Raw genomic sequence first — 53,524 nt, forward strand, 5'->3', positions numbered from 1 at the left:
GCCGCCGACGGCTCGCCGAGCGGAGGGGCGAACGGCGCGGGTGCCGGTCCGGTCTGCGGTCCGGGCGCGGTGTCGTCGGTCACGGTGTCCTCCTGGTGGTGCGGGCGCCCCCGAGCCTCGGAGGCGTGTCGATCAGTACCCGGTCGAGGGCATGGTCGCCGCGATCGAGAAGAGCGCGACGAACGAGATGATGGTGATGATGATCGCGACGAAGCCGATGATGACGGCGGCGAGGGCTAGGCCGCGGCCCTTCTCCCCCGTGCGCTTGATCTGCGACAGGGCGATGAAGCCCAGCACGATGCCCACGATGGAGACGAAGAACGAGGCGATGAAGCCGATGATCGCCAGGATGTTGTAGCGGTCGGACGCGGGCGTGTACGGAGTGGTCATGGAATCCCCCAGGGTCAGGAACGAGCGGATGCGGCCAAGAGTGGCAGTGGCACGATCCGCCTGTCAAAAAGCTGGACGGCGCTTGCGCGGCCCGGCCGCCGCCCGGTAGAGGCCTCAGCGGACTTGGATCTCGGTGACCGGGAGGGTCGAGTCGGCCCCGAAGCCGAGCCCCGACGGCGGATGCCCCGCCTCGATCAGCTGCGCCGCCAGTGCGGCGATCATCGCGCCGTTGTCGGTGCAGAGCGAGAGCGCCGGGATCCGCAGGGTCACTCCCGCGGCCGCGCACCGCTCCTCCGCCAGAGCGCGCACCCGGGCGTTGGCGACCACGCCGCCCCCGAGCAGGAGGCGCGGCACGCCCCGGTCGCGGCAGGCGGCGAGCGCCTTCGTGAGCAGGACGTCGGCGACCGCCTCGCGGAAGCTCGCCGCGACGTCGGCCACGGGCACCTCCTCCCCCGCGTCCTGGCGCTTCTCGACCCAGCGGGCGACCGCGGTCTTCAGCCCTGAGAACGAGAAGTCGTAGCGGTGGCGCTCGAGGTCCTTCGGCAGGCTGAGCCCGCGGGGGAAGCGGATCGCCTTCGGGTCCCCGTCCGCCGCCACCCGGTCGATCTGCGGTCCGCCGGGATAGGGCAGGCCCAGGACGCGCGCCACCTTGTCGAAGGCCTCGCCGGCGGCGTCGTCGATGGTCTCGCCGAGCAGCTCGACGTCCGACACCAGATCGCGCACGTGCAGGAGCGAGGTGTGCCCGCCCGAGACCAGCAGCGCGATCGTCGGCACCTCGACGGGGCTGCCCTCGCTGCCGTCGGCCCGGAGGACGTCGGCTCCCACATGTCCGACGAGGTGGTTCACGGCGTAGAGCGGCAGGCCGAGCGAGACGGCGAGCGCCTTCGCCGCTCCGACGCCGACCATGAGTGCGCCCGAGAGCCCCGGTCCGCTGGTGACCGCGATCGCGTCCAGGTCGCCGAGCGCGACACCGGCCTCGGAGAGCGCCGCGTGCAGGGCGGGCTCGAGCGCCTCCAGGTGCGCCCGGGCGGCCACCTCGGGCACGACGCCGCCGTAGCGGGCGTGCTCCTCCATCGAGGAGGCGATGGTGTTCGAGAGCAGCGTCGTGCCGCGGACGATGCCGATCCCCGTCTCGTCGCAGCTGGTCTCGATGCCGAGGACGAGGGGTCCGGTGCTCACGGGGTCTCCTGGGTCGGGGTCGGCGGCCGGCGCATCACGATCGCGTCCACTCCGTCGGGCTGGTAGTAGGCGGGGCGGACGCCGATCTCCTCGAAGCCCTCCGAGCGGTAGAGGGTCTGCGCGGCGGGGTTGTCGGCGCGGACCTCGAGGAAGACCTCGCGGGCGCCTCGCTCGCGGGCCGCCTCGAGGAGCGCGCGCAGCAGTCGGCGGCCGAGGCCGGTGCGGCGGACCCGGGCGACGACCGCGATCGTCTGCACGTCGCCCTCGTGAGCGCCGACGGGGCAGAGGAGCCCGGCGTAGCCGACCACCTCGCCGTCCTGCTCGGCGACCAGGTACCGGGTGTGACGGCTCCGGATCTCCTCCGCCATCATCCCGCGCGACCAGGCGTCGCCGACGAACTCGGACTGCTCGATCGCCATGACGGCGTCGAGGTCGTCCGGCTGCGCGTCGCGGAGCGCGGCCTCGCTCATGCTGTCACCCGCTTGGGGCCGGCCGACAGCGTGACGTCGGGCGAGCGGAGGTAGAGGGGCTCGTCCGCGGCACCGGGCCGACCGGCCGCGCGCAGGCGGGCTGCCACGACTCCGAGCTCGCCGGCGGAGACCGACTCGGCCTCCAGGCGTGGGAGCTCCGGATGCGGGAGGGCCGGCGGCTTGTCCAGGCCCGGGCCGGCGAGGCGGACGGGGAGTCCCTGGTCGTCGAGCCCGTCGTAGGCGCTCCAGTACAGCTCGCGGCGGCGGGCGTCGGTGACGACGAGGAAGCCCGCGGCGCGCCCGTGCCGCAGCGCGGCGAGCGCGATCGCGTCGTGCGAGACCACGGGGAGGGTGGGGACGCCGCGGCCGAGCGCGAAGGCCCGGGCGGCGGCGATCCCGACCCGGAGGCCGGTGAAGGGGCCGGGGCCCATGCCCACGGCGACCGCCTCGATGCCCCCGGGAGCCACGTCGGCCGCCTCGAGCGCCTCCTGGATCAGCCGGCCGACCACCTCCGCGTGGCGCATGGTGTCGGTCTCGGTGCGCTCCGAGCGCACGGCGCCCGAGGAGTCGACGACGGCGACGGAGGTTCCGGAGGAGGTGTCGATCGCGAGGAGCACGCGTCCAGGGTACCCGCGGGCTCAGCTCCAGCCGGTGCCGCGGAAGCGGACGGTCCGCGGCTCGATCGGCTCCTCGCCCTCCTCGGCGTCGGAGCCGGCGGTCGGCCGCTCGATGACCACGTCGAGCCAGGACTCCGCGACGCCGTCCAGCATCCCGGCCCCCCACTCCACGACGATCACAGAGCGCGCCGGATCGAGGTCGAGGTCGTCGAGCTCGACCGGCGAGCCCACGCGGTAGGCGTCGACGTGTACGAGCGGCGGCCCGTCGTGCAGCGGCGGATGCGTCCGCGCGATCACGAAGGTGGGGCTCGTCACGGGACCCCGCACGTCGAGGCCCTCGCCGAGCCCGCGCGTGAAGGTCGTCTTGCCCGCGCCGAGCGGCCCGGTCAGCACCAGCAGGTCGCCGGCACGCAGCACTCGGCCGAGCTCGCGGCCGAGCTCCGCCATGGCCTCCGGATCGGCGACCTCGACGACGCGGTCCGCGAACCAGGAGCGCTCAGGCACGGCCGTCCGCCGCGCTCAGCAGCCGCCGCTGGACCCGCGGCCCGAGCCGGGTGACCAGCTCGTAGTTGATGGTGCCGCACCACCGCGCCCACTCGTCGACCGAGGGGACGCCGGTCGTCGGGTCGCCCCAGAGCGTCACCGGGTCGCCCGTCGCGACGCTCGCATCCCCCACGTCGACGACGAACTGATCCATCGCGACCCGCCCGGCGATCCGGTGGCGGCGGCCGCCGATCGAGACCTCCGCGACGCCGGAGGCGCTCCGCGGGATGCCGTCCGCGTAGCCGAACGGCACGAGCGCGAGGGTCGTCCCGCCCTCGGCCCGCCAGGTGTAGTCGTAGCTCACGCCGGTCCCGTGGGGCACCCGGCGGACGCCGGCGACGCGGCCCTGCAGCGTCATCGCCGGGACGAGCCCGAGCTGGAGCGAGGTCTCGTCCTCGAACGGCGAGAGTCCGTAGAGGGCGATGCCGCTGCGCACCATGTCGAGGCGTGTCTCCGGGAGGCGCAGCGCCGCCGCCGTCGCCGCGAGGTGCAGGACCGGCACCTGCACCCCGTGCGCGGCCAGCACGGCCTCGGCGCGGCGGAGGAGCGCGAGCTGGACGAGGTCGTCCTCGCGCGAGGTGTTGGACAGGTGCGAGAAGAGCCCGGTGAGGTGGACGGTGCCGCGAGCGCTGTGACGGGCGAGCGACTCCGCCAGGTGCGGCCACTCCTCCTCCGCGGCGCCGTTGCGGCTGAGGCCCGTGTCGACCTTGAGCTGCACGGCGGCGCGCACACCGCGGTCCTCCGCCGACTGCGCGAGCGTGTCGATCTGGTCGACGGAGGAGACGGCGACGTCGATCGAGTGCTCGAGCGCCGCGTCGAAGTCCTCGCCGGGGTCGTGCAGCCAGCAGAGGATCGGAGCGACGACGCCTGCCTCGCGCAGGGCCACGGCCTCCCGCAGCTCCGCGGTGCCGAGGGCGTCCGCGCCGCCGTCGAGCGCCGCCTGCGCCGCAGCCAGGGCGCCGTGCCCGTACCCGTTGGCCTTGACGACGGCCATCAGCCGTCGGGCACCGGTGAGCTCGCGTAGACGCGCGGCGTTCGCCGCCATCGCGTCGACGTCGATCACCGCCTCGCGGTACGACGCAGGGACGCTCACGACTCGGCCACCACGAACGCGCAGGCCACGCCCGCGTCATGCGTCATCGAGAGGTGCACGCGCGTGATCCCCCGCGCCTCCGCGGCCGCCCGGGCCGGGCCGTGCAGCGCGAAGGACGGATTCCCGTACTCGTCCCGCTCGACGACCATGTCGTGCCACCCGGCGCCCACGGAGTCGCCGAGCGCCTTGATCAGCGCCTCCTTGGCGGCGAAGCGGCCCGCCAGTGAGGCGACGGGGAGCGAGCGTTCGCTCTCGGCGAACAGCCGGTCGCGGAGCCGGGGCGTGCGCGTCAGCGAGCGCTCGAAGCGCGCGAGGTCCACGACGTCCACCCCGATCCCCACGATCACGGCTCGATCACTCGACCGTGACCGACTTGGCGAGGTTGCGCGGCTGGTCGACGTCGAGGCCCTTGGCGGCGGCGAGCTCCATCGCGAACATCTGCAGCGGGGTGACGGCGAGCAGCGGCTCGAACAGCGGGTCGGCGAGCGGGATCGGAACGACCTCGTCGGCGATCTGGATCGCGGCCGTGTCGCCCTGCTCCGCGATCGCGATGACGCGGGCGCCGCGGGCCTTGATCTCCTGGATGTTCGAGATCACCTTGCGCTGCAGCTCGTACGACTCGCTCGGGCTCGGCACGATCACGAACACGACCTGGCCCGGCTCGATCAGCGCGATCGGGCCGTGCTTGAGCTCGCCCGCCGCGAAGCCCTCGGCGTGGATGTAGGCGAGCTCCTTGAGCTTCAGCGCGCCCTCGAGCGCCACCGGGTAGCCGACGTGGCGGCCGAGGAACAGCACCGCGCGGGTGTCGGCCATCCAACCGGCCAGCTGGGCGATGTCGTCGGAGGCGTCGAGCACGCGGGAGAGCTTCTCCGGGATCGCGGCGAGCTGGGCCGCCTGCGAGGCGACGAGCTCGGTGGAGGCGGCTCCGCGCACCGCGGCCAGGTGCAGCCCGAAGAGGTAGAGCGCCGCGATCTGGGCGACGAAGGCCTTGGTCGAGGCGACCGCCACCTCCGGTCCCGCGTGCGTGTAGAGCACGGCGTCCGACTCGCGCGGGATCGTCGCGCCCTGGGTGTTGCAGACCGAGAGCGTCTTGGCGCCGTGCTCGCGGGCGTACTTGACCGCCATCAGCGTGTCCATCGTCTCGCCGGACTGGCTGATCGAGACGACGAGGGTGCGCGGGGTGAGCACCGGGTCGCGGTAGCGGAACTCGTGGCTGAGCTCGACCTCGACGGGGACGCGCGCCCATTTCTCGATCGCGTACTTGGCGACCATGCCCGAGTAGGCGGCCGTGCCGCAGGCGATGATCGTGATGCGGTCGATCTCCGTCAGCACCGGACCGAGCGCGTCGAGCTCGGGCAGCGTGATCGCGCCCTCGTGGATGCGGCCGCGGAGCGTGTTGGCGACGGCCTCGGGGCCCTCGGTGATCTCCTTGGCCATGAAGCTCGACCAGCCGCCCTTCTCGGACGCCGACGCGTCCCAGGCGATCTCGAACGGCTCGGTCTCGACGGGGTTGCCGAAGAAGTCGGTCACCGTGACGAGCTCCGGGGTGATCGTGACGATCTGGTCCTGGCCGATGGCGACCGCGCGGCGGGTGAACTCGACGAACGCCGCGACGTCGGAGCCGAGGAAGTTCTCCCCGTCGCCCAGGCCGATCACGAGCGGCGAGTTGCGGCGCGCGCCGACGACCACGCCGGGCTGGTCCTGGTGCAGGGCGAGCAGGGTGAACGCGCCCTCGAGGTGCGCGACGACGGCCTGGAAGGCGAGCACGAGGTCGCCGGTGCGGCGGTACTCGCGGGCGATCAGGTGCGCGGCGACCTCGGTGTCGGTCTCGCTCTCGAAGACGGCGCCCTCGGCGAGCAGCTGCTCCTTGAGCGGCTGGAAGTTCTCGATGATGCCGTTGTGGATGACGGCGAGCCTGCCCTCGTCCGCGAGGTGGGGGTGGGCGTTGCGGTCGGTCGGGCCGCCGTGCGTCGCCCAGCGGGTGTGGCCGATGCCCGTGGTGCCCTCGGCCAGCGGGTGCGCCTCGAGGTCGTCGACCAGGACGCTGAGCTTGCCCGAGCGCTTGCGGCTGTCGAGCTGCCCGTCGGCGTCGATCACGGCCACGCCGGCCGAGTCGTAGCCGCGGTACTCCAGACGCTTCAGGCCCCCGAGCAGCACGGCCAGGCTGTCGCGCTCACCGACGTATCCAACGATTCCACACATGCGCTCGATTCTAAGCGGCGCGGAGGCGCCTCCCGCGGCGTCGGGCACCCGGCGGGGCGGACGCTAGGATCGGTCCCCATGCCGTCGTCTCCTCGCGATCCCGCGCGCGACGCGCACCCCTCCCCCTTCGTCGAGATCGTCCGCTCCGACTGGGCCGAGCTCGCCCGCACCACGGAGCTGCCGCTGTCGGAGACCGAGGTCGTGCAGCTGCGGGGGCTGGGCGACCGGCTGAGCCTCACCGAGGTCGCGGAGGTCTACCTGCCGCTCTCGCGCCTGCTGAGCCTGTACGCCGGTGGCGCGCGGCACCTGCACCGCGCGACGAGCACGTTCCTCGGGGAGCGCGCGCAGCCGACTCCGTTCGTGATCGGCGTCGCGGGGTCGGTCGCGGTGGGCAAGTCGACGATCGCGCGCCTGCTGCGGGAGCTGCTCGCCCGCTGGGAGGACACGCCCCGCGTCGAGCTGGTGACCACCGACGGCTTCCTGCTGCCCAACCGCGAGCTGGAGCGCCGCGGTCTGATGAGCCGCAAAGGCTTCCCCGAGTCGTACGACCGGCGGGCGCTGCTGCGCTTCGTCTCGGAGGTGAAGGGCGGGGCCGCGGAGGTGCGCGCGCCGTTCTACTCGCACCTGTCCTACGACATCGTCCCCGACGCCGAGATCGTCGTGCGGCGGCCGGACGTGCTGATCGTCGAGGGCCTGAACGTGCTGCAGCCGCCGGTGCCCGGTCACGGCCTGGCGGTGAGCGACCTGTTCGACTTCACCGTCTACGTCGACGCCCGGACCAGCGACATCGCGCGCTGGTACGAGGAGCGCTTCCTCACCCTGCAGCAGGGCGCGTTCGCGAATCCGAACTCCTACTTCCACCGATACGCGGCGCTCAGCCCGGATGAGGCCCGCGAGCGCGCGCGGAGCATCTGGGCCGCGATCAACGAGCCGAACCTGCTGCAGAACGTGCGCCCCACCCGCTCCCGCGCAAGCCTGGTCCTCCGCAAGCAGGCCGACCACACCGTCTCCTCGGTCCTCCTCCGCAAGATCTGACTGCGCCCCCGGTCGTTGTTCGCCGCCGCGCGCACCGCGCAGCCACCGACCTCGAACCCCTTCACCGCACGATCGGCGCAGGCTCGCCGCCACCCACGAGCCGTCGGCGGGAATCGCGTGCCAAGCGATTCTCGCGCGGCGGCCGCAACCCGCTCCACCCGCGCAACCACCTCGCGAAGCCGACCGCGAGGGGCCGCGCAGGGAGCGGCCCCGCAACGAACACAGCCGCGTGCCAAGCCGATTCACCCGCGGCGAACGCGACCCGCTCCACCCGCGCAACGACCTCGCGAAGCCGACCGCGAGGGGCCGCGCAAGGAGCGGCCCCGCAACAAGCACCGCCGCGTGCCAAGCGATTCCCGCGCGGCGAACGCGCCCCGCTCCACCCATCGCAACAACCTCTCCAGGCCGACCGCGAGGAGCCGCGCAGGGAGCGGCCCCTCAACGAACACAGCCGTCGTGGGAATCGCGTGCCAAGCGATTCACCCGCGGCGAACGCGCCCCGCTCCACCCATCGCAACCACCTCGCGAAGCCGACCGCGAGGGGCCGCGCAGGGAGCGGCCCCTCAACGAACACAGCCGTCGCGGGAATCGCGTGCCAAGCGATTCACCCGCGGCGAACGCGCCCCGCTCCAGCCATCGCAACCACCTCGCGAAGCCGACCGCGAGGGGCCGCGCAGGGAGCGGCCCCGCAACGAACACCGCCGCGTGCCCAGCGATTCCCGCGCGGCGAACGCACCCCGCTCCACCCATCGCGACCACCTCCCCAAGCCGACCGCGAGGAGCCGCGCAGGGAGCGGCCCAACCCACGAGCCGTCGTGGGAATCGCGTGCCAAGCGATTCACCCGCGGCGAACGCACCCCGCTCCACCCATCGCGACCACCTCCCCAAGCCGACCGCGAGGAGCCGCGCAGGGAGCGGCTCCTTAAGAACGCAGCCGCTCGAGCACGACCGCGGCGAGCGATTCGGCGAGGCGGTCGGCCGTCTCCTGCGTCTTCGCCTCGACCATGACGCGCACCATCGGCTCCGTGCCGGAGGGGCGCAGGAGCACGCGGCCGTCGCTGCCGAGCTCGGCGGTGGCGTCGGCGACGGCGGAGGCGATGACCTCGTCGTCGCGGACGCCCTCGCGGTCGACGCCGCGTACGTTGAGGAGGGTCTGCGGGAAGACGGACATGACGGCGGCCAGGTCGGCGATCGTGCGTCCGGTGCGGGCCATCTCGGCCGCGAGCTGGAGGCCGGTGAGCACGCCGTCGCCGGTGGTGGCGTAGCGGCTCATGATGACGTGGCCGGACTGCTCCCCGCCGAGCGAGTAGCCGCCGTCGTTCATCGCCTCGAGGACGTAGCGGTCGCCGACCGCGGTCTCGATGACGCGGATGCCGGCGTCGCGCATGGCGAGCTTGAGGCCGAGGTTGCTCATGACGGTGGCCACGAGGACGTCGTCGCGGAGGGCGCCGCGGCGGGCCATGGCTGTCGCGAGGATCGCCATGATCTGGTCGCCGTCGACGATGCGGCCCTCGGCGTCCACTGCGAGGCAGCGGTCGGCGTCGCCGTCGTGGGCGATGCCGATGTCGGCGCCGGCCGCGCGGACGGCGTCGGCGACGTTGTCGAGGTGGGTGGAGCCCACTCCGTCGTTGATGTTGAGGCCGTCGGGGTCGTTGCCGATGACGGTGACGGTCGCTCCGGCGTCGGTGAACACTTGGGGCGAGATGCCGGCGGCGGCGCCGTGCGCGCAGTCGATGACCACGTGCAGGCCGTCGAGACGGGTGCCCTCGAGGGATCCGAGCAGGTGGAGGACGTAGCGGTCCTCCGCGTCGGAGAAGCGGGTGATGCGGCCGACGTCGGCTCCGGTCGGCGTGAGCGGGGGGACTCCGAGGGCCGCTTCGATGCGGTTCTCGAGCTCGTCCGGGAGTTTGCGTCCGCCGGCGGCGAAGAACTTGATGCCGTTGTCGGCTGCGGGGTTGTGCGAGGCCGAGATCATCACGCCGAAGTCGGCGTTCTCGTCGGCGATGAGATAGGCGGTGGCGGGCGTCGGGATGACGCCGGCGTCGAGCACGTCGACTCCCGCGCTCGCGAGACCCGCCGCGACCGCGGCTCCGATGAACTGACCGGAGATGCGGGGGTCGCGGGCGAGCACGGCGACGGGCCGACGGCCCTCGGCCCGGGCGGCCGCTCCGAGTACACGGGCGGCCGCCTGGGCGAGGCCGAGAGCCAGGTCGGCCGTGACCTCGCGATTAGCGAGGCCACGGACGCCGTCTGTTCCGAACAGGCGCGGCATGGTGCGCAGTCCCTTCTCGAGCTGCTGGTCGTGCGGCCGTCAGGCCGCGTCGACTAGCGCTTCGAGAACTGGGACGCCTTGCGGGCCTTCTTGAGACCGGCCTTCTTGCGCTCGATGACGCGGGCGTCGCGAGTCAGGAAGCCCGCCTTCTTCAGGATCGCGCGGTTGTTCTCGCGGTCGATCTCGTTGAGCGCACGGGCGATGGCGAGGCGCAGCGCGCCGGCCTGGCCGGAGGGGCCGCCGCCGGTGATCTTGGCGACCACGTCGTAGGAGCCGATCAGGTCGAGCACCTTGAAGGGGTCGGTGATCAGCTGCTGGTGCAGCTTGTTGGGGAAGTACTCCGCGAACTCGCGGGCGTTGACGGTCATGCCGCCGTTGCCGGGGACGAGGCGCACGCGGGCGATGGCCTGCTTGCGTCGGCCCACGGCTGCGCCGGAGACGTTGAGGACGGCGCGGGGCGTCGTGGACGCCTCGGTGGCCGGGCTTTCGGTGGAGTAGCTCTCGGGAGCCACGTCGATCTGGTCTGCGATCTTCGCCACGGTGTAGGTGATCCTTTGTCTTCGAAGTCTGGGGTGTCGGGGAGGGCCGGAGCCTACTGGGCGACCTGGGTGAAGGCGTACGCCTGCGGCTGCTGGGCCGCGTGGGGGTGCTCGGATCCCGTGTAGACCTTCAGCTTGCGCAGCTGGGCGCGGCCGAGGGAGTTCTTGGGGAGCATGCCGCGGATGGCCTTCTCGACGGCGCGGACCGGGTTCTTCTCGAGGAGCTCGGCGTACGTGGTGGCCGAGAGGCCGCCCGGGTAGCCGGAGTGGCGGTAGGCCTTCTTCTGGAGGAGCTTCTGGCCGGTGAGGGCGACCTTCTCCGCGTTGACGATGATGACGAAGTCGCCCATGTCCATGTGCGGCGCGAAGGTGGCCTTGTGCTTGCCGCGCAGGAGCGCCGCGGCGTGGGTGGCGAGACGGCCGAGCACGACGTCGGACGCGTCGATGACGATCCAGTCGTGCTGGACGTCAGCCGGCTTCGGAGAAAAAGTGCGAGTCACGTGAGTGCTGCTTTCTGGTCGGAGTGAGGTGTTCGTGGATCCCGCTCCGTGGCCGTTCGACCCGCGAGGGGGCCGAACCGATCCGGTGGAGGGCTCAACTTCGGGCGCTCGGCACACGGCCGAAAACACCAAGGGTCGACATTACAGCAAAGCCCCCGTGCGGCCAAGCACGGATCGTGGCGGCAGGGGCTCCGGCGGCGGGAGGTGCGGCCCGGGCCGCCACGGGTCGCGGGGCGCGGTCGCGCGCCCTCGCCTCACTCCGAGTCCTCTGGGTCCGGCCCCTCGGTCCGCACGGTGCGCTTCGCCCGGGTGAGCAGGGCCCGCTCGGCGAGCGCGTCGTCCTCGGGGTAGTCGACCTCGCGGAGGATGAGGCCGCGGGCCGGCATCACCGCGAACGCGTTGGTCCGTCGGGCGGCGTCCCGGAGCAGCGGGACCGCCCCCGCCTCGAGCTTCCCGGCGCCGACCGCCACGCACGCCCCCACGAGGGCCCGCACCATGCTGTGGCAGAAGGCGTCCGCGCGCAGGTGGGCGTGCAGGACTCCGTCGGCGTCGCGCTCCCAGGTGAAGTCGAGCAGGCTCCGGATGGTGGTGGCCCCTGCGCGGGCACGGCAGAACGACGCGTAGTCGTGAAGGCCCAGGAGCGAGCGGGCCGCGGCCGTCATCGCGTCGAGGTCGAGGGAGTCGGTGATCCAGGTGGTGTACGTGCGGTCGAGCGGGTGGCGCATCGAGGAGGCGTCGGCCAGCCGGTACTCGTACCGCCGCCAGCGCGCCGAGAACCGCGCGTCGAACCCCTCCGGCGCCTCCGTCACCCGGTGCACCGAGACGTCGGTGTACTGCCCGAGGATCCCGCGGAGCCGCCGCTCCAGGATCGACGCGGGCGGGAACGGCTCCTCCCCCGGTCGGCGCCTGCCGCTGCTGATGCGGCCCCACTGCTCGGGGGTGAGGTCGACGTGGGCGACCTGGGCGCTGGCGTGCACGCCGACGTCGGTGCGCCCGGCGACCGTCACGGTCGGGTGCTGCTCGGAGCGCAGCACCAGGGCGAGCGACTCCTCGAGCACCCCCTGCACTGTGCGGAGGCCGGGCTGCTTGGCCCAGCCGGAGAAGTGCGAGCCGTCGTAGGCCAGGTCGAGGCGGACGCGGTGGAGCATCAGACGAGTCTAGAGCGCGCCGTGGTCGCGGCTCAGGCGACCGCGAGCGGGACGTCGACGGTCGCCAGGGCCGAGACCGCCCAGCCGACCAGCGTCGACTGCTCGCCGACCGAGGAGACGATCCGCGCCTCCCAGCCGCCTGCGAGCACGGCCAGCTCGGAGGGGGCGGAGGCGATGCCCTGCACCCAGTAGGCGGCCGTGCCCAGCGAGACCGGCACGGCGCCGAGCGCCTCGCCCGCACCGGTGAAGGTCTCGACGAGGGGCCCGCGGTGCAGCGTCAGCACGACGACCGGGTCGCCGCCGTCGACGGCGTAGGAGCACGTGTCTCCCGCGGCGGTGATCGACACGGTGCCCGCCGTCAGGCCGGCCTCCTGCTCGACGAGGGAGGCGGGGAGAGCGGTCGCGCAGTCCACACCCTCGCTCGACGGCACGGAGGACACGGTCGGTGCGGCCGACGGCACCGGGGTCGTGCTCGCGAGGCCCGCCGACTCCGGCACGTCGATCACCTCGCCGGAGGCGCAGCCGCTCACTCCGGCCGCGAGTGCCAGGGCGAGGAGCGCCGCAGCGGCCGAGGAGCGCAGTCGCACAGGAGTCCTCCGAGGATCGTCGGGGCGGACCCCGGGAGCGCCGGTCGTGACGCGGCCGCACCCGACGAGCGCAGCCGTGCCATCGTAAGCGACGATTCGCGCCACTCGGCCCCGTGGAACGACGAGAGCCCCCCGCCCCGGAGGGGACGGAGGGCTCTCGGCAGAGGGGGCGTGACTACTTGGTCGCGCCGGTCTCCTCGACAGGAGCGTCCTGCGCGGCGTCCTCGACGGGAGCGTCCTGCACGGGCGCCTCCTCGACGGGGGTCTCCTCGGCAGTGGTCTCCTCGGCGGGGGCCTCGTCCACCGGAGCGGACACGGGCGCCGTGGCGGTGCGCGACTTCTTCGCCTTGGGCGTGACGGGCTCGAGGACGAGCTCGATCACGGCCATGGGCGCGTTGTCTCCCTTGCGGGGGCCGATCTTGGTGATGCGGGTGTAGCCGCCCTCGCGCTCGGCGACGAGCGGAGCGATCTCGGTGAAGAGCTCGTGGACGACCGACTTGTCGCCGATCGTCGCGAGGACGCGACGGCGGGCGTGCAGGTCGCCGCGCTTGGCGAAGGTCACCAGGCGCTCGGCGAGCGGACGAAGGCGCTTGGCCTTGGTCTCGGTCGTCTTGATGCTCTTGTGCGTGAACAGGGCCGCGGCCAGGTTCGCCAGCAGGAGGCGCTCGTGTGCGGGTCCGCCTCCGAGGCGGGGGCCCTTGGTGGGCTTGGGCATGGGTTTACTCCAGTACTAAAGGGGTGTCAGCAGGTCGGACGCGAGGAGCCGGGGCTCCGGAGCGGAGGACCTAGATGCTCTCGTCGTCGTAGCTGTAGAAGTGGGCGCCGTCGAACCCGGGGACCGAGTCCTTGAGCGACAGGCCGAGCTCCGTCAGCTTCTCCTTGACCTCATCCACCGACTTCTGACCGAAGTTGCGGATGTTCATGAGCTGCGTCTCCGAGAGGGCGACGAGCTCATTGACGTTGTTGATGCCCTCGCGCTTGAGGCAGTTGTAGCTGCGCACCGAGAGGTCGAGGTCCTCGATGGGCATGGACAGCTCGGTCGAGAGGACCGCGTCGACCGGCGCGGGGCCGATCTCGATGCCCTCGGCCGCGTTGTTCAGCTCGCGGGCGAGACCGAACAGCTCGGTCAGCGTGCGTCCGGCGGAGGCGATGGCGTCGCGCGGCGAGATCGCGGCCTTCGTCTCCACGTCCACGACCAGGCGGTCGAAGTCGGTGCGCTCGCCGGCACGGGTGGCCTCGACGCGGTAGGTGACCTTCAGCACGGGCGAGTAGATCGAGTCGACCGGGATCTGGCCGGCCTCGGAGAACTCGCTGCGGTTCTGGGTCGCCGAGACGTAGCCGCGGCCGCGCTCGATCGTGAGCTCGAGCTCGAACTTCGCCTTGTCGTTCAGCGTGGCGATGACGAGCTCCGGGTTGTGGATCTCGACACCGGCCGGAGCCGAGATGTCCGCGGCGGTGACCTGGCCGGCTCCCTGCTTGCGCAGGTAGGCGGTGATCGGCTCGTCGTGCTCGGAGGAGACGACGAGTCCCTTGATGTTCAGGATGATCTCGGTGACGTCCTCGCGGACGCCCGGGACGGTCGTGAACTCGTGCAGGACTCCGTCGATCCGGATGCTGGTGACAGCGGCGCCGGGGATGGAGGACAGCAGGGTGCGACGCAGCGAGTTGCCGAGCGTGTAGCCGAAGCCGGGCTCGAGGGGCTCGATGACGAAGCGGGAACGGAACTCCGAGATGTTCTCCTCGGTGAGCGTCGGACGCTGTGCGATAAGCACTGATGATTCCTTTCGATCACGTGTCCGCTATATGACACGTGCGTTTGCGAGGTGTGGAGTTGTGAAAGAAATGCGCGATCCGCCGGCCGGCCGCACTCCCCGCCCGGAGGCGGTTCGTGCGGCCGGCCGACGGCTGCGAGTGCTGCTTAGACGCGACGACGCTTGGGCGGGCGGCAGCCGTTGTGCGCCTGCGGGGTGACGTCGTTGATCGAGCCGACCTCGAGGCCTGCGGCCTGGAGCGAGCGGATCGCGGTCTCACGACCCGAGCCGGGGCCCTTCACGAAGACGTCCACCTTCTTCATGCCGTGCTCCTGAGCCTGGCGCGCGGCCGACTCGGCGGCGAGCTGGGCGGCGAACGGCGTCGACTTGCGCGAGCCCTTGAAGCCGACTCCACCGGACGAGGCCCAGCTGATGACGGCCCCGGAGGGGTCGGTGATCGAGACGATGGTGTTGTTGAACGTCGACTTGATGTGGGCCTGGCCCACAGCGATGTTCTTCTTCTCCTTGCGGCGCGGCTTGCGCGCGGCCGACTTGGGGGTAGCCAATTCTGTATCTCCTCTAGGTCCGTGTCGCCCGCGTTACTTGCGGCCGGCCTTCTTCTTGCCGGCGACGGTGCGCTTGGGTCCCTTGCGGGTGCGCGCGTTCGTCTTGGTGCGCTGTCCACGGACCGGGAGGCCGCGACGGTGGCGGAGGCCCTCGTACGAGCCGATCTCGACCTTGCGGCGGATGTCGGCGGCGACCTCGCGGCGGAGGTCGCCCTCCACCTTGTAGTTGCCCTCGATGTAGTCGCGGAGCGAGACGAGCTGGTCGTCGCTGAGGTCCTTGACGCGGATGTTGCCGTCGATCCCGGTGTCGCTCAGGGTCTTGAGCGCGCGAGTGCGGCCGACACCGTAGATGTAGGTCAGTGCGACCTCCACGCGCTTCTCGCGCGGGATGTCTACTCCTGCCAGACGTGCCATTGTGGCTTCTCCTGTGAGTGAGTGGAGGTGTGAAGCAGCACCGGTGCCTCGGCCTCCGACCGAAGGTGTCCTCGCCGTCCACCCCGGGGTCGCCGGGGTGCTGCGCGATTTCTGGTGCTGCGGGTGTGTTCAGTTGTGCAGTGGGGGCGGCACGCCGCCCCTGCGCTCCCTCGCGGAAGCAGCGGGACTAGCCCTGGCGCTGCTTGTGGCGGGGGTTGCTGCTGCAGATGACCATCACGTTGCCGTGGCGGCGGATGATCTTGCAGTGGTCGCAGATGCGCTTGACGCTGGGGTTGACCTTCATTGTTCTTGTCCTTGTTTTCGCTGGCGTCGTGCTCCCGGCGGATGCCGGGGCCGTTCCTTACAGGACACGCACGTCGCGAACGTCAGCGGAGCGAACGTCTACTTGTAGCGGTAGACGATCCGGCCGCGGGTCAGGTCGTAGGGGCTCAGCTCCACGATCACCCGGTCCTCGGGGAGGATCCGGATGTAGTGCTGACGCATCTTGCCCGAGATATGGGCGAGAACTTTGTGTCCGTTGGTCAGCTCCACGCGGAACATCGCGTTGGGGAGCGCCTCGACAACCGCACCTTCGATTTCGATGACACCGTCTTTTTTGGCCATAGCCTCACTGTCGTTCGGAAGTAGTGTGTGTACTGGTCGTGCGAATGTTTCCGCGACGAGCCACCACCGGGCGAGAGCCCGGATCGGGGTTCGCGGGCATGCCGGAGCACGCGCAAAACACCAAGGGTCGATACTACGCGAATCGCGGCCGTTCCGCCACCTCGGGCGTGTCGCCCCCTCCTCCGCCTCCGCGCCCGACGCGCGCCCCCTGCCGGGCCCCGCGTCCGCCGCCGCCTAGGCTGGCTCCGTCGAGCCGGAGGGAGAGCACATGGCGCGCACGACGAGGTCAGCGACCGCGAGGCGGAGCTGGTACTCGCACCCGGTGGTGACGATCCTGGCGGCGATCGCGGTCATCGCCCTGGTGCAGACCTTCTTCGTGAAGGTGTACACGGTGCCGACCGGCTCGATGGAGAACACCCTCCAGGGCGGCGGGTTCTTCGGCGACCGCATCCTGGTCGACCGCACCCTCGCCCTCCAGGGCGGGCCGGAGGAGGGGCAGATCGTCGTCTTCTCGCGCGACGCCGACTGGGGCGCGAGCGACGAGGCCGGCAGCCCCCTCTCCGAGATCGTGAAGACCTTCGGCGACGTCACCAGCATCGGCCCCTCCCACGAGGAGTTCCTCGTCAAGAGGCTGATCGCCGAGGGGGGCCACACCGTCTCCTGCTGCGACGCCGACGGGCACGTGCTGGTCGACGGGAAGCCGCTGGACGAGTCCTACGTGTTCGAGGACTTCCCCTTCACCCCCGGGACCCTCGACTGCACGACGAGCCCCGCGTCCCTCCGCTGCTTCGACGAGTACACCGTCCCCGAGGGATCCCTCTTCGTCCTGGGCGACCACCGGTCGAACTCCAACGACTCGCTCGGCGAGTGCCGCGGCGCCGGCGGGCCGATCGACACGTGCGTGAAGACCGTGCCGATCGACAGGGTCACCGGACGCGTCTTCGCCGTGGCCTGGCCGCTCACCCGCTGGCGGCTGTTCTAGCGCTCCACCCGAGCCGCCGCAGACGACGAGGTCCCCCGCCGGAAGCAGGGGACCTCGTCGTCGTTCGCCGCCGTGCGGCCACGGGACTAGCCGCGGACGACCGCCACGACCCGGTCGAAGAGCGGATGCTCGGCCGTGAGGCCGGTGACCTCCGCCACGAACTCCTCCGGGCTGAGCGCGGTCAGCTTCTCGTGGAGCTCCACGCTCTGGGGGTCCTCGGGCACGTCGAAGCGCAGCGCGGCGCCGATCGCGGCGAGCAGTCCCTCCGGCGTGCGCCCGCGCTCGGCGAGCTCGGCCGCCGGTCCGATGAAGCGCTCGTGCCGCGACAGCTTCCGCAGCGGCTGGCGTCCCACCCGGTCGACCGTGTCGGTCAGGTACGGGTTCGCGAAGCGCTTCAGCGTCTTCTCGAGGTAGGCCTGCTGCTCCTCGTCGCTGAAGCCGTGCTTGGCCACGATGAGCGCCTTGGTGTCCTCGAGCGCGGCCTTGACCGCGTCGTGCACCTCGGGCATCGCCAGCGCGTCGGAGAGCTTGTGCGCTCCGGCCGCGAAGCCGGTGTAGGCGGCCGTCGCGTGGCCGGTGTTCACCGTGAAGAGCTTCCGCTCGATGAACGGCTCGAGGTCGTCGACCCAGGTCGCGCCCGGGATCTCCGGCTCGGTGCCCTCGAACGGAGTGCGGTCGACGACCCACTCGAAGAAGCTCTCCACCGTCACGTCCAGGCCCTGGCCCGGGTCCTGGTTGGGGACGATGCGGTCCACCGCGGTGTCGGCGAAGACGGCGCGGGTGCGCAGGCGCTCCCACTCGTCCGCACCGAGGTTCGCGGCGACCTCGGTCTGCAGGAGGCGCGTGGCGTTGATCGCGTTCTCGCAGGCCATGACCGCCAGCCGCGGCGCCGACTCGTCGCGGGCGGCGAGGCCCTTCGCGATCACGGGGGCGACGAAGCGCAGGATGTTCGGGCCGACGGCCGTGGTGACGATGTCGGCGGCGGCGATCTCGCGGACGAGCGCCTCCTCGTCGGCGGCCGAGTCGATCGCGCGGAAGCGGTCGACGACGTGCGTGGCCGCCTCCTCCCCCACCTCGTGCACCTCGTAGCTGTCGGCAGCGGCGAGGCGGCCGATCAGCTCGGAGTTGACGTCGGCGAAGACGAGCTCGTAGCCGGCGCCGTGCAGGATCAGGCCGACGAAGCCGCGGCCGATGTTGCCGGCGCCGAAGTGGACGGCGGTGGGCATCAGGAGTTGACCTCGCCCAGCAGGCTGTAGAGCGACTGCGCGTCCGGAGCGTCGAGAAGCTTCTGCACCTCGTCCTCCTCCGAGAAGATGATCGCGATCTTGGAGAGGATCTCGAGGTGCTCGTTGTCGACGCCGGCGATGCCGACGACGAAGCGCACCTCGTTGCCGTCCCAGTCGATCGGCTGCGCATAGCGCACGAACGAGAGGGCGGAGGAGCGGATCTCGTCCTTCGCGTCGTTGGTGCCGTGCGGGATGGCGAGCAGGTTGCCCATGTAGGTCGAGACGGTCGCCTCGCGGGCGAGCATGGCCTCGTAGTAGGCGGGGGTGACCGCGCCGACGCCGACCAGCATGTCGGCGGCCTCCTTGATGGCGGCCTCCTTCGTGGTGGCGGTGCCGGAGGCGTCGATCTGTCCGATGGTGAGCACGTCGCTCATGGGGTGCGTCCTTCCGTGGAGGTGCTGACAGCGAGGGAACCCGCAGGGGCGAGCGGAGCGTGTCCGCTCTGTCGCACCCTACGGGTTCCCTCCGAATGGTTGGCGTACTACTTGCCGTGCTGCTCCGCGACCAGCGAGACGACCTCGTCGTACTTCGGGCTGTTCATGAAGTTGTCCACGGAGACGTGGATGGCGCCCGGGGTGCGCTGGCGGGCGCGCTCCGTGAGCTCGGCCTGGGTGATGACCAGGTCCACGTCGTCCTCGAGAGCGGCGATCGCCTTGTTGGTGACCGTGACGTCCTCGAAGCCCGCCTTCTTCATCTTGTTCCGCAGCACCGAGGCGCCCATCGCGGACGAGCCCATGCCGGCGTCGCAGGCGAAGACGATGTTCCGGACCTGGGTCGCGGTGGCCGTGGCCCCAGCGGTCGAGGCGCCGGCCGAGTCCTGCGGAGCGTTGGCGCCGCGGGCGTTGATGAGCGAGCCGACGGCGCTCTCCTTGCCCTTGTTCGCCTCGTTGGCGGCGACGGCGGCGGCGAGCTTGTCGTCGCCCTCCTGCTCCGCGGCCAGGTCGCGCTTGCGGCCGGACCGGATGATGACCGAGGCCACCAGGAACGACACGGCGGTCGCGAGGACCACCGAGAGGATGACGCCGAGGAAGCTGTCGTTCGCGGTCTGGAGGAGCACCGCGATGATCGAGCCGGGCGAGGCGGGGGCGCGGAGGCCGGAGTTGAACGCGACGTTCGTCGCGACACCGGTCGCACCGCCGAGGATGACGGCCGCGAGCAGCGCCGGCTTCATCAGCACGTACGGGAAGTAGATCTCGTGGATGCCGCCGATGAAGTGGATGATCGCCGCGCCGGGAGCCGAGGCGCGGGCCGCGCCGACGCCGAAGAACGCGAAGGCCAGGAGCACGCCCATGCCGGGGCCGGGGTTGGCCTCGAGGAGGAAGAGGTAGGACTTGCCCGCCTCCTCCGCCTGCTGCACGCCCAGCGGCGTGAGGATGCCGTGGTTGATGGCGTTGTTGAGGAAGAGGATCTTCGCCGGCTCGATGAAGAGCGAGGTCAGCGGGAGCAGACCCGCGTTGACCAGGAACTCCACGCCCGCGCCGAGGGCGGTCGAGAGGCCGACCACGAGCGGCGCGACGCCCGCGAAGGCGAGGAGCGCGAGGAGCAGGCCGAGGATTCCGGCGGAGAAGTTGTTGACCAGCATCTCGAAGCCGGGCTTGATCTTGCCGTCCCAGATCGAGTCGACCTTCTTCATGAGCCACGCCGACAGCGGGCCCATGATCATGGCGCCGATGAACATCGGGATGCCCGCGCCGACGATGACGCCCATGGTCGCGATGGTGCCGACCACGCCTCCGCGGGCGCCGTAGACCATGCGGCCGCCGGTGTTCGCGATGAGGAGCGGGAGGAGGTAGGTGATCATCGGGGCGACGAGGCCGGTGTTGACGACGTCGGGATCCGTGCTCCAGCCGCCGAACTGCTGGACCCAGGTGGCGTCGATGCCGAGGAGGGGGAGCCATCCGGTCTGGATGAAGAGGGCCGTGATGAAGCCCCAGGCGATGAAGGCCGCGATGTTCGGCATGACCATTCCCGAGAGGAAGGTGCCGAAGCGCTGGACGTGGACGCGCGCTCCACCGCGCGTCGACGTCGCTGACGTCGTTGTCATGTGGTGTGTTCTCCGATTTCTAGGGGCGGGCGGGCGGGACGCTCCTGAGGCGTCCCGGCTCCCGAGTGGCGGGGTGGTGCAGGGGGTGGGGCTGGTGATCCGGGATCAGGAGGCTGCGATCGCCTCGGTGACCGCGGAGCGGGCGTCGACGGCGCTGTCGGCGGCGAGAGCGAGCTCCGCGTACCGCTTGGCGTCGTCGAGGGTGTGCTCGGCCAGCTCGGCGCGGACGTCGGCGAGAGCCGACGGCGACATCGAGAGGGTGGTGGCGCCGAGGCCGACGAGGACCACGGCGAGCAGCGGGTCGGCGGCGGCTTCTCCGCAGATCCCGACGGGCTTGCCCAGCGCCGCTCCCGCGCGGCCGACCTCGCCGACGAGGCGGAGCACGGCCGGGTGCCACGGGTCCTGGAACGCCGAGACCGTGCCGAGCATGCGGTCGGCGGCGAGCGTGTACTGGGTCAGGTCGTTGGTGCCGATCGAGGCGAAGTCCGCGACTCCGAGGATGCGGTCGGCGAGCAGGGCGGAGGAGGGGACCTCCACCATCACTCCGGCGGTGCGGATGCCGAGCTCCCGCGCCATCGAGGTGAAGTAGCGGGTCTCGTCCACGGTCGCGACCATCGGCGCCATGACCCAGAGGTCGGCGTCGGTCGCGGCATCGGCCTGGGCGAGGGCGGTGAGCTGGTCGCGGAGGATCTGCTCGCTGGCGCGGAGCGCACGCAGTCCGCGGAGACCGAGGGCGGGGTTCTCCTCGTGGTCGTCGTTGAGGAAGCTCAGCGGCTTGTCGGCGCCGGCGTCGAGCGCGCGGACGACGACCTTGCGGCCGGGGAACGCAGCGAGCAGGCGCGTGTACTGCTCCGCCTGCTCGGCAACCGAGGGCGCCTCCTTCGCGTCGAGGAAGAGGAACTCGGTGCGGAACAGCCCCACTCCCTCGGCGCCGAGCTCGACCGCGTTCGCAGCGCCGTCGGCCGAGCCGAGGTTCGCGAGCAGCGGCACGGCGTGGCCGTCTGCCAGCGCGCCGGGAACGACCGGTGCGGCGAGCATCTCGGCGCGCTCGGCGATCGAGGACTTCGCGGCGCCGATCTCGGCGTCCGAGGGGTTCACCGTCACGACGCCGGAGGTGGCGTCGAGGATGACGAGCTGGCCGTCCCGCAGGTCGAGGGCGCCGGTGGTGCCGACGATGGCGGTGATCGACTTCTCCCGGGCGAGGATCGCCGTGTGCGAGGTCGGCCCTCCGTCGCTGGTGATCAGGCCGAGGACCTTCTCGAGGTCGAGCAGCGCCGTGTCGGCCGGAGCGAGGTCGCGGGCGACGAGCACGAACGGCTCGTCCGACTCGGGGACGCCGGGAGCGGCGACGCCGCGCAGGTGCGCCACGACGCGCTGCGAGACGTCGTCGAGGTCGGTCGCGCGCTCGGCCATGTAGCCGCCCATCGCCACGAGCAGGTCGCGGAAGCCGGCGAAGGCCTCGTGCACGGCGCGCTCCGCGGTCTTGCCCCCGGCGATCCGCGCCTTGACGTCGTCCGCGAGGGACGGGTCCTCGGCCATCAGGGCCTGGGCGTCGAGGACGTCCTTCGCCGAGCCGCCGGCCCGCTCGCCGCGGTGGCGGATCGTCGCGGCGGTGGCGGAGAGCGACGAGACGGCGCGCTCCTCCTCCTGGGCGACGCTGCGGGTGCTGGCGGTGTCCTCGGGCTCGGGCAGCGGCTCCGGCATGCGCAGGACCGGCCCGAGGGCCAGCCCGCGTCCCACTCCGGTGCCCTGGAGCTTGGCGGAAGCGTAGGCGGTCTGAGGAGTGGACAGCGTCATGGGTGCTCGTTCCTGTCGTGCGGAGTGCGGGCGGGAGAAGAGGAGGCGGGGGCGGCGGGGAGGGAGCGGGGGGCGGGGGCCGGGAGTGAGCGGGGGCGGGTTTCGCGGGCGCCTCGTGCGAGCCGTTGAGGGTCGCCGTTGCGTTCCCGAGGCTGACGCGGTCCGTCGCCGGGTTTCGCAGGCGCCTCGTGCGACCCATTGAGGGTCGCCGTCACGCTCCAGGGGCTGCCGCGTCTATCGGCGCCGTGGGCGCCGGGGCTGGCCGCCTTGCGTGACGCTCCGCGTCACGCGTCGTGGTCGGTGGTGAGGAAGGTCGCGAGCTCCTCGAGCACGGCCTGCTCGTTGTCGCCCTCGACGCTGACGGTGAGCTCGTCGCCGTGCTCGATGCCGAGCGAGATGATCCCGAGGATCGACGCGGCGTTGACCGGGGTCGCGTCGCCCTTGGCGACGAGGACCTTCTGACCCGACTTCGCCGCGGCCTGGCTGAAGAGCGAGGCGGGGCGGGCGTGGAGGCCCTTCGACGATGCAACCTGCACGGTGCGCTCGACCATGAACGTTTCTCCTTGATCCTGCAGTCGCGACTGCATCAGTGGTGCCCGGAGTCGGGCTCGCCCGGACGGACCGGGCGGGTGGAGGAGTCCCCGTCCGCGCCTGCGACGACCGCGCGAGCGGCGAAGAGGACGGGCAGGGTCTCGAGCACGGCATCGGCACCGTGCGCTCCGAAGACATCGGGCGGGAGGAGGGCGGCCGCGGCTCCCACGAGCTCCGCACGGTGGCGGAGTCCGTCGAACTGCGACTCGAGGTGCGGCCCCACGAGGAGGACGTCGGCCTCGGGGAGGGAGTGGTCGAGACCGGTGAGGGTCTCGGAGCGGAACACGGCATCCATGCCGCGCTCCTTCGCGCCCGCTCGCAGCCGGTGGGCCAGGAACGTGCTCGACGCGCCTGCACCGCAGACGATCAGGATCTTCCGCACCTCGTTCGCCTCCTCGCGTCCGGGTCGTGATTCATCCAAGCATCCCCTCGGAGGGGCGGCACCCTCCAGCAGACAATCTTCCGCGGGGGCGGAAGACGGCCCCTTCCGCCCGCGGCGCGGGGGCTCCCGGGCGCGTCGCCGGGGTGATTGACTGACGGGACGTACGACTCGCCGCCCGCGTCCTGCGGGCCCGCGGCAGGGTCGTGGCGCTCCCGGCGCCCGCCCCGACCGCACGCCTGGAGCCTGATGCCTGACAACCGCGAACGACTGCTGGAGTACCTCTCCCGCGCCGACGGCTGGGTGACGGCGCACGAGCTCGCCGACAGGCTCGGAGTCACCACCCGCAGCGTCCGGAGCTACGTCACCGCGGTGAAGGCGCAGGCCGCCCCGCTGGAGCCGGTCGAGTCCTCCGCGAACGGCTACCGGCTCGCGCGCGAGGCGTACGCGGCGTACCTGGAGGCGCAGCGCAGCCGCGACATCGAGCCCGACACCCCGCGCGACCGGCTGTACAGCATCGTCCGCCGCCTGGTCGACTCCGACGAGGGCCTGGACGTCTTCGCCCTCGCCGACGCGCTGTCGGTGAGCGAGTCGACCGTCGACGCCGATCTGCGCCGGGTGAAGGCCCTCGCCGACGAGGCCGGCCTCGGGCTGGTCCGGCGCGGCCCGTCGGTGCGCCTCGAGGGCAGCGAGGAGGCCCGCCGCCGCCTGATCTCCAGGATGTTCCGCGACGAGAGCGCGCAGGGCGTCTTCACGCTCGACGACGTCCAGCGCGAGTTCGCCTCCCCCGGCCTCGGCGCCTTCAAGACCGAGCTGCTGGCCGAGCTCGAGACCCGCGGGTACTACATCAACGACTACGGCGTGAACAGCGTCCTCCTCCACATCGCGATCGCCGTCGACCGCGTCGCCCGGGGCATCGGGGACCCCTCCGGCTCCCGCCCCTCCCCCGCGATCCACGGCGAGCTCGCGGCCCTGCTGGCGGAGCTGGTGGAACGGCACTTCGCGACGCGCCTGACCGACGCCGAGCTCGCCCAGCTCGCGATCCTGATGACGACGCGGGTGGCGACGCCCGGGCAGAACGAGCCGGTCGCCGCCGTGGTCGAGAACTACCTCGACCCGGAGGACCTCGCCGTCGTCCGCGAGCTCGTCGCCGACGTCAACCGCGAGTACCTGGTCGACCTCGACGACGAGGGCTTCATCGTCCGCCTCGCCCTGCACGTGCGCAACCTGATCGCCCGGGCCGCCGAGGGCGGCTACTCCCGCAACCCGCTCACCCGCTCGATCAAGACCAGCTACCCGATGACCTACGAGATCGCGGTGTTCCTGGCGAGCGGGCTGCAGCGCCGGCGGGGCATCGTGGTCAACGAGGACGAGATCGCCTACATCGCCCTCCACGTCGGCTCGTTCCTCGAGCGGGTGTCCCGGCGGGAGGAGCGTCTGTCCTGCGTGATCGTCTGCCCCAACTACTACGACCTCGCTCACATGCTCCGCCTGCGCGTCGAGCGCTCGCTCGGCACCGAGGTGGAGGTGCGCTCGCTGATCACGCGGAGCGACGTCGACTGGGACCGGCTCACCGCCGACCTCGTGATCACCACGATCGACGAGCGCCCCGCGTCCGATGACGTCGTGGTGGTGCAGCCGTTCCTCACCGACCACGACGTCGAGACGGTGCGCCGGGCCATCGCCCGCGTCCGCCGGCACCGCCGCCGCGCGCAGATCAAGGACGAGCTGCTGCAGTTCTTCGACGAGGGGCTGTTCTTCCGCAACGTGCACGCGCGCGACGAGGCGGCGATGATCCGGATGTTGGGCGAGCGGATGATCGCCGGCGGCATCATCGACGAGGACTACGTCGACGGCGCCATCGAGCGCGAGCGGATGAGCTCCACGGCGTTCACCGACAACCTCGCGGTCCCGCACGCGATGGCGATGAGCGCCCGCCGCACCTCCATCGCGATCGTCGTGAACGACACCGCGATGGAGTGGGGCGAGCAGCGGGTGAACGTGATCGCGATGATCGCGTTCGCCTCGGCCGGCCGCAGCACCTTCCAGTCGGTGTTCGACCAGTTCGTCGAGGTGTTCGCCGACCGGGCGGAGGTGCAGCGCCTCATCCGGCGCTCCACGGACTTCGGCGGCTTCATCGAGGAGCTGGTGCGGGTGATCGACAGCTAGCCGACACCCGCACTCCGGGTGGAGCCGGAGGGCCTGTCGTCCTCCCGCTCCCGCGCTTCGTGGGCGCCCGACGGACCCCCGCCGGGCGCGAGAGGCCACGAGGAGCCTCCTCCGCATCGGATCGGAGGAGCTCCGCGTTGGGGCCTCTAGGCGAAGGGCGTCGGCACGATCCCGTAGGGGGCGAGGCCGGCCGCGCCGCCGTCGGCGAGCGTGGTGACCCAGATGCCGTCGTGGTGCACGGCGACGGAGTGCTCCCAGTGGGCGGCCATGCTGCTGTCCTCGGTCGCGACCGTCCACTCGTCCTCGCGGACGAAGGTCTCGGCGCTGCCCGCGGTGACCATCGGCTCGATCGCGACGACGAGTCCCGGCTTCACCTCGGGGCCGCGCTGGCGCACCCGGTAGTTGAAGACCGGCGGAGCCTCGTGCATGGTGCGCCCGATGCCGTGGCCGATGTAGTCGGTGAGGATGCCGTAGACGCGGCCCGAGCGCTCGGCCTCGTCCTCGATGTACTCCTCGATCGCCGCGCCGACCTCGTTGAGATGGCGGGCGGAGGCAAGGGCGGCGATCCCCCGCCACAGGGATCCCTCGGTCACCCGCGAGAGCTCGGCGCGTGCCGCGACCTCCTCCGGGCGGGAGGGATCGGGCAGGACCACCGTCATCGCGGAGTCGCCGTTCCAGCCGTCGATCTCGGCGCCGCTGTCGACGGAGACCAGGTCGCCCGGCTCGAGCACGCGCCCGCCGGGGATGCCGTGGACCACCTCGTCGTTGACCGAGGCGCAGATCGTGTGCCGGTAGCCCGGGACGAGCTGGAAGTTCGAGTGGCCGCCGAGCGCGACGATCGCCGCCTCGGCGATCGCGTCGAGCTCGAGCGTGGTGACGCCCGGGCGGACCGCCGCGCGGACCGCGTCGAGCGAGGCGGCCGTGGCGAGGCCCGGAGCGAGCATCGACCGCAGCTGCGCGGGCGTCTTGTAGAGCGAGGAGCGGAACGCCACGGCTCAGGCGGCCGGGGTGTCGAGGCGGCCCACGCGGTGGCCCTCGAGGGCGACGACGATCCGCTCGGTCACCTCGTCGACCGGCCCGAGGCCGTCGACCACGACCACGAGCCCGCGGGCCGCGTAGACGTCGATGAGCGGAGCGGTCTGCTCCTCGTAGAGCGCGAGTCGGCGCCGGATGACGTCCTCGGTGTCGTCGCTGCGCCCCTGCTCGAGCGAGCGCTTGAGAAGGCGGCCGACGACCTCGTCGGGATCGGCCGTCAGCTGGACGACCGCGTCGAGCCGGTTGTCGTCCGCGGCGAGGATGCGGTCGAGCTCGTCGACCTGCTCCGTGGTGCGCGGGTAGCCGTCGAGCAGGAACCCGGTCGACGCGTCCGCCTCCTGGAGGCGGTCGTGCACGATCGCGTTGGTCAGCTCGTCCGGCACGTAGCGCCCGTTGTCGAGGTAGGCCTTCGCCTGGAGACCGAGCTCGGTCTCGTTGGCGACGTTCGCGCGGAAGATGTCCCCGGTCGAGATGGCGGGCACCCGGAGGATGTCGCTCAGCCGAGCGGCCTGGGTCCCCTTGCCTGCGCCGGGAGGGCCGATCAGCAGGAGACGGAAGCCGATCGGGTGCGACGTCATCGGAGGAGTCCTTCGTAGTGGCGCTGCTGCAGCTGGGAGTCGATCTGCTTCACCGTCTCCAGGCCGACTCCGACGATGATCAGGATGGACGTGCCGCCGAAGGGGAAGTTCTGGTTCGCACCGACCAGCGCGAGGGCCACGAGGGGCACGAGCGCGATGAGGCCGAGGTAGACCGACCCGGGCAGCGTCACCCGGGTGAGCACGTAGTTGAGGTACTCGGCGGTCGGGCGGCCGGCGCGGATGCCGGGGATGAAGCCGCCGTAGCGCTTCATGTTGTCGGCGACCTCGTCCGGGTTGAAGGTGATCGCGACGTAGAAGTAGGTGAAGCCCACGATCAGGAGGAAGTACAGCGCCATGTAGAGCGGGTGATCGCCCTTGGTGAGGTAGTTCGTGATCCAGGTGACCCAGACCGGAGCCTCCTGGCCAGCGGCGGGCTGGTTGAACTGCGCGATGAGCGCGGGCAGGTACAGCAGCGACGAGGCGAAGATGACGGGCACGACGCCGGCCATGTTGACCTTGATCGGGATGTAGGTGTTGTTGCCGCCGTAGGTGCGGCGGCCGACCATCCGCTTGGCGTACTGCACGGGGATCCGCCGCTGCGACTGCTCCACGAAGACCACGGCGACCACGAGCACGAGGCCCACGCCGAGGACGAGGAGGAAGGTCTCGAAGCCGCGCGACTGCGCGATCGACCACAGGGAGGTGGGGAACTGGGCGGCGATCGAGGTGAAGATCAGCAGCGACATGCCGTTGCCGATGCCGCGCTCGGTGATGAGCTCGCCCATCCACATGATGATCCCGGTGCCCGCGGTCATGGTGATGACCATGAGGAGGATGGAGTACCACTCGTCGGTGATGATGAGCGCCGAGCACTCCGGGACGCCGGAGTTGCCGAAGAGGGCGCCCGAGCGGGCGACGGTGATCAGCGTCGTCGACTGGAGGACGCCGAGCGCGATGGTGAGGTACCGCGTGTACTGGGTGAGCTTGCCCTGACCGGACTGCCCCTCCTTGTACAGCGTCTCGAAGTGAGGGATGACCACGCGCAGCAGCTGCACGATGATCGACGCCGTGATGTACGGCATGATCCCGAGCGCGAAGATCGACAGCTGGAGCAGTGCTCCACCGCTGAAGAGGTTCACGAGCTCGTAGAGACCCGAGGTGCCCTGGTTGCCGGCGAGACAGGCCTGCACGGCGCTGAAGTCGACGAACGGAGCAGGGATGAAGGATCCCAGCCGGAAGATCGCCACGATCGCGAGGGTGAAGCCGATCTTGCGGCGGAGGTCGGGGGTGCGGAAGATCCGCGCAACGGCGCCAAACACTACCTAAGGTCTCCTGCTCAATTCTGTGGTGCGGGATACAGGTCGAGCTTGCCACGCACTCCCGGAGGGAGTCGGCGTGGCAAGCTCGACCGACAAGCTGCTGGTGCTACTTGATGGATCCGCCCGCAGCGACGATCTTCTGCTCGGCAGAGCTGGAGACCTTGTCGACCGCGACGTTCAGCTTAACCGCAATGTCGCCGTCCCCGAGGACTTTGACCTTCTCGTTCTTGCGGACAGCACCCTTGGCGACCAGGTCGCCGATGGTGACGTCGCCGCCCTGGGGGTAGAGCTCCGCGAGAGCGGACAGGTTCACGACCTGGTACTCGACCCGGAACGGGTTCTTGAAACCGCGGAGCTTCGGGGTGCGCATGTGCAGCGGCATCTGCCCACCCTCGAAGCCGACGCGCACCTGGTAGCGGGCCTTGGTGCCCTTGGTGCCGCGACCGGCGGTCTTTCCCTTGGAGCCCTCACCGCGACCCACGCGGGTCTTGGCCTTCTTGGCTCCGGCAGCGGGGCGGAGGTGGTGGACCTTGAGCACGTGCTCCTTGGTCGCCGGCGCCGCCGCGCCCTTCGTGGTGGTCGCCTGCGCGGGAGTCGTGGACTCCGCGGCGGCGGCCTTCTTCGTCTCAGCCATTAGTCAATCTCCTCGACCTTCACCAGGTGGGCGACGGTCTTCACGTATCCGCGGTTCTGGGCGTTGTCCTCGCGGACGACGCTCTGACCGATCTTCCTGAGGCCGAGCGAGCGCAGCGTGTCGCGCTGGTACTGCTTCTCGCTGACCTTCGACTTGATCTGGGTCACTTTGAGCTGGGCCATCAGGCACCTGCCTTCGCGTTGGACGCGGCGGCGAGGGCGTCGGCCTCGGCACGGACGAGACGTGCCGGCGCGACCTGGTCGAAGTCGAGACCACGACGAGCGGCGACGGCGCGCGGCTCCTCGAGCTGCTTCAGAGCCTCGACGGTCGCGTGGACGATGTTGATGGTGTTCGACGAGCCGAGCGACTTGCTCAGGACGTCGTGGATGCCGGCGCACTCGAGGACGGCGCGGACGGGACCGCCGGCGATGACACCGGTACCCGCGGCGGCGGGGCGCAGGAGCACCACACCGGCGGCGGCCTCACCCTGGACGGGGTGCGGGATGGTCGAGGCGACGCGGGGGACGCGGAAGAAGTTCTTCTTCGCCTCCTCGACGCCCTTGGAGATGGCGGTCGGGACCTCGCGGGCCTTGCCGTAGCCGACGCCCACCAGCCCGTTGCCGTCTCCGACGACCACGAGCGCGGTGAAGCTGAAGCGACGGCCGCCCTTGACGACCTTCGACACGCGGTTGATGGTCACGACGCGCTCGAGGAACTGGCTCTTCTCGGCGTCACGGCCACCGCGGTCGCGGCCACCCTGGTTGCGGTCGCGGCCGCCGCGGCGGGGCTCACGAGCCTCCTGCTGCGGCTGCGTGGACGCAGCGGTCTCGACGGGGGCCTCCGACACAGCGGCGACCTCGGGTTCCTTGTTCTCTGCGGCGCTCACAGGTTGAGCCCTGCCTCTCGTGCTCCATCGGCGATCGCGGCGACGCGACCGGCGTACTTGTTGCCTCCGCGGTCGAAGACGACCGCCTCGACACCGGCGTTCTTGGCGCGCTCGGCGACGAGCTCGCCGACCTTGCGGGCCTTGGCGGTCTTGTCGCCGTCGAACACGCGCAGGTCGGCCTCGAGGGTCGACGCCGACGCGAGGGTGCGGCCCTGAGCGTCGTCGACGACCTGCACGAAGACGTGGCGGGCCGAGCGGTTGACGACGAGGCGGGGGCGCTCGGCGGATCCGACGACCTTCTTGCGCAGACGGTCGTGACGACGACCGCGCGCAGCGGACTTGCTCTTTCCTCTGGTTCCGAGTCCCATGATCACTTACCGCTCTTTCCGGCCTTGCGGCGAACGACCTCGCCGGCGTAGCGCACGCCCTTGCCCTTGTAGGGCTCGGGCTTGCGGATCTTACGAATGTTGGCGGCCACCTCACCGACGGCCTGCTTCGAGATGCCGTGCACGGTGAGCTTGTTGTTGCCCTCGACCGTGAACGAGATGCCCGCGGGCGGGGTGACGACGACCGGGTGCGAGAAGCCGAGCGCGAACTCGATGTCCGAGCCCTTCGCCAGCACGCGGTAACCGGTTCCAACGACCTCGAGGCCCTTGGAGTAGCCCTGCGTGACACCGATGATGTCGTTCGCGATGAGCGTGCGGGTGAGGCCGTGGAGCGAGCGCGACTCGCGCTCGTCATCGGGACGCGAGACCAGCACCTGGCCGTTCTCGACGGACACCTGGATGGGGCTGGCGACCGAGACGGTCAGCTCGCCCTTGGGGCCCTTGACGGTCACAGCGGACCCGGCGACGGAGACGTCGACGCCCGCCGGGATCTCGATGGGGAGTCTTCCAATACGCGACATGAGGGGTTACCACACGTAGGCGAGGACTTCCCCACCCACGCCCTTCTTCTCGGCCTGGCGGTCGGTCAGGAGACCGCTCGAGGTGGACAGGATGGCGACGCCGAGGCCGCCGAGCACGGTGGGGATCTCGGCCGACTTCGCGTACACGCGGAGTCCGGGCTTCGAGACCCGCTTGATGCCGGCGATCGAGCGCTCGCGGTTCGGGCCGTACTTGAGGGAGATGGAGAGCGTCGTGCCGACGCGCGCCTCCTCGACCTTCCAGTCGGCGATGTAGCCCTCGGTCTTGAGGATCTCGGCGATGTTCGCCTTGAGCTTCGAGCCCGGGAGGGTGATGGAGTCGTGGTGCGCGGAGTTCGCGTTACGGATTCTGGTCAGCAGATCTGCGACCGGATCAGTCATGGTCATGGCTGATGGTGCCTTTCTCGCCTGGTTTCGGCACCCTTTACAAGAGTGACGACCTGTGGTGTGGGACGGCGCCGACGACGTCGACGCCCATGCGGCCGCGCGAACGCAGGCCAACGAGCCATGCTACATGGCCGAGGTCCTGCGGTCGAGGGCCGATCGTGCACGGGATCCGGGGATCCCGCGTGGCGCCCGCCGCCGGCTCCGGACGGACCGGTCCGGCGGCGGACGCACGACGAGGCCGGAGGGCGGTTCTCACCGTCCCCCGGCCTCGAGGCTTGCTGCTTACGCGTTGTCCGACGACTTGAACGGGAAGCCGAGCTGCTTGAGCAGCGCGCGACCCTCGTCGTCGGTCTTGGCGGTGGTCACGACGGTCACGTCGAAGCCGCGGACGCGGTCGATGCGGTCCTGGTCGATCTCGTGGAAGATCGACTGCTCCGTGATGCCGAAGGTGTAGTTGCCGTTGCCGTCGAACTGGCGGTCCGACAGCCCGCGGAAGTCGCGGATGCGGGGCAGCGCCACCGAGAGCAGGCGGTCCAGGAACTCCCAGGCGCGGTCGCCCCGGAGGGTGACGTGAGCGCCGATGGCCTGACCCTCGCGCAGCTTGAACTGCGCGATGGACTTGCGGGCCTTGGTGACCTGCGGCTTCTGACCGGTGATGGCGGTGAGGTCCTTGACCGCGCCGTCGATGATCTTGCCGTCGCGGGCGGCCTCACCGACACCGGTGTTGACGACGACCTTGACCAGGCCGGGGACCTGGTGGACGTTGCCGAAGCCGAACTGCTCCTTGAGAGCGGGGATGATGTCGGCCTGGTACTTGGCCTTGAGCCGCGGCTGAACCTTCGCAGCCACTGCGGTGGTGTCAGTCATTACAGTTCCTCACCCGACGCCTTCGCGTAGCGCACGCGAACGGTCTTGGTCACGCCGTCCTTGGTGACGGCCACGTTGCGGTGGCCGACCCGGGTCGGCTTCTTGGTCTTCGGGTCGACGAGCGCGACGTTGGAGATGTGGATCGAGGCCTCGACGGTCTCGATGCCGCCCTCCTTCGAGCCGCGCTGCGTCTGGCCGACGCGGACGTGCTTCTTGACGAAGTTCACGCCCTCGACGACGACGCGGTTGCGCTCGACCAGCACCTCGAGGACCTTGCCCTGCTTGCCGCGGTCTCCACCGCGGGCCTGGGTAGCGCCCGAGATGACCTGGACGAGGTCACCCTTCTTGATCTTGGCCATGACTAGATAACCTCCGGTGCCAGCGAGACGATCTTCATGAACTTCTTGTCGCGGAGCTCGCGACCGACCGGTCCGAAGATGCGGGTGCCACGGGGGTCCCCGTCGTTCTTGAGGATGACGGCGGCGTTCTCGTCGAACTTGATGTACGAGCCGTCGGCGCGACGGGTCTGCTTGATGGTGCGGACGATGACGGCCTTGACCACGTCGCCCTTCTTCACGTTGCCACCGGGGATCGCGTCCTTGACGGTGGCGACGATGATGTCACCGAGGCCCGCGTAGCGGCGGCCGGAGCCTCCGAGGACGCGGATGGTGAGGAGCATCTTGGCGCCGGTGTTGTCGGCGACCTTGACTCGGGATTCTTGCTGAAGCATGTGTCTCTCCTGCTAACTCAAGTAGGCCGCGGCCTACTTGGCCTTCTCGAGGATCTCGACCAGGCGCCAGCGCTTGGTGGCGCTGAGGGGACGGGTCTCGCTGATGACGACGGAGTCGCCGATGCCGGCGGAGTTCAGCTCGTCGTGGACCTTGACCTTGGACGTACGGCGGATGACCTTGCCGTACAGCGGGTGCTTCACCCGGTCCTCGACCTCGACGACGATGGTCTTGTCCATCTTGTCGCTGGTGACGTAGCCGCGACGGGTCTTGCGGTATCCGCGAGCGCCCGCCTCCTTCACGTCGTGGGCGGCCGACTCGTGGCCGGCGCTGTCATTGACGGTTGCCATTACTTGGCCTCCTCGTTCGACTCGGTCGCCTCGACCTCGGCCTTGGCGGCCTTCTTGGTCTTCGGCTTCTTCTCCGCCTTGGCCGGGGCCTCGACGGGTGCGGGGGTGGCGCGGATGCCCAGCTCGCGCTCACGGATGACCGTGTAGATGCGGGCGATGTCGCGCTTGACGGCACGCAGGCGGCCGTTGGTGTCCAGCTGACCGGTGGCCGACTGGAAGCGGAGGTTGAACAGCTCCTCCTTGGCCTTCTTCAGCTCGGTGACGAGACGCTCGTCCTCGTAGGTGTCGAGCTCGGCGGGGGCGAGCTCCTTGGATCCGATCGCCATTACGCGTCTCCCTCCTCGCGCTTGATGATGCGTGCCTTGAGGGGCAGCTTATGGATGGCACGGGTCATGGCCTCACGAGCGAGCTGCTCGTCGACGCCGGCGACCTCGAAGAGGACGCGACCCGGCTTGACGTTCGCGACCCACCACTCCGGCGAGCCCTTACCGGAACCCATGCGGGTCTCGGCGGGCTTCTTGGTGAGCGGACGGTCGGGGTAGATGTTGATCCACACCTTTCCGCCGCGCTTGATGTGACGCGTCATCGCGATACGAGCGGACTCGATCTGACGGTTGGTCACGTAGGCGGGGGTGAGGGCCTGGATGCCGAACTCACCGAACGACACCTTGGTGCCACCGGTGGCCTGGCCGGACCGGCCCGGGTGGTGCTGCTTGCGGTGCTTGACTCGACGCGGAATCAACATGGTTATGCCTCAACTCCTGCTGCGACGGGCGCCTCGCTCTGCTGGCGGGGTGCACGGCGCGGACGGTCGCTGCGCTCGGGGCGCGACGACTTGCTGTTCGCCTGCTCGCGGGCGAGCTCCTTGTTGGTGATGTCGCCCTTGTAGATCCAGACCTTCACGCCGATGCGGCCGAAGGTGGTCTTCGCCTCGTAGAAGCCGTAGTCGATGTTCGCGCGGAGGGTGTGCAGCGGCACGCGTCCCTCGCGGTAGAACTCCGAGCGGCTCATCTCGGCGCCGCCGAGGCGGCCGGAGACCTGGATGCGGACGCCCTTGGCGCCGGCGCGCTGAGCACCCTGCAGGCCCTTGCGCATCGCGCGGCGGAAGGCCACGCGGGCGGAGAGCTGCTCGGCGATGCCCTGGGCGACCAGCTGCGCCTCGGCCTCGGGGTTCTTGACCTCGAGGATGTTCAGCTGGATCTGCTTGCCCGTGAGCTTCTCGAGGTCGGCGCGGATGCGCTCGGCCTCGGCGCCGCGGCGGCCGATCACGATGCCCGGGCGGGCGGTGTGGATGTCGACGCGGACGCGGTCACGGGTGCGCTCGATCTCGATGCGGGCGACGCCCGCACGGTCGAGCTGCGTGGCGAGGAGTCGGCGGATCTTGACGTCCTCGGCGAGGTAGTCGCTGTACCGCTGGCCCTTCTTGGTGCTGTCGGAGAACCAGCGCGACACGTGGTCGGTGGTGATTCCCAGACGGAAACCGTAGGGGTTTACTTTCTGACCCATTACTTGGTCCCCTCCTCAGGAGTGGCCAGCACGACGGTGATGTGGCTGGTGCGCTTGTTGATGCGGAAGGCACGACCCTGAGCACGGGGCTGGAATCGCTTGAGGGTGGTTCCCTCATCGACGAAGGCGCGGGACACGATCAGGTCCTGGTCGTCGAGGTACTCGTTCGAGGCATCGGCCTTGACGCGAGCGTTGGCCATCGCCGAGGCGACGAGCTTGTAGACGGGCTCGGACGCACCCTGCGGCGCGAACTTCAGGATGGCCAGTGCCTCCTGAGCCTGCTTCCCGCGGATCAGGTTCACGACACGGCGAGCCTTCTGGGGGGTGACGCGGATGTGTCGCACGCGTGCGATCGACTCCACCATTTCTCTCCTCCTTCTCGTCGCCGCGTCAGCGGCGACGGCCCTTCTTGTCGTCCTTCTCGTGACCGCGGAAGGTCCGAGTGGGGGCGAACTCGCCGAGCTTGTGGCCGACCATGGTCTCGGTCACGAACACGGGGATGTGCTTGCGACCGTCGTGGACCGCGATGGTGTGACCCAGCATCGCCGGGATGATCATCGAACGGCGCGACCAGGTCTTGATGACGTTCTTGTTGCCGGCTTCGTTGGCCGTGAACACCTTGCGGAGCAGGTGGTCGTCAACGAAGGGGCCCTTCTTGAGACTGCGAGGCATCTTCTACAACTCCTACTTGCGCTTCTTACCGGCGGTGCGGCGGCGAACGATGAGCTTGTCGCTCTCCTTGTTGGGGCGACGGGTGCGTCCCTCGGACTGACCCCACGGGCTGACCGGGTGGCGTCCACCGGAGGTCTTGCCCTCTCCACCACCGTGCGGGTGGTCGACCGGGTTCATCGCGACACCGCGGACGGTCGGGCGGACGCCCTTCCAGCGCATGCGGCCGGCCTTGCCCCAGTTGATGTTCGACTGCTCGGCGTTGCCGACCTCGCCGATCGTGGCGCGGCAGCGCGCGTCGACGTTGCGAATCTCGCCCGACGGCAGGCGGAGCTGCGCGTAGGGGCCGTCCTTGGCGACGAGGCGGACCGAGGTGCCGGCCGAGCGGGCGAGCTTGGCGCCGCCTCCCGGCTTGATCTCGATGGCGTGGATGACCGTACCGGTCGGGATGTTGCGCAGCGGCAGGTTGTTGCCGGGCTTGATGTCGGCGCCGGCGCCCGACTCCACGACGTCGCCCTGCGAGAGCTTGTTCGGGGCCAGGATGTAGCGCTTGGTGCCGTCCACGAAGTGGAGCAGCGCGATGCGCGCCGTGCGGTTGGGGTCGTACTCGATGTGAGCGACCTTGGCGTTGACGCCGTCCTTGTCGTTGCGACGGAAGTCGATCAGACGGTACTGGCGCTTGTGGCCACCACCGATGTGACGCGTCGTGATGCGGCCGGAGTTGTTGCGGCCACCGGTCTTGGACAGCGGGCGCAGGAGCGACTTCTCAGGCGTCGAGCGGGTGATCTCGGCGAAGTCGGCAACGCTGGAGCCGCGGCGACCGGGGGTCGTGGGCTTGTACTTACGAATAGCCATTGTCTGTTTCCTCTACGCTTCTTCGGCTCAGCCGACGCTCGTGAAGATGTCGATGGAGCCGGACTTCAGCGTGACGATCGCGCGCTTGGTGTCCTTGCGCTTGCCGGTGCCGAACTTCGTGCGGCGGGTCTTGCCCTGGCGGTTCAGCGTGTTGATCGACGCGACCTCGACGCCGAAGATCTTCTCGATGGCGAGCTTGATCTCGGTCTTGTTCGAACGCGGGTCGACCACGAAGGTGTACTTGCCCTCGTCGATCAGGCCGTAGGACTTCTCCGAGACCACCGGGGAGATGATGACGTCGCGGGGGTCCTTGTTGAACGCGGCGGACTGGCTCATGCGTTCACCTCTTCCTTGTTGGACTCGACGCCCGACTTGGCCGCGATGAACGCGTCGAGCGCGCCCTTCGAGAACACGATGTCGTCGGAGACGAGCACGTCGTACGCGTTGAGCTGGTCGGCCGGCAGGATGTGCACGAACGGCACGTTGCGGAGCGAGAGCTCGGCGATGTAGTCGTCGCGCTCGAGCACCACGAGGACGTTGCGCGACACCGAGAGAGCGTCGAGCAGGACGAGGACGTCCTTGGTCCGGGGGGTGTCGCCGAGGGCGAGGGACTCGACCACGTGGATGCGGGCACCGCGGGCGCGGTCCGAGAGAGCACCGAGCAGAGCCGCGGCGATCATCTTCTTGGGGGTGCGCTGCGCGTAGCTTCGGGGGGTCGGTCCGTGGACCACGCCACCGCCGGTCATGTGCGGGGCGCGGATCGAGCCCTGACGAGCGCGACCGGTTCCCTTCTGCTTGAACGGCTTGCGACCGGCTCCGGAGACCTCACCGCGGTTCTTCGTCTTGTGGGTTCCCTGGCGCGCCGCGGCGAGCTGGGCCACGACGACCTGGTGGATGAGGGGGATGTTGGTCTGGACGTCGAAGAGCGCGGCGGGGAGCTCGACCGAGCCCGCCTTCTGGCCCTTGACGTCGATGATGTCGACAGAGGTAGCCATGGAACTACGCTCCCTTCACGGCGTTGCGAACGAACACGAGGCGACCGCGGGCACCGGGGACGGCGCCCTTGACGAGCAGCAGGCCCTTCTCGGCGTCGACGGAGTGCACCTTGAGGTTGAGCACGGTGACGCGCTCGCCACCCATGCGACCGGCCATGCGCATGCCCTTGAAGACACGGCTGGGGGTCGAGGAGGCGCCGATGGAGCCGGGCTTGCGGTGGTTGCGGTGCGAACCGTGCGAAGCCGAGACGCCCTTGAAGTTGTGACGCTTCATGACACCGGCGAAGCCCTTGCCCTTGCTGGTGCCGACGACGTCGACCTTGGTACCGGCCTCGAAGACGGCGTCCACGGTCAGCTCCTGGCCTGCCGAGTAGTCGGCGGCGTCGGAGGTGCGGACCTCGGTGAGGTGGCGGCGGGGGGTGACGCCCGCGGCATCGAAGTGACCGGCGGCGGGCTTGTTCACCTTGCGCGGGTCGATCGCACCGGCAGCGAGCTGGACGGCGGTGTAGCCGTCCTTCTCCTCCGTGCGGACCTGGGTCACGACGTTGGGGCTGATCTCGATGACGGTGACCGGCACGAGCTTGTTGTTCTCATCCCAGACCTGGGTCATTCCGAGCTTGGTGCCGAGGAGCCCCTTGCTGGTCTTCAGCGTGGGGGAAACAGTGACAGACATGGTGGCACTCCTCCTTAGAGCTTGATCTCGATGTTGACGTCGGCCGGCAGGTCGAGGCGCATGAGCGAGTCGACGGCCTTGGGCGTCGGGTCGATGATGTCGATGAGGCGCTTGTGGGTGCGCATCTCGAAGTGCTCGCGGCTGTCCTTGTACTTGTGGGGAGAACGGATCACGCAGACCACGTTCTTCTCGGTCGGCAGCGGCACGGGGCCGACCACCGTTGCACCGGCACGGGTGACCGTGTCGACGATCTTGCGCGCCGACGTGTCGATGACCTCGTGGTCGTACGACTTCAGTCGGATGCGGATCTTCTGTCCCGCCATGTGTGATCTCTCACTCTCTTGTTATTGCGTCGTACGCGACTCCCCCGGCCGGAGCCGGACTCGTCTCGCATTGGACGCGCTCGCGAAGGAACTCCGGTGACCCGGAAAAGTGCAACCAGTGTTCTTCTGTCAAAAGCACCGCACCCCTGGGGCGCTCCGATCGGCGTGCAGAACGCACGACGCACGGAGAACCCGTTGAGATGTCGGTTGTTGTCGTTCTGCTACCCGCCGCCTCGACGTCGCATCCGCGTGGCCGCCCTCTCGGGTCGAGCCTCCGCGATGCCGTCTCGGCACTGCCTGGCAGTGTCCCCCTCCGAGCAGCACGCCGCCCGAGAGGAAATTTTGAACTAGAAGAGTCTCCCACAGATGCCCCACCCCTGCAACCCGGGCGTGTCGCGCCGGAGGACTCCTCCGCGAGCACGTCGTGACGGTCCTGGGGAGCCGGTCGCTCCGAGCAGCAGCGAGGGTCGGAGCGCCTCCCCCGCTACTCGAAGAGCAGCGCCCGGACGGCGGTCTCGGCCGACGCGGGGCGCGACGCGTCGATGGTCTCGCCGGCGCGGAAGTGGTCCAGCAGCCGCGGGTCGACGTAGCTGGCGCGGGCGACCGTCGGCGTGTTCCCGAGCACGTCCGAGGCGTCGCGCATCGCCTGGGCGATCGCGGAGTTCCGAGCGCGCTGCGTGGCCTGCGGGCCCGACTTCGCCAGGCTCAGCGCGGCCGCGACCGTGCCGTGCAGAGTGCGGAAGTCCTTCGCCGTGAAGTCGTCGCCGGCGCGCTCGCGCACGTAGTCGTTGATCTCGGGCGCCGAGACCGGCCGCCACTCCCGCCCGTCCTTCCAGGCGAGCAGGCGGGCGTTCGGCCCACGACGCTTGAGAGCACGGACGACGCGCGAGAGGTCGTGGTCGAGGATCTCGCTCGTCCACGCCTGATGGCTCTTCCCGGGGAAGGCGAGGGCGACCCGGTCCCCGTGGGTCGTGGCGTGCGCGCACAGGAGCGTCGAGAGGCCGATGCTGCCGTGCTCCTTCGCGTACCTCTCGCTGCCGACGCGGAGCGATCCGGTGTCGAGCATCCGGAAGGCGGTGGCCAGCGCGCGCTCGCGGCTGGGTCCGTCCGAGCGGAGGGCGATGGTCACGGCCCGGCGCGCCCCGGGCAGGGCCTCCGCGAGCCGCAGCGCCCGGTCGAACTTGATCCGGTCCTTCTGCTCGCGCCAGGTCGGATGGTAGATGTACTGGCGGCGGCCGGCGGAGTCGACGCCGGTGGCCTGGATGTGCCCGTTGGGGTACGGGGCGATCCAGACGTCCGTCCAGGCCGGCGGGATGCCGAGACGGTCGAAGCGCGCGCGTAGCTCCTTGTCGGCGACGGTCGCGCCCTTCGGGTCGCGGTAGCTGAAGCCGGAGCCCGCGCGCACCCGGGTGTAGCCGCGCCCGCTCGAATCGGTCCTGCGGAGTCGTTGCGCGCGAGTGTCAGCCATCGATCCGACGATAGGACGGCGGATCCGAGGCCCGCACCCGCTTGACGGCGGGGACGAGCAGTCGGGCGGCAGCCGCTACTCGTTGCCGATCCGCTTGTCGGCCTGGCGCTTCAGGTCCTCGATGCGGTCGTCGTACTTGCCGTTGGTGAGGCGGCTGGCGATCTCGCCCGCCTTCTCGAGGGTCTGGTCGGAGACCTGCTCGGCCTTCTCGCTCCGCAGCGCGTCCTGGGCCTTCCGGCTGTTGAGCAGTTCGCCGGCCTGGCGTCCGAGCTTCCCGAGATCCACGATGATGCCTCCTTGTAAACGCGCACAGGGCGGCGCGTGCCTCAGTGTGGCGCTCCCGGCTGGGGGAACGGTGCGGGCGCGCCGGTCAGCCGGCCAGTGCGATCACCTGCTCCGCTGCGTCTGCCAGGGCGCGGCCGTAGGAGGGACCGTGACCGGCGGCGTGGACGGCGAGCGGGTGCAGCTGGTGGAGTGGCACCCGCTCCTCGTAGCCGGCCCCCAGCGGATGCTGCTCGCGGTAGCCCTCGAGGACGGCATCGAGGTGCGGAGCACCGAAGAGGGCCAGCATCGCCAGATCGGTCTCGCGGTGTCCCCCGTGAGCGGCGGGGTCGATCAGGACGGCGCCGTCCGCCGTCCAGAGCACGTTGCCGGTCCAGAGGTCCCCGTGGATCCGGGCGGGCCCCGCACCGTCGTCGAAGGCTCCGGCCGCCACCCGGCCCAGAGCCTGCTCGACGAGCCGCGACTCGGCTGCCGTGAGGTTGCCCGCCTCCACGGCAGGGCCGAGGAACGGCCGCACCCGCTGCTCCGCGTAGAAGCGCCCCCACGAGTCGTCCGGGCGGCACGGCATCCCGCGGCGGCCGATGTACGCGGGGCCGGTCCATCCCGGGGGCGGCGCTCCGAACGCCGCGGCTCCGGCGTCGTGCGTCCGGGCGAGCGCGGCGCCGAGAGCCCGAGCCGACTCGGCCGAGGGACGCACGGAGCGGATCTCCTCCACCTCGATGCGCCCGGGCGACACCCTCTCCACCCCGACACAGCGCGCACCGCCGTCCGCCTCGCGCAGCCAGTCCAGGCCGGCCGCCTCCCACTCGAAGAACTGCGGGAGGGCACGGGGGTCGCTCTTCACGAAGGGCATGCCGCCACGCTAGCCGGGCGTCCCCGGGAACGACGAGAGGGGCCGCCCGCCGAAGCGGACGACCCCTCTCGAGAGATCGGTAGGACGGACCTACTTGATGATCTTGGTGACCGTACCGGCACCCACGGTGCGTCCACCCTCACGGATGGCGAAGCCGAGGCCCTCCTCCATGGCGATCGGCTGGATCAGCGCGACCGTCATGTCGGTGGTGTCGCCGGGCATGACCATCTCGGTGCCCTCGGGCAGCGTGATGACGCCGGTGACGTCGGTGGTGCGGAAGTAGAACTGCGGACGGTAGTTCGCGTAGAACGGGTTGTGACGCCCACCCTCATCCTTGGACAGGATGTACGCGGTGCCCTCGAAGTCCGTGTGCGGCGTGACCGAACCCGGCTTGACGACGACCTGGCCGCGCTCGACGTCCTCGCGCTTGGTGCCGCGGAGGAGCAGACCGCAGTTCTCGCCGGCCCAGGCCTCGTCGAGCTGCTTGTGGAACATCTCGATTCCGGTGACCGTGGTCTTCTGCGTCGGGCGAATGCCGACGATCTCGACCTCGGAGTTCAGAGCGAGGGTTCCACGCTCCGCACGGCCGGTGACGACGGTTCCACGACCGGTGATCGTGAAGACGTCCTCGATCGGCATGAGGAACGGCTTGTCCTTGTCGCGCACCGGGTCCGGGATGGACTCGTCGACCGCGTCCATCAGGTCGAGGATCGACTGGGTCCAGGTGTCGTCGCCCTCGAGGGCCTTGAGGCCGGAGACGCGCACCACGGGGGCGTCGTCGCCGGGGAAGCCCTGCGACGAGAGGAGCTCGCGGACCTCGAGCTCGACGAGCTCCAGGATCTCCTCGTCGTCCACCATGTCGGCCTTGTTCAGCGCGACGAGGAGGTAGGGGACGCCGACCTGCTTGGCGAGGAGGACGTGCTCACGGGTCTGAGCCATCGGGCCGTCGGTGGCGGCGACCACGAGGATCGCGCCGTCCATCTGGGCCGCGCCGGTGATCATGTTCTTGATGTAGTCGGCGTGACCCGGGGCGTCGACGTGCGCGTAGTGGCGCTTCGGCGTCTCGTACTCGACGTGCGAGATGTTGATCGTGATGCCGCGCTGGCGCTCCTCGGGAGCGGAGTCGATCGACGCGAAGTCACGCTGGACGTTGGTCGCGGACGGGAACTTGTCCGCCAGAACCTTCGAGATCGCCGCGGTGAGCGTGGTCTTTCCGTGGTCGACGTGACCGATGGTTCCGATGTTGACGTGCGGCTTGGTCCGCTCGAACTTGGCCTTAGCCACTGTGGGTCCTCCTCAGGACTTAGGTGCAAGCATCCGCATCCGGGCGGCCGCACGGGGCGGCACGAGGACAGGAGGACTTGCGGGGGTTTTGTGTACGTATGTTACCGGCAGTGGTCGTGCGGCCGTCCCGCTGCGACAGGGGGCGCGCTGCACTCGGCAGCAAACCCGCACGACACTACCAGGCCGCCGCCGTTCCGGGGAACGGCGACGGCCCAGGGGCGGAGCTACTCGCCCTTGTTCTTCTGGACGATCTCCTCGGCCACGGCCTTGGGGACCTCGGCGTAGGTCTCGAACGTCATCGAGTAGACGGCGCGGCCCGAGGTCTTCGAGCGCAGGTCTCCGATGTAGCCGAACATCTCGGACAGCGGGACGTTGGCCCGGATGACCTTGATGCCGGTGGCGTCCTCCATCGACTGGATCATCCCGCGACGCGAGTTGATGTCGCCGATGACGTCGCCCATGTACTCCTCGGGAGTACGGACCTCGACGGCCATGAGCGGCTCGAGGAGGACCGGCTGCGCCTTGCGCGAGGCCTCCTTGAACGCGATCGAGCCGGCGATCTTGAACGCCATCTCGGAGGAGTCGACGTCGTGCGCCGCTCCGTCGACCAGGGTCGCCTTCACGCCGACCATGGGGTAGCCGGCGAGCACGCCGACCTGCATGGCGTCGCGGATGCCCGCGTCGACGGAGGGGATGTACTCGCGCGGGACGCGGCCACCGGTGACGCCGTTGACGAACTCGTAGGTCTTGTCGGCCTCGACCTCCATCGGCTCGATGGTGATCTGGACCTTCGCGAACTGGCCGGAGCCACCCGTCTGCTTCTTGTGGGTGTAGTCGTACTTCTCGACCGTGCGGCGGATCGTCTCGCGGTACGCGACCTGGGGCTTGCCCACGTTGGCCTCGACGTTGAACTCGCGCTTCATGCGGTCGACCAGGATGTCGAGGTGCAGCTCGCCCATTCCCTTGATGACCGTCTGACCGGTCTCCTGGTTCTGCTCGGTGCGGAAGGTGGGGTCCTCCTCCGCGAGCTTCTGGATCGCGGTGCCGAGCTTCTCCTGGTCCGCCTTCGTCTTGGGCTCGATGGCGACCTCGATGACGGGCTCCGGGAAGGTCATCGACTCGAGCACGACCTGCGCGGCCGGGTCGCTCAGGGTGTCACCGGTGGTGGTGTCCTTGAGGCCGATGACGGCGTAGATGTGGCCGGCGGTGACCGAGTCGACCGGGTTCTCCTTGTTGGAGTGCATCTGGAAGATCTTGCCGATGCGCTCCTTCTTGCCCTTGGTCGAGTTGATGACCTGGGCGCCGGAGTCGAGCTTGCCCGAGTAGACGCGGACGTAGGTCAGGCGGCCGAAGAACGGGTGCACTGCGACCTTGAACGCGAGCGCCGAGAAGGGCTCGGTCGAGTCCGCGTGGCGCATGATGACCTTCTCCTCGTCGCGGACGTCGTGCGCCTCGATGGCGGGGACGTCGAGCGGGGAGGGGAGGTAGTCCACGACAGCGTCGAGCATCGGCTGGACGCCGCGGTTCTTGAACGCCGAGCCGCAGAGCACCGGGTAGATCTCGGAGTTGACGGTCATCTTGCGGATGGCGCCCTTGATCTCCGCGACGGTGAGCTCCTCGCCGCCGAAGTACTTCTCGAGCAGCTCGTCGGAGGTCTCCGCGACGGTCTCGAGGAGCTTCTCGCGGTACTCCGCCGCCTTGTCGGCGAGGTCGGCCGGGATCTCCTCGATCTCGTACTTCGCGCCGAGCGCGACGTCGCCCTTCGAGTCGCCGCGCCAGGTGAGCGCGCGCATCTCGACCAGGTCGACGACGCCCTCGAAGGAGGACTCCGCGCCGATGGGCAGCTGGATGACCAGCGGCTTCGCGCCGAGGCGCTTGATGATCGTGTCGACCGTGTAGTAGAAGTCGGCGCCGAGCTTGTCCATCTTGTTGACGAAGCAGATGCGCGGGACGTCGTACTTGTCGGCCTGACGCCAGACGGTCTCGGACTGGGGCTCGACGCCCTCCTTGCCGTCGAAGACGGCGACGGCGCCGTCGAGGACGCGGAGCGAGCGCTCGACCTCGACCGTGAAGTCGACGTGACCGGGGGTGTCGATGATGTTGATCTGGTTCTTGTTCCAGAAGCAGGTCGTCGCGGCGGACGTGATCGTGATGCCGCGCTCCTGCTCCTGCGCCATCCAGTCCATCGTCGCGGCGCCGTCGTGGACCTCGCCGATCTTGTGCGTGATACCCGTGTAGAACAGGATGCGCTCGGTGGTGGTGGTCTTGCCGGCATCGATGTGGGCCATGATGCCGATGTTGCGGACCTTGTTCAGGTCGGTGAGCACATCTTGTGCCACGGAGTTCCTCCGATAGGTGATGGAGCCAGCGCACCGGGTTCATGGCCGAATGGCTGGGATTCTGGTGGTGGCGGTCGCCCGGTCGCGGGGATCGGGCGATCCGCCGCCGGGACCGGGCCCGCAGCGGTGACGCCGCGGGCCCGGTGGTCGCGGTCGCCCGGGGGCGGCCGCGGGGTGCGCTACCAGCGGTAGTGCGCGAAGGCCTTGTTCGACTCGGCCATCTTGTGGGTGTCCTCGCGACGCTTGACAGCGGCGCCCAGACCGTTCGACGCGTCGAGGATCTCGTTCATGAGACGCTCGGTCATCGTCTTCTCGCGACGGGCCTTCGCGTAGCTGGTGAGCCAGCGGAGCGCGAGGGTGTTGGCGCGGTGGGGCTTGACCTCGACCGGGACCTGGTAGGTCGAGCCGCCGACGCGGCGGCTGCGGACCTCGAGGGTCGGGCGGACGTTGTCGAGCGCCTTCTTGAGGGTGACGACCGCGTCCTGGCCGTTCTTGCCGGCGACGCCCTCGAGGGCACCGTAGACGATGCGCTCGGCGAGGCCCTTCTTGCCGTCCAGGAGGATCTTGTTGACGAGCTGGCTGACGATGGGGGCGCCGTAGACGGGGTCTGCGACGACGGGGCGCTTGGGAGCGGGGCCCTTACGAGGCATTACTTCTTCTCCATCTTCGCGCCGTACCGGCTGCGAGCCTGCTTGCGGTTCTTGACGGCCTGGGTGTCCAGGGCGCCGCGAACGATCTTGTAGCGGACACCGGGGAGGTCCTTGACGCGACCGCCGCGCACGAGCACCATCGAGTGCTCCTGCAGGTTGTGGCCCTCGCCGGGGATGTAGGCGGTGACCTCGGTGCCGTTGGAGAGCTTCACGCGGGCCACCTTGCGGAGGGCCGAGTTCGGCTTCTTGGGCGTGGTCGTGTAGACGCGCGTGCAGACGCCGCGCTGCTGGGGGTTGGCCTTCAGGGCGGGCGCCTTGGTCTTGGTGACCTTCGGCGTGCGTCCCTTGCGGACCAACTGCTGAATCGTTGGCACTGGTTTTGCTCCTTGAATGCTGCACGGTGACAGCGGATCGATGGTCGACATTCGGCCCTCCCGTCTCCGGGAACGGCCGAGTTCATCTGGACCCGACGCACCCCGCGGCCCCGCGAGCGGGACCGGGAGGGTGAGGGGTATGCCGTGGGGGCCGCCCGATCGGACGAACCCGCGGATCCTCGCGGACCCGGTGGAGCGAAGTGCGGCGACCGCATCGACCCGGAGGCACGACACGAGCGCACGGCAAAGCGCACACCCGAAGAATATTACGGGGAGTGACGGGGCCGGTCAACCGAGCGGCGTTCGCCCTGGGAGATGCCGCAGCGCCGCGCTGAGCCGCGCCGGGACTCCGTCGTCACTCCCGCTCGTCGCCCTCCCAGCCCCAGTGGGGGCTGCGGCCGCCGGCGTCGCGACGGGCCAGGAGCAGGAGGAACACGAGCTGGACGGCGGCCGCGAGCACGCCGGTCGCGATCGCGAAGACAGTGGGGGCGTGGTCGAGGATCCAGCCGAGGATCTCCCCCGGCTCCTGGCGGCCGAGCCCGTAGAGCGCTCCGCCCGTGACGAGGAAGAGCAGGTAGACGACGACCCCGGTCAGCAGCGACGGGCCGAGGACGCGGTGGACGGCGGGACGGGCGGCGAGGGTCACCATCGCGACCAGCACGGCGATGACGCAGACCGCCACCGACACCGGCCCCAGCAGCGGGCCGGCGTCGCGCTCGGGCACGACGTCCTGGTCCAGCAGGAGGCTGAGGACCCCGAACGCGCAGACGACCAGGGCGAGGTAGAGGAACGCGGCGAAGCCGGCCAGCGCGAGGCCGTAGCCCAGGCCGGCTCCGCGGCCCTGCCCCTGCCCCTCCGGAGTCACGACTGCGCGGCCGCTTCGCGCTCGACGTTGCGGCGCTTGACGCCCCGGGCGCGGCCGGCGATCGCGGCGCCGCCCCAGACGCTCGCCTCCCGGCCGAGGACGCCGGCGGCGAGGACCGCCGCGAGGACGGCGGGATCGCTGACGTAGTCGAGCGCGAGGGAGCGGTCGATCGGCAGGGCGAGCGGTCCGACGGCGCTCCAGCCGCCGACCAGCGCGGCCGCGGCCGTGAGGAGGGCGACGAGGAAGCCGCCGAGGACGTAGGCCCACCAGCCCGCGCGGTTCACGACCAGCACGATCAGCGCCAGGCCGACCAGGAACGCGGCCACCGGGGCGAGGAAGAGCGCGGTCGGCGCAGCGTCGAGCGCGAGGGCGACCGGGTCGCCGCCGACGCGGTCGACGAGGAGGCGGATCGCCGTCAGGGCGACGAGGTACAGGACGGCGAAGACCGCGGTCGTCAGGAGGGCGAGCGCGAGGCCCGCGAGGCGGTTGCCGGAGCGCCGGACCGGCTCGGGCTCGGCCTCGACCGGCCCGAGGGCGCTGGGGGCGGACGCCGCGGCGGCCGGGGCGGCGGGCTCGACGGTCGGCTGCCGGCCCGTCACGGGCTCGGGCCAGACGTACTCCCGGGTCGGCTGGGGTCCGGTTCCGCCGGACGTCTCGGTCGCGGAGGGGATCCGCGTGGTCTCGGCGTCGCTGCTCCAGGTCACCCGGACAGCATAGGCACGCCTTCCGCCGCGCCCGGTGCGCCGCGCGGCTCCCCGTCGACGGGGGACAGCGCCGACCGTCTACTCGAGCGGGTGGAGGAGGCGGTGCAGGAACTGCCGTGTGCGCGGCTCGCGCGGCTCCCGGAGGATCTGCGCAGGGGCGCCCCGCTCGACGACCACGCCGTCGGCCATGAAGACGACCTCCGAGGCCACCTGCCGGGCGAACTCGAGCTCGTGCGTCACGACGAGCATGGTCCAGCCCTCCCCCGCCAGCTCCCGCATCAGCGAGAGCACGTCGCCGACCAGCTCCGGGTCCAGCGCCGAGGTGGGCTCGTCGAAGAGGAGCAGATCGGGCCGCAGCGCGAGCGCCCGGACGATGCCCACGCGCTGCTGCTGACCGCCGGAGAGCTCGAAGGGGTAGGCGCTCCCCCGGCCGCCGAGGCCGACGCGCTCGAGCAGGCGCTCCGCCTCCGGGACCACCTCGGACGCGGGACGGCGCTGCACTCGCAGCGGCCCCTCCGTCACGTTCTGGAGGACGGTCAGGTGCGGGAAGAGGTTGAAGTGCTGGAAGACCATCGCGGAGTGGTCGCGCAGCCCGGTCAGCGCCTTCCGTCCGACGCCGCGGTCGAAGTCGAGGACGCTGCCGTCGGCGAGCTCGACCACCCCGCCGTCCGGCACCTCGAGGCTGTTCAGCGAGCGCAGGACGGTGGTCTTGCCCGAGCCGGACGGCCCGATCAGGGCGACGACCTCGCCGCGATGGACCTCCAGGTCGATGCCGCGCAGCACCTCCACCCCGCCGAACGACTTGCGGAGGCCGCGGGCCGTGAGTACGGGCCGGGCGTCGGTCGGAGTGTCAGCGGGCGACATAGCGGTCCAATCGCTTCTCGAGCAGGCCCTGGCCGCTGGAGAGCACCAGGCAGATGAGCCAGTAGATCAGAGCGGCCTCGAGGTAGAGGAGCATGAACTCGCTCGACGCGGTGGCGATCTTCTGCGCCTGCCGGAAGAGCTCGGTCACCAGGATGAGGGAGGCCAGCGAGGTGTCCTTCACCAGCGAGATGAAGGTGTTCGACAGCGGGGGGACGGAGACTCGCGCGGCCTGCGGGAGGATGATGCGCCGCAGCGAGAGCGAGCGGCTCATGCCGATCGTGTGCGCCGCCTCCCACTGCCCCTTCGGGACGCTGAGGATCGCCGCGCGGATCACCTCCGCCGCGTAGCCGCCCACGTTGAGGGCGAACGCGATGGTGGCGCTGGGCCAGGGGTCGATCTTCAGTCCGAGGCTCGGCAGCCCGTAGAAGATCACGAACAGCTGCACCAGGAGCGGCGTGCCCCGGATGACGGAGATGTAGGCGCGCGCGATCCAGGAGAGGATCCGCACCCGCGAGAGCCGCATCAGGGCGACCGCCAGCGCGAGCACGAGCCCGATGGCGAAGCTCGCCAGCGCGAGCGGGATCGTCCCGACGATGCCCCCGGAGAGGATCGGCCAGAACGACCGGAGGACGAGGTCCATTGTGTTCTCCCGCCTTCGCGGGAGGATCCGCGGTCGGCTCGATCGGGTGGTGGCGTCGGGGGCGGATCGTGCCCGCCTCCTGGGGAATGCTGGCACGCTTCGCGCCGGGGCGGGCGCCCTTGCGGGCGGACCCGCTGCCTGAGCCGCTCCGCCGCTCCCCCGCGCCGGGGCCGCTCACGCACGAGACGGCCCCTCCCGGAAGGGGAGGAGCCGCCTCGGGGTGGGGCTACTGGGAGACGTCGGCTCCGAAGTAGCGCTCGGAGATGGAGGCGAGGGTGCCGTCCTCGCGCAGCTCGTCGAGGGCGGAGTCGACGGCCTCGACGAGGTCGTCCGAGCCCTTCGGGAAGGTGAAGGCGCTCTCGGAGGTGTCGTCGGTGGTGACGGCGACCTTGAGGCCCGCGGCCTGGTCGGGGTAGGTCGTGGACCAGTCGAGCCAGGTGAGGCGGTCGTTCACGGTCGCGTCGACGCGGCCCTGCTCGACGAGGGCGATGGCCTGCGCCCAGCCCTCGACGCCCTCGACCTCGGCGCCGTTCTCCTGCGCGACGGTGTACCAGTTGCTCGAGAGCGACTGCGCGGTGGTCTTGCCGGAGAGGCCGGCGAGGTCGGTGATCGAGGTGTCGCTCGAGGGGACGATCACGACGCCGGGGCTGACCGAGTACGGCTCCGAGAAGTCGTACTTCGCCTCGCGCTCGTCGTTGATCGAGACCTGGTTCGCGATCACGTCGAAGCGCGCTCCGTCCAGGCCCGCGAACATCGCGTCCCACTGCGTCTCCTGGAAGTCGGGCTCGACGCCCAGCTTCTCGGCCACGGCGGTGATCACGTCGACGTCGTAGCCGGTGAGGGCTCCCGTCCCGCCGTCGGCGTGGAAGGAGAAGGGCGGGTAGGTGCCCTCGGTGCCGATGGTGAGCTTCCCCGAGTCCTCGACCTCGGCCAGGGTCAGGCCGGAGCTCGCGGAGGCGGTGCCCTCGCCGCTCGAGCCGGAGACCACGTCGTCGGTCGAGGCGGGCGCGCAGCCGGCGAGGACCAGGGCGGCGGCGGCGGCGGTCGTGCCGAGCAGGACGCGCAGGGAGGTGCGGGCGGAGAGGGTCACGGTGTTGTCCTTCGGTGCATCACGGAGTCGTGGCGGTCCCGCTGCGCCGGATGCGGCGCGGGGATCGACGAGGGGACGGGTCGTCCCGGGGCGGACCGCTGCTCGGCGGAACCGCCCGGAGTGACGATAACCAGTGGAGGGGGCGGCCCTATTCCCGGATGTCGCCGTGTGACGCCGGGAGTCCGGCCAGGAAGTGCTCGGCACCGGCGACCTCGTCGCTCGTGAGGCCCGTCGCCGACTCCGGACGCACCAGGTGGAAGGGGGTGCTCTGCTCGCGGGCCCAGTCGTAGGCGTCCTCGCGGAGGTTGTCGTCGATCCACACCACGGCGCCGATCGCGCCGCGCTCGGCGGCCGCCTCCAGCCACACCGCGACGGGCTGGAGCTTGCCCGTCCGGCCCGGGAACCGCGGGTCGCGCGGGAGGCCGCCGTCGAAGACGATCGCCTCCGTGCCCGCCGGCAGCCCGAGGTCCTGGGCGAGGACCCGCGTCAAGCGCGGCGGCCAGGTCGTGGCCCACACGATCGTGCCGACCGCGGCCAGACGGGCGACGAGCGCCGCCCGCTCCGGCTCGAGCTCCAGGCGGTGCGAGCCCGAGGCGCGATCGCTGCGGACGGAGGGGTTCAGGACGCCGTCGACGTCGAGCAGGATCAGGGCGGCCATGCCTGTCACCGTAGCGGCGGCGGGGCGGATCGCGCGAGGAGCGCTAGCGTGACGGGATGCCCCCGTCCCTCCTGCTGCCGGGAGGCCGCACAGCCGTGCTGGGGCCGGATCCCGTGCGGCCGGAGGCGCTGCTGCTCACGGTCGACGGCGCGGAGCAGTCGCTGATCGATCCGGGCGATCCCCGGGCTCTGCACCTCGAGTACCTCGCGCGCCTCGGCGCGGTGGTCGACGCCGCCGCCCCGCCCGGCGAGCCGCTGCGCGTGCTGCACCTCGGAGCCGGAGCCCTGGCCCTGGCCCGGTACGTCGCCGCGACCCGGCCGGGCTCCGAGCAGCTCGCGGTGGAGAGCGCGGCAGGACTCGTGGAGTTCGTGCTCGAGCACGCGCCGCTCCCCCGCGGCGCGCGCGTCCGACTCCTCACGGCCGACGCCGCAGGGCCCCTGCCGCCCTGGAGCGCCGACCTCGTCGTGCTCGACGTCTACGACGGGGACGAGATCCCGGAGCCGTTCTACCGCGCGTCCGTCCTCGCTCCGCTCGCCGCCCGCGTCGGCGCCGACGGGCTCCTCGCGGTCAACGTCGCCGACGACGCCGACCACCGGAGGCTGGACCGCCTGCGCGGGGTCGTCCGGGAGCTGCTCCCGGTCACCGCAGCGGTCGGATCGACGGCCTTCGTCGAGGGGCGCACCGGCGGGAACGCGATCCTGCTCGCCTCAGGCTCGGCGCTCGCCGACCACGTCGCCGGCCGCCTGCTGCGCGCCGGCCCGCACCCGGTCTCCGCCGCGGCGGATGGCGACGTCGTGGTCGCCGAGGTGGCGGTAGAAGTCGACCCGTGAGTCGAGAGTGACGCCGGTCTCGAGGTACTTGGCGCGGATCCGCTTGATGTAGGTGCGGACGGTGTGCTCGGCGACGCTGAGGTCGACCGCGACGGTGCGGACCGCGGCACCCGCTCCGTAGGCGCGCATCACCCGGCTCTCCTGCGGGCTCAGCACCGGGCGGCGCTCCTCGCGCCCGTGCACGAGCCGGTGGCGGGCGGTGTCCGAGATCCAGGTGCGGCCGGAGGCGACCGAGACGACCGCCGCCGCGAGCTCGCTGGGGTCGTCGCCCTTCCAGACGTACGCCGCCCTCTCCCGTCGCAGCACGGCCCGCACCGGCTCCAGGGAGTCGGAGGAGGAGAGCACGACGAGGCCGACGGTCCGAGTAGCCGCACGCTCGAGGGCGTCGGCCACCTCCTCGCCGGGCACGCCGTCCAGGTCGAGGACCGCGATGCGGTCGACGCCCTCCTCGTCGTGCGAGAACTGCGGCAGAAGCTGCGCGAGCAGCGCCTGCAGCGCGGCACGCTCGATCGCTGGTCCGTCGACGACGGCCAGCGTGAACCGATCGAATCCGGTCACGGGGGTCCCCTAGCAGGGGCAGGTTCGGGTCCGCCCCGGCTGCAACGTAGCGGTCCGCGACGTCGTCGTGCACGTGATGGGACATTCCGTCTCAGTGGGAGGACGCCCCAGAGCACTCCGGATCGGCTCACGGAGCGCGTGGAGGACCACCCGCGGCACCGTCTCCGGCTAGTGTCCCTCTCCATGGACGACAGCGCAGAGGGCTCCCGGCGGGCCCGGAGGATCCCCGCGGAGCAGGTCCGCAGCCGCATGATCGCCACGGCGCGCGACGTCGTCTCGAACCATGGCCTCACGGTGAGCTTCGCGCACCTGCCCATGGAGGAGTACATCCGCCTGGCCGGCGTGCCGCGCAGCTCCGTCTACCGGATCTGGAGCACGCGCGAGGAGTTCGTGGCCGACCTGGTCGGCGAGGTCTTCGTGCGGGACCGGTACGCGGAGGGCGCCGATCCCGAGGCCCAGCAGGAGATGCGCGAAGTCTACGAGCGCTCCACCGATCTGCTCTCCACGGCCGCCGGCCGCCGCCGGGTCGCCTGGGAGACCATCCGCATCGGCGCGCGGGCCAATGCCGAATCGCTCCGCCGCTCCGCCGACTGGTCGTCGTACAACGCGCTGCTCGCCTGCACCTTCTCGATGGAGGAGGGGCCTGCACGCGACGCCGTGCGCGCCACGGCGAAGCGGATCGAGGGCATGCTCACGCGCCGGATGCGCGACTTCTACGAGGAGACGCTGCAGGTCTTCGGCGGGACGATGCGCCCGGGATTCACGACGCTCCAGCTCGCCCACCTCACCGCGATCGTGATCGACGGGCTCGCCCACCGCGGCCGGCTCCTCGACGACGACCTCGACGCGCCGGTGACCGCCCCCGGCCTCGACGGCGAGCCGGTCGAGTGGACCCTGGCGGCCTGGACGATCCGCTCGATCGTCGACGGGATGCTGGAGCCGGTCGCGGAGGACTGAGCGGACCCCGCGACCCGGATCACTCGTCCGGTTCGGTGAACCCGTCGATCAGCAGCAGCACCGACACCACCGCCAGTGACGGCCCCTCGGGATCGGCCGGGTCGAGCGGGCCGGTCACCAGCTCCGGTGCCGCGATCCGCGCGATGCACAGCCCCTCGATCAGGGCCGAGACGGCGGAGGCGAGAGCGGCGGAGCCGCGGTCCGGGCGCAGCCGGAGCCCCGCCTCGGCGAGGGTGTGCTCGTAGTACTTCGCCATGTTGTCGATGAAGTGCAGCTGGCGGGCGCGTAGAGCGGATCCGATGGCGGTCCGCGCCGGCTCTTCGTGCGAGCCCACCGCGCCGGCGAGAGCGATGAAGTTGCGCCAGTGCTGCGACGAGAAGACGTTGTCGACGTTCGCATCGACGGCGACCCGGACGGAGGCGATCAGGGCCTCGCGGCGCTGCGCCGGGGTCGGCTCGGGGTCGAGGCTGCGGTGGAGGTGGGAGTTCCCGGCCCGCAGGGACGGCTGGTCGAGGCGGGTGGCGAGGACCCGCTCCGGGATCGCGGCGATCAGCTCGTCGTAGAACGCCTGGCGAGTGGGCCAGATCCGGTACACGGTGCTGCGCGGAACACCCGCCGAGCGGATGACGTCCTCGAGGGGCAGGTGGGCGACTCCGACGCGCAGGCCCTCGGCGCGGACGACCGCGAGAGCGGCGTCCAGCAGGCGGGTGCGGACCTGCTCGCGGGTCAGGCGGGGAGGACGCGCCGGCTCCTCCGCATCGAGGGGGTCGTCGCTCATCAGGCCTCCGGCGCCGGGATGCACGGAGGAGCCTCCGACATCTACTGTCCAGCCGAGCGTACCCGGAGGGAGCGCGGAACGTGAGAGGAGATCGGAGACGGGCGCGGCCCGCGCATGCGGCTCGGGTGCCGCGCGGGCCGCGCTGCCTGTCCCCCAGGCGGCCTCCCCATGGGCCGGTCCGACCGTATGCTTCCCGACAGACGTCCGTCAACTGACGCGACATGGTGTCTCCTCGGCGGTGTCCGCCGACCGGTCACGAGGACCGCCTCCGGGACTCCTCCGCCGCCGGGAGCGCCCTCGCCGCGGTCTGCGCTCGAGAGGCGTGCGGAGCGGACAGCTCGCCCGCGACGACGTCCGACACGACGCCGGTGGCGTGCTCGACGAGGTCGACGTTCCGGGTCAGCCGCGCGTGGTGGCACGGG

The 53,524-nt window shown here is 70.7% G+C and carries 68 protein-coding genes (1 of these 68 cut by a window edge); 4 read left to right on the forward strand and 64 right to left on the reverse strand.

Translation table 11 applies throughout. The annotated features are described in order from the left end of the window. Positions 1–132: 132 nt before the first annotated feature. The 8 genes from C5B93_RS10950 to glmS form a co-directional block, all read right to left on the reverse strand. A complete protein-coding gene (locus C5B93_RS10950; RefSeq protein ID WP_104225014.1) occupies positions 133–390 on the reverse strand; it encodes a DUF4190 domain-containing protein in 258 nt (85 codons plus the stop codon). A gap of 114 nt (positions 391–504) precedes the next feature. After that, the gene (gene tsaD, locus C5B93_RS10955; RefSeq protein ID WP_104225013.1) at positions 505–1,569 is read right to left on the reverse strand and encodes a tRNA (adenosine(37)-N6)-threonylcarbamoyltransferase complex transferase subunit TsaD; all 1,065 of its coding nucleotides are present in this window, start codon (positions 1,567–1,569) and stop codon (positions 505–507) included. After that, complete coding sequence (rimI, locus tag C5B93_RS10960) at positions 1,566–2,039, reverse strand: ribosomal protein S18-alanine N-acetyltransferase (protein WP_104292481.1); 474 nt, start codon at positions 2,037–2,039, stop codon at positions 1,566–1,568. Before rimI ends, tsaD begins: the two co-directional genes overlap by 4 nt. Then, a complete protein-coding gene (gene tsaB / locus C5B93_RS10965; protein WP_104251126.1) occupies positions 2,036–2,656 on the reverse strand; it encodes a tRNA (adenosine(37)-N6)-threonylcarbamoyltransferase complex dimerization subunit type 1 TsaB in 621 nt (206 codons plus the stop codon). Before tsaB ends, rimI begins: the two co-directional genes overlap by 4 nt. A 21-nt stretch (positions 2,657–2,677) precedes the next feature. Then, positions 2,678–3,103 (reverse strand): tRNA (adenosine(37)-N6)-threonylcarbamoyltransferase complex ATPase subunit type 1 TsaE, encoded by a 426-nt coding sequence (gene tsaE / locus C5B93_RS10970; protein ID WP_104227417.1) that lies wholly within the window; start codon positions 3,101–3,103, stop codon positions 2,678–2,680. A 49-nt stretch (positions 3,104–3,152) separates the two neighbouring features. Continuing rightward, the gene (alr, locus tag C5B93_RS10975; protein WP_181068382.1) at positions 3,153–4,292 is read right to left on the reverse strand and encodes an alanine racemase; all 1,140 of its coding nucleotides are present in this window, start codon (positions 4,290–4,292) and stop codon (positions 3,153–3,155) included. Continuing rightward, entirely contained in the window at positions 4,289–4,639 is a 351-nt protein-coding gene (locus C5B93_RS10980) for a holo-ACP synthase (protein ID WP_104292482.1), read from the reverse strand. The genes alr and C5B93_RS10980 overlap by 4 nt, the downstream gene beginning before the upstream one ends. Positions 4,640–4,646: 7 nt before the next feature. After that, positions 4,647–6,494 carry a glutamine--fructose-6-phosphate transaminase (isomerizing) gene (glmS, locus tag C5B93_RS10985; protein WP_104227413.1) on the reverse strand — a complete coding sequence of 616 codons (1,848 nt, stop codon included), beginning with the start codon at positions 6,492–6,494 and terminating at the stop codon, positions 4,647–4,649. 78 nt (positions 6,495–6,572) lie between these two features. On the opposite strand from glmS, the gene coaA reads away from it, so the two are divergent. Then, entirely contained in the window at positions 6,573–7,529 is a 957-nt protein-coding gene (coaA, locus tag C5B93_RS10990) for a type I pantothenate kinase (RefSeq protein ID WP_104234153.1), read from the forward strand. 922 nt (positions 7,530–8,451) lie between these two features. Here coaA and glmM read toward each other — a convergent pair. From glmM to infA, 11 genes are all read right to left on the reverse strand, one after another. Further along, a complete protein-coding gene (gene glmM / locus C5B93_RS10995) occupies positions 8,452–9,801 on the reverse strand; it encodes a phosphoglucosamine mutase (protein WP_104251130.1) in 1,350 nt (449 codons plus the stop codon). Between the two features lie 53 nt (positions 9,802–9,854). Then, entirely contained in the window at positions 9,855–10,340 is a 486-nt protein-coding gene (gene rpsI, locus C5B93_RS11000) for a 30S ribosomal protein S9 (protein ID WP_104225004.1), read from the reverse strand. A 53-nt stretch (positions 10,341–10,393) separates the two neighbouring features. Then, the gene (gene rplM, locus C5B93_RS11005; protein WP_104225003.1) at positions 10,394–10,840 is read right to left on the reverse strand and encodes a 50S ribosomal protein L13; all 447 of its coding nucleotides are present in this window, start codon (positions 10,838–10,840) and stop codon (positions 10,394–10,396) included. Between the two features lie 254 nt (positions 10,841–11,094). Continuing rightward, the gene (locus C5B93_RS11010; protein ID WP_104238770.1) at positions 11,095–11,988 is read right to left on the reverse strand and encodes a tRNA pseudouridine(38-40) synthase TruA; all 894 of its coding nucleotides are present in this window, start codon (positions 11,986–11,988) and stop codon (positions 11,095–11,097) included. A gap of 32 nt (positions 11,989–12,020) precedes the next feature. Further along, a complete protein-coding gene (locus C5B93_RS11015) occupies positions 12,021–12,575 on the reverse strand; it encodes a hypothetical protein (protein ID WP_104292483.1) in 555 nt (184 codons plus the stop codon). Between the two features lie 175 nt (positions 12,576–12,750). Next, a complete protein-coding gene (gene rplQ, locus C5B93_RS11020) occupies positions 12,751–13,290 on the reverse strand; it encodes a 50S ribosomal protein L17 (protein WP_104225000.1) in 540 nt (179 codons plus the stop codon). Positions 13,291–13,360: 70 nt separating this feature from the next. Beyond that, positions 13,361–14,347 carry a DNA-directed RNA polymerase subunit alpha gene (locus tag C5B93_RS11025; protein WP_104224999.1) on the reverse strand — a complete coding sequence of 329 codons (987 nt, stop codon included), beginning with the start codon at positions 14,345–14,347 and terminating at the stop codon, positions 13,361–13,363. A 146-nt stretch (positions 14,348–14,493) separates the two neighbouring features. Beyond that, positions 14,494–14,892: a 30S ribosomal protein S11 gene (gene rpsK, locus C5B93_RS11030; RefSeq protein ID WP_055787170.1), complete on the reverse strand. Its 399-nt coding sequence runs from the start codon at positions 14,890–14,892 to the stop codon at positions 14,494–14,496. Positions 14,893–14,925: 33 nt separating this feature from the next. Continuing rightward, on the reverse strand, positions 14,926–15,306 hold the full coding sequence (gene rpsM, locus C5B93_RS11035) for a 30S ribosomal protein S13 (protein ID WP_068251511.1): 381 nt from the start codon (positions 15,304–15,306) through the stop codon (positions 14,926–14,928). 187 nt (positions 15,307–15,493) lie between these two features. Continuing rightward, positions 15,494–15,610 carry a 50S ribosomal protein L36 gene (gene rpmJ / locus C5B93_RS11040; protein ID WP_055787164.1) on the reverse strand — a complete coding sequence of 39 codons (117 nt, stop codon included), beginning with the start codon at positions 15,608–15,610 and terminating at the stop codon, positions 15,494–15,496. A gap of 98 nt (positions 15,611–15,708) precedes the next feature. Beyond that, entirely contained in the window at positions 15,709–15,930 is a 222-nt protein-coding gene (gene infA, locus C5B93_RS11045; RefSeq protein WP_022883252.1) for a translation initiation factor IF-1, read from the reverse strand. 268 nt (positions 15,931–16,198) lie between these two features. On the opposite strand from infA, the gene lepB reads away from it, so the two are divergent. Further along, entirely contained in the window at positions 16,199–16,912 is a 714-nt protein-coding gene (lepB, locus tag C5B93_RS11050; RefSeq protein WP_104251134.1) for a signal peptidase I, read from the forward strand. 86 nt (positions 16,913–16,998) lie between these two features. Here the strand turns inward: lepB and C5B93_RS11055 are convergent, their stop codons facing one another. The 6 genes from C5B93_RS11055 to C5B93_RS17275 form a co-directional block, all read right to left on the reverse strand. Then, positions 16,999–18,138, reverse strand: coding sequence for a mannitol-1-phosphate 5-dehydrogenase (locus C5B93_RS11055; protein ID WP_104251135.1), 1,140 nt, complete (start codon positions 18,136–18,138; stop codon positions 16,999–17,001). Further along, the gene (locus tag C5B93_RS11060; RefSeq protein ID WP_104224996.1) at positions 18,138–18,572 is read right to left on the reverse strand and encodes a PTS sugar transporter subunit IIA; all 435 of its coding nucleotides are present in this window, start codon (positions 18,570–18,572) and stop codon (positions 18,138–18,140) included. Before C5B93_RS11060 ends, C5B93_RS11055 begins: the two co-directional genes overlap by 1 nt. 107 nt (positions 18,573–18,679) lie before the next feature. Further along, entirely contained in the window at positions 18,680–20,242 is a 1,563-nt protein-coding gene (locus C5B93_RS11065; RefSeq protein WP_104251136.1) for a PTS mannitol transporter subunit IICB, read from the reverse strand. A gap of 105 nt (positions 20,243–20,347) precedes the next feature. After that, positions 20,348–21,946, reverse strand: coding sequence for a phosphoenolpyruvate--protein phosphotransferase (gene ptsP, locus C5B93_RS11070; RefSeq protein WP_104233916.1), 1,599 nt, complete (start codon positions 21,944–21,946; stop codon positions 20,348–20,350). Between the two features lie 377 nt (positions 21,947–22,323). Beyond that, entirely contained in the window at positions 22,324–22,590 is a 267-nt protein-coding gene (locus C5B93_RS11075; protein WP_104224553.1) for an HPr family phosphocarrier protein, read from the reverse strand. A 35-nt stretch (positions 22,591–22,625) separates the two neighbouring features. After that, positions 22,626–23,051 (reverse strand): PTS sugar transporter subunit IIB, encoded by a 426-nt coding sequence (locus tag C5B93_RS17275; RefSeq protein ID WP_181065531.1) that lies wholly within the window; start codon positions 23,049–23,051, stop codon positions 22,626–22,628. Between the two features lie 207 nt (positions 23,052–23,258). Between C5B93_RS17275 and C5B93_RS11085 the strand changes: the two genes are divergently transcribed. Next, positions 23,259–25,178 carry a BglG family transcription antiterminator gene (locus C5B93_RS11085; RefSeq protein WP_104292484.1) on the forward strand — a complete coding sequence of 640 codons (1,920 nt, stop codon included), beginning with the start codon at positions 23,259–23,261 and terminating at the stop codon, positions 25,176–25,178. 146 nt (positions 25,179–25,324) lie between these two features. Here the strand turns inward: C5B93_RS11085 and map are convergent, their stop codons facing one another. The 37 genes from map to C5B93_RS11270 all read right to left on the reverse strand — a co-directional run bounded on the left by map (position 25,325) and on the right by C5B93_RS11270 (position 51,367). Further along, the gene (gene map / locus C5B93_RS11090) at positions 25,325–26,170 is read right to left on the reverse strand and encodes a type I methionyl aminopeptidase (RefSeq protein WP_104292485.1); all 846 of its coding nucleotides are present in this window, start codon (positions 26,168–26,170) and stop codon (positions 25,325–25,327) included. A gap of 3 nt (positions 26,171–26,173) precedes the next feature. Beyond that, a complete protein-coding gene (locus C5B93_RS11095) occupies positions 26,174–26,791 on the reverse strand; it encodes an adenylate kinase (RefSeq protein ID WP_181028829.1) in 618 nt (205 codons plus the stop codon). Further along, complete coding sequence (gene secY, locus C5B93_RS11100) at positions 26,788–28,110, reverse strand: preprotein translocase subunit SecY (protein ID WP_104224557.1); 1,323 nt, start codon at positions 28,108–28,110, stop codon at positions 26,788–26,790. Before secY ends, C5B93_RS11095 begins: the two co-directional genes overlap by 4 nt. A gap of 106 nt (positions 28,111–28,216) precedes the next feature. Further along, entirely contained in the window at positions 28,217–28,744 is a 528-nt protein-coding gene (gene rplO, locus C5B93_RS11105) for a 50S ribosomal protein L15 (RefSeq protein ID WP_104226755.1), read from the reverse strand. Further along, on the reverse strand, positions 28,744–28,926 hold the full coding sequence (rpmD, locus tag C5B93_RS11110; protein WP_181024623.1) for a 50S ribosomal protein L30: 183 nt from the start codon (positions 28,924–28,926) through the stop codon (positions 28,744–28,746). Before rpmD ends, rplO begins: the two co-directional genes overlap by 1 nt. Next, complete coding sequence (rpsE, locus tag C5B93_RS11115; RefSeq protein WP_104224559.1) at positions 28,926–29,630, reverse strand: 30S ribosomal protein S5; 705 nt, start codon at positions 29,628–29,630, stop codon at positions 28,926–28,928. The genes rpmD and rpsE overlap by 1 nt, the downstream gene beginning before the upstream one ends. Further along, positions 29,627–29,998: a 50S ribosomal protein L18 gene (rplR, locus tag C5B93_RS11120; protein ID WP_056037296.1), complete on the reverse strand. Its 372-nt coding sequence runs from the start codon at positions 29,996–29,998 to the stop codon at positions 29,627–29,629. The genes rpsE and rplR overlap by 4 nt, the downstream gene beginning before the upstream one ends. Before the next feature lie 2 nt (positions 29,999–30,000). Further along, complete coding sequence (rplF, locus tag C5B93_RS11125) at positions 30,001–30,537, reverse strand: 50S ribosomal protein L6 (RefSeq protein ID WP_104224560.1); 537 nt, start codon at positions 30,535–30,537, stop codon at positions 30,001–30,003. Positions 30,538–30,543: 6 nt separating this feature from the next. After that, positions 30,544–30,942, reverse strand: coding sequence for a 30S ribosomal protein S8 (gene rpsH / locus C5B93_RS11130; RefSeq protein WP_068209423.1), 399 nt, complete (start codon positions 30,940–30,942; stop codon positions 30,544–30,546). Positions 30,943–31,224: 282 nt separating this feature from the next. Continuing rightward, positions 31,225–31,809 carry a 50S ribosomal protein L5 gene (rplE, locus tag C5B93_RS11135; protein ID WP_068209425.1) on the reverse strand — a complete coding sequence of 195 codons (585 nt, stop codon included), beginning with the start codon at positions 31,807–31,809 and terminating at the stop codon, positions 31,225–31,227. Further along, entirely contained in the window at positions 31,809–32,168 is a 360-nt protein-coding gene (rplX, locus tag C5B93_RS11140; RefSeq protein ID WP_104224561.1) for a 50S ribosomal protein L24, read from the reverse strand. The genes rplE and rplX overlap by 1 nt, the downstream gene beginning before the upstream one ends. A gap of 2 nt (positions 32,169–32,170) precedes the next feature. Beyond that, on the reverse strand, positions 32,171–32,539 hold the full coding sequence (gene rplN / locus C5B93_RS11145; protein ID WP_104224562.1) for a 50S ribosomal protein L14: 369 nt from the start codon (positions 32,537–32,539) through the stop codon (positions 32,171–32,173). 33 nt (positions 32,540–32,572) lie between these two features. Further along, positions 32,573–32,887 (reverse strand): 30S ribosomal protein S17, encoded by a 315-nt coding sequence (gene rpsQ, locus C5B93_RS11150; RefSeq protein WP_104224563.1) that lies wholly within the window; start codon positions 32,885–32,887, stop codon positions 32,573–32,575. Next, positions 32,887–33,213 carry a 50S ribosomal protein L29 gene (rpmC, locus tag C5B93_RS11155; protein ID WP_104224564.1) on the reverse strand — a complete coding sequence of 109 codons (327 nt, stop codon included), beginning with the start codon at positions 33,211–33,213 and terminating at the stop codon, positions 32,887–32,889. The genes rpsQ and rpmC overlap by 1 nt, the downstream gene beginning before the upstream one ends. Then, the gene (gene rplP, locus C5B93_RS11160) at positions 33,213–33,632 is read right to left on the reverse strand and encodes a 50S ribosomal protein L16 (protein ID WP_068209436.1); all 420 of its coding nucleotides are present in this window, start codon (positions 33,630–33,632) and stop codon (positions 33,213–33,215) included. Before rplP ends, rpmC begins: the two co-directional genes overlap by 1 nt. A 2-nt stretch (positions 33,633–33,634) precedes the next feature. Beyond that, positions 33,635–34,393 (reverse strand): 30S ribosomal protein S3, encoded by a 759-nt coding sequence (rpsC, locus tag C5B93_RS11165; RefSeq protein WP_068209439.1) that lies wholly within the window; start codon positions 34,391–34,393, stop codon positions 33,635–33,637. Further along, positions 34,393–34,758 (reverse strand): 50S ribosomal protein L22, encoded by a 366-nt coding sequence (rplV, locus tag C5B93_RS11170; protein ID WP_077221988.1) that lies wholly within the window; start codon positions 34,756–34,758, stop codon positions 34,393–34,395. The genes rpsC and rplV overlap by 1 nt, the downstream gene beginning before the upstream one ends. A 25-nt stretch (positions 34,759–34,783) precedes the next feature. Next, entirely contained in the window at positions 34,784–35,065 is a 282-nt protein-coding gene (gene rpsS / locus C5B93_RS11175) for a 30S ribosomal protein S19 (RefSeq protein ID WP_055787078.1), read from the reverse strand. Between the two features lie 12 nt (positions 35,066–35,077). Beyond that, the gene (rplB, locus tag C5B93_RS11180) at positions 35,078–35,917 is read right to left on the reverse strand and encodes a 50S ribosomal protein L2 (RefSeq protein ID WP_068251462.1); all 840 of its coding nucleotides are present in this window, start codon (positions 35,915–35,917) and stop codon (positions 35,078–35,080) included. 27 nt (positions 35,918–35,944) lie between these two features. Continuing rightward, positions 35,945–36,253 (reverse strand): 50S ribosomal protein L23, encoded by a 309-nt coding sequence (rplW, locus tag C5B93_RS11185; protein WP_068209445.1) that lies wholly within the window; start codon positions 36,251–36,253, stop codon positions 35,945–35,947. Then, positions 36,250–36,912, reverse strand: a complete 663-nt coding sequence (gene rplD, locus C5B93_RS11190) for a 50S ribosomal protein L4 (protein WP_104224565.1) — start codon at positions 36,910–36,912, stop codon at positions 36,250–36,252. Before rplD ends, rplW begins: the two co-directional genes overlap by 4 nt. Before the next feature lie 4 nt (positions 36,913–36,916). After that, on the reverse strand, positions 36,917–37,585 hold the full coding sequence (gene rplC, locus C5B93_RS11195) for a 50S ribosomal protein L3 (protein ID WP_104224566.1): 669 nt from the start codon (positions 37,583–37,585) through the stop codon (positions 36,917–36,919). 14 nt (positions 37,586–37,599) lie between these two features. Further along, the gene (gene rpsJ / locus C5B93_RS11200; RefSeq protein ID WP_005050520.1) at positions 37,600–37,908 is read right to left on the reverse strand and encodes a 30S ribosomal protein S10; all 309 of its coding nucleotides are present in this window, start codon (positions 37,906–37,908) and stop codon (positions 37,600–37,602) included. Positions 37,909–38,392: 484 nt separating this feature from the next. Then, complete coding sequence (locus C5B93_RS11205; RefSeq protein WP_104292486.1) at positions 38,393–39,376, reverse strand: DNA topoisomerase IB; 984 nt, start codon at positions 39,374–39,376, stop codon at positions 38,393–38,395. A 75-nt stretch (positions 39,377–39,451) separates the two neighbouring features. Further along, complete coding sequence (locus tag C5B93_RS11210; protein ID WP_159939075.1) at positions 39,452–39,661, reverse strand: antitoxin; 210 nt, start codon at positions 39,659–39,661, stop codon at positions 39,452–39,454. An 85-nt stretch (positions 39,662–39,746) separates the two neighbouring features. Beyond that, positions 39,747–40,511, reverse strand: a complete 765-nt coding sequence (locus C5B93_RS11215) for a fructosamine kinase family protein (RefSeq protein WP_104292487.1) — start codon at positions 40,509–40,511, stop codon at positions 39,747–39,749. 90 nt (positions 40,512–40,601) lie between these two features. Further along, entirely contained in the window at positions 40,602–41,795 is a 1,194-nt protein-coding gene (gene tuf / locus C5B93_RS11220; RefSeq protein ID WP_104224570.1) for an elongation factor Tu, read from the reverse strand. Positions 41,796–42,019: 224 nt separating this feature from the next. Beyond that, positions 42,020–44,134, reverse strand: a complete 2,115-nt coding sequence (gene fusA, locus C5B93_RS11225) for an elongation factor G (RefSeq protein WP_104224571.1) — start codon at positions 44,132–44,134, stop codon at positions 42,020–42,022. A gap of 179 nt (positions 44,135–44,313) precedes the next feature. Next, the gene (gene rpsG / locus C5B93_RS11230; RefSeq protein ID WP_068251443.1) at positions 44,314–44,784 is read right to left on the reverse strand and encodes a 30S ribosomal protein S7; all 471 of its coding nucleotides are present in this window, start codon (positions 44,782–44,784) and stop codon (positions 44,314–44,316) included. Next, positions 44,784–45,158 (reverse strand): 30S ribosomal protein S12, encoded by a 375-nt coding sequence (rpsL, locus tag C5B93_RS11235; protein WP_011186743.1) that lies wholly within the window; start codon positions 45,156–45,158, stop codon positions 44,784–44,786. The genes rpsG and rpsL overlap by 1 nt, the downstream gene beginning before the upstream one ends. Before the next feature lie 355 nt (positions 45,159–45,513). Beyond that, positions 45,514–46,023, reverse strand: a complete 510-nt coding sequence (locus tag C5B93_RS11240; RefSeq protein WP_104267769.1) for a DUF6121 family protein — start codon at positions 46,021–46,023, stop codon at positions 45,514–45,516. After that, positions 46,020–46,727, reverse strand: coding sequence for a hypothetical protein (locus tag C5B93_RS11245; RefSeq protein ID WP_104292488.1), 708 nt, complete (start codon positions 46,725–46,727; stop codon positions 46,020–46,022). Before C5B93_RS11245 ends, C5B93_RS11240 begins: the two co-directional genes overlap by 4 nt. 78 nt (positions 46,728–46,805) lie before the next feature. Then, on the reverse strand, positions 46,806–47,591 hold the full coding sequence (locus tag C5B93_RS11250) for an amino acid ABC transporter ATP-binding protein (protein WP_104224573.1): 786 nt from the start codon (positions 47,589–47,591) through the stop codon (positions 46,806–46,808). Continuing rightward, on the reverse strand, positions 47,578–48,231 hold the full coding sequence (locus C5B93_RS11255) for an amino acid ABC transporter permease (protein WP_104224574.1): 654 nt from the start codon (positions 48,229–48,231) through the stop codon (positions 47,578–47,580). Before C5B93_RS11255 ends, C5B93_RS11250 begins: the two co-directional genes overlap by 14 nt. Positions 48,232–48,457: 226 nt before the next feature. Continuing rightward, entirely contained in the window at positions 48,458–49,321 is an 864-nt protein-coding gene (locus tag C5B93_RS11260; protein ID WP_374953121.1) for an amino acid ABC transporter substrate-binding protein, read from the reverse strand. 148 nt (positions 49,322–49,469) lie between these two features. Beyond that, a complete protein-coding gene (locus C5B93_RS11265; protein WP_104292489.1) occupies positions 49,470–49,979 on the reverse strand; it encodes an HAD domain-containing protein in 510 nt (169 codons plus the stop codon). A gap of 707 nt (positions 49,980–50,686) precedes the next feature. Then, positions 50,687–51,367 carry a LuxR C-terminal-related transcriptional regulator gene (locus C5B93_RS11270; RefSeq protein ID WP_104292490.1) on the reverse strand — a complete coding sequence of 227 codons (681 nt, stop codon included), beginning with the start codon at positions 51,365–51,367 and terminating at the stop codon, positions 50,687–50,689. Positions 51,368–51,550: 183 nt separating this feature from the next. Here C5B93_RS11270 and C5B93_RS11275 point away from each other — a divergent pair, with 183 nt between their 5' ends. Beyond that, positions 51,551–52,324, forward strand: coding sequence for a hypothetical protein (locus tag C5B93_RS11275; RefSeq protein WP_146076607.1), 774 nt, complete (start codon positions 51,551–51,553; stop codon positions 52,322–52,324). A gap of 19 nt (positions 52,325–52,343) precedes the next feature. Here the strand turns inward: C5B93_RS11275 and C5B93_RS11280 are convergent, their stop codons facing one another. Both C5B93_RS11280 and C5B93_RS11285 read right to left on the reverse strand, forming a co-directional pair. Then, positions 52,344–53,102, reverse strand: coding sequence for a TetR/AcrR family transcriptional regulator (locus C5B93_RS11280; RefSeq protein ID WP_104292491.1), 759 nt, complete (start codon positions 53,100–53,102; stop codon positions 52,344–52,346). 253 nt (positions 53,103–53,355) lie between these two features. Then, positions 53,356–53,524 carry the end of a triacylglycerol lipase gene (locus C5B93_RS11285; protein WP_104292492.1) on the reverse strand. The gene runs 1,106 nt beyond the window's last position, so only the last 169 of its 1,275 coding nucleotides appear in the window; its start codon lies off the right edge, out of view; its stop codon occupies positions 53,356–53,358.

This window comes from Rathayibacter sp. AY1A2, from assembly GCF_002930935.1.
GTDB lineage: Bacteria > Actinomycetota > Actinomycetes > Actinomycetales > Microbacteriaceae > Rathayibacter.

Bases quoted from the DNA above. Each gene is read 5' to 3' on its own strand.
- C5B93_RS11255 (WP_104224574.1), bottom strand. From the start codon at position 48,231: ATGGACCTCGTCCTCCGGTCGTTCTGGCCGATCCTCTCCGGGGGCATC.
- rpmD (WP_181024623.1), bottom strand. From the start codon at position 28,926: ATGGCCCAGCTCAAAGTGACCCAGATCAAGTCGAAGGTCAGCGAGAAG.
- rplP (WP_068209436.1), bottom strand. From the start codon at position 33,632: ATGTTGATTCCGCGTCGAGTCAAGCACCGCAAGCAGCACCACCCGGGC.
- ptsP (WP_104233916.1), bottom strand. From the start codon at position 21,946: ATGCCGGAGCCGCTGCCCGAGCCCGAGGACACCGCCAGCACCCGCAGC.
- C5B93_RS11280 (WP_104292491.1), bottom strand. From the start codon at position 53,102: ATGAGCGACGACCCCCTCGATGCGGAGGAGCCGGCGCGTCCTCCCCGC.
- rplV (WP_077221988.1), bottom strand. From the start codon at position 34,758: ATGGTGGAGTCGATCGCACGCGTGCGACACATCCGCGTCACCCCCCAG.
- rpsQ (WP_104224563.1), bottom strand. From the start codon at position 32,887: ATGGCAACCGTCAATGACAGCGCCGGCCACGAGTCGGCCGCCCACGAC.
- rpsG (WP_068251443.1), bottom strand. From the start codon at position 44,784: ATGCCTCGTAAGGGCCCCGCTCCCAAGCGCCCCGTCGTCGCAGACCCC.
- glmS (WP_104227413.1), bottom strand. From the start codon at position 6,494: ATGTGTGGAATCGTTGGATACGTCGGTGAGCGCGACAGCCTGGCCGTG.
- tsaE (WP_104227417.1), bottom strand. From the start codon at position 3,103: ATGGCGGAGCTCGGCCGCGAGCTCGGCCGAGTGCTGCGTGCCGGCGAC.
- coaA (WP_104234153.1), top strand. From the start codon at position 6,573: ATGCCGTCGTCTCCTCGCGATCCCGCGCGCGACGCGCACCCCTCCCCC.
- rplW (WP_068209445.1), bottom strand. From the start codon at position 36,253: ATGAGCCAGTCCGCCGCGTTCAACAAGGACCCCCGCGACGTCATCATC.
- C5B93_RS11250 (WP_104224573.1), bottom strand. From the start codon at position 47,591: ATGTCGCCCGCTGACACTCCGACCGACGCCCGGCCCGTACTCACGGCC.
- rplQ (WP_104225000.1), bottom strand. From the start codon at position 13,290: ATGCCCAAGCCCACCAAGGGCCCCCGCCTCGGAGGCGGACCCGCACAC.
- C5B93_RS11215 (WP_104292487.1), bottom strand. From the start codon at position 40,511: ATGCCCTTCGTGAAGAGCGACCCCCGTGCCCTCCCGCAGTTCTTCGAG.
- rplB (WP_068251462.1), bottom strand. From the start codon at position 35,917: ATGGCTATTCGTAAGTACAAGCCCACGACCCCCGGTCGCCGCGGCTCC.
- lepB (WP_104251134.1), top strand. From the start codon at position 16,199: ATGGCGCGCACGACGAGGTCAGCGACCGCGAGGCGGAGCTGGTACTCG.
- rpsC (WP_068209439.1), bottom strand. From the start codon at position 34,393: ATGGGTCAGAAAGTAAACCCCTACGGTTTCCGTCTGGGAATCACCACC.
- C5B93_RS10950 (WP_104225014.1), bottom strand. From the start codon at position 390: ATGACCACTCCGTACACGCCCGCGTCCGACCGCTACAACATCCTGGCG.
- C5B93_RS11275 (WP_146076607.1), top strand. From the start codon at position 51,551: ATGGACGACAGCGCAGAGGGCTCCCGGCGGGCCCGGAGGATCCCCGCG.
- rpmC (WP_104224564.1), bottom strand. From the start codon at position 33,213: ATGGCGATCGGATCCAAGGAGCTCGCCCCCGCCGAGCTCGACACCTAC.
- rplN (WP_104224562.1), bottom strand. From the start codon at position 32,539: ATGCTTCAGCAAGAATCCCGAGTCAAGGTCGCCGACAACACCGGCGCC.
- C5B93_RS11265 (WP_104292489.1), bottom strand. From the start codon at position 49,979: ATGGCCGCCCTGATCCTGCTCGACGTCGACGGCGTCCTGAACCCCTCC.
- C5B93_RS11055 (WP_104251135.1), bottom strand. From the start codon at position 18,138: ATGCCCACCGCCGTCCACTTCGGCGCCGGCAACATCGGCCGCGGCTTC.
- glmM (WP_104251130.1), bottom strand. From the start codon at position 9,801: ATGCCGCGCCTGTTCGGAACAGACGGCGTCCGTGGCCTCGCTAATCGC.
- rpsH (WP_068209423.1), bottom strand. From the start codon at position 30,942: ATGACCATGACTGATCCGGTCGCAGATCTGCTGACCAGAATCCGTAAC.
- rplO (WP_104226755.1), bottom strand. From the start codon at position 28,744: ATGGCTGAGACGAAGAAGGCCGCCGCCGCGGAGTCCACGACTCCCGCG.
- C5B93_RS11205 (WP_104292486.1), bottom strand. From the start codon at position 39,376: ATGGCTGACACTCGCGCGCAACGACTCCGCAGGACCGATTCGAGCGGG.
- C5B93_RS11085 (WP_104292484.1), top strand. From the start codon at position 23,259: ATGCCTGACAACCGCGAACGACTGCTGGAGTACCTCTCCCGCGCCGAC.
- rplE (WP_068209425.1), bottom strand. From the start codon at position 31,809: ATGACTGACACCACCGCAGTGGCTGCGAAGGTTCAGCCGCGGCTCAAG.
- rplX (WP_104224561.1), bottom strand. From the start codon at position 32,168: ATGGCCAAGATCAAGAAGGGTGACCTCGTCCAGGTCATCTCGGGCGCT.
- infA (WP_022883252.1), bottom strand. From the start codon at position 15,930: ATGGCCAAAAAAGACGGTGTCATCGAAATCGAAGGTGCGGTTGTCGAG.
- rpmJ (WP_055787164.1), bottom strand. From the start codon at position 15,610: ATGAAGGTCAACCCCAGCGTCAAGCGCATCTGCGACCACTGCAAGATC.
- rplD (WP_104224565.1), bottom strand. From the start codon at position 36,912: ATGGCTACCTCTGTCGACATCATCGACGTCAAGGGCCAGAAGGCGGGC.
- rplF (WP_104224560.1), bottom strand. From the start codon at position 30,537: ATGTCGCGTATTGGAAGACTCCCCATCGAGATCCCGGCGGGCGTCGAC.
- C5B93_RS11095 (WP_181028829.1), bottom strand. From the start codon at position 26,791: ATGACGTCGCACCCGATCGGCTTCCGTCTCCTGCTGATCGGCCCTCCC.
- C5B93_RS11075 (WP_104224553.1), bottom strand. From the start codon at position 22,590: ATGGTCGAGCGCACCGTGCAGGTTGCATCGTCGAAGGGCCTCCACGCC.
- rpsM (WP_068251511.1), bottom strand. From the start codon at position 15,306: ATGGCACGTCTGGCAGGAGTAGACATCCCGCGCGAGAAGCGCGTGGAG.
- rplR (WP_056037296.1), bottom strand. From the start codon at position 29,998: ATGGGACTCGGAACCAGAGGAAAGAGCAAGTCCGCTGCGCGCGGTCGT.
- C5B93_RS11010 (WP_104238770.1), bottom strand. From the start codon at position 11,988: ATGCTCCACCGCGTCCGCCTCGACCTGGCCTACGACGGCTCGCACTTC.
- rimI (WP_104292481.1), bottom strand. From the start codon at position 2,039: ATGAGCGAGGCCGCGCTCCGCGACGCGCAGCCGGACGACCTCGACGCC.
- C5B93_RS11065 (WP_104251136.1), bottom strand. From the start codon at position 20,242: ATGACAACGACGTCAGCGACGTCGACGCGCGGTGGAGCGCGCGTCCAC.
- C5B93_RS11060 (WP_104224996.1), bottom strand. From the start codon at position 18,572: ATGAGCGACGTGCTCACCATCGGACAGATCGACGCCTCCGGCACCGCC.
- rpsS (WP_055787078.1), bottom strand. From the start codon at position 35,065: ATGCCTCGCAGTCTCAAGAAGGGCCCCTTCGTTGACGACCACCTGCTC.
- rplC (WP_104224566.1), bottom strand. From the start codon at position 37,585: ATGTCTGTCACTGTTTCCCCCACGCTGAAGACCAGCAAGGGGCTCCTC.
- rpsJ (WP_005050520.1), bottom strand. From the start codon at position 37,908: ATGGCGGGACAGAAGATCCGCATCCGACTGAAGTCGTACGACCACGAG.